Genomic DNA, 56,484 nt, shown 5'->3' on the forward strand with positions numbered 1-56,484 from the left:
TGCGCCGGGCGGGAGCGCGGCGTGGCGCGCCATGCTTGCAGCCAGGGCGGCGGCCTCCGGTCCGTTGGGCATGATCAGGGTGGCCAGCGGCAGCAGCGGCGCCAGCGACTTGACCGCGTCGTCGCGGCCCAGCGCATCGCCGTGGCCGCTGCGCAGCACGGGGTCGAGCACCACCGGCGGTTCGGTGTACAGCCTGGCCGCCCAGCCGGGCGCCGCTTCGGCCGCCTGGCGGTGGGTGGCGCGCAGCTCGACGATCAGCTGGGCAATGGCCTGCGCGTTTTCGGCGCTGCCGGGAATGCCGATCTTCACCGCCGCCACCGGCACTTGCGCCATCAGGGTGCGCGCCTGCTGCTGCACCACTTCCGGCGCCAGCGGCATCACAGCGTGGACATGGTTATTGTCCTGCACCGTGATGGCGGTCAACACCGGCAGTGCGTGCGCACCCATCGCCGTGATGGCCTGGATGTCGGCCGCCATGCCGGCGCCGCCAGAGGGGTCGGCGCCGGAGAACACCAGCACGCAAGGCCGGTCGCTCATGCGATCCTCCCCGCCATCGGCGAGGACGGCGAGGCGGCAAAGCGGCGCGGGATACGGCCGGCGAGGAAGGCTTCGCGCCCGGCCTGCACGCCCAGCTTCATGGCGCGCGCCATGCGCACCGGATCGCCGGCGGAAGCGATGGCGGTGTTCATCAGCACGCCGTCGCAACCGAGTTCCATGGCGATGGCCGCGTCGGACGCGGTGCCGACGCCGGCATCGACCAGCACCGGCACCTTGGACTGCTCGATGATCAGCGACAGGTTCCAAGGGTTGAGGATGCCCATGCCGGAGCCGATCAGGGAAGCCAGCGGCATCACCGCGCAGCAGCCGATGTCTTCCAGCATGCGCGCCTGGATCGGGTCGTCGCTGCAGTAGACCATGACGTCGAAACCGTCCTGCACCAGTTCGCGCGCAGCAGCCAGGGTTTCCGGCATATTGGGGAACAGGGTCTTCTCGTCGCCCAGCACCTCCAGCTTGACCAGCTTGTGGCCGTTCAGCAGTTCGCGCGCCATCTGCAGCGTGTACACCGCCTCCTTGGCCGTGTAGCAGCCGGCCGTATTGGGAAGAATGGTGAATTCATGCGGCGGCACGACATCCAGCAGGCTTGGCGCGTGCGGGTCCTGGCCGATATTGACGCGGCGGATGGCCACGGTGATGATTTCCGCGCCGGCAGCCAGCGTTGCTTCGCGGGTTTGCGCCAGGTCCTTGTACTTGCCGCTGCCTACCAGCAGGCGCGAGTTGTATTCCTTGCCGGCGATGACCAATGGTTTGTCTTGCATCTTCAATCTCCCTAGCCCCCGCCGATGGCGCGGACGATATCTACTTTGTCGTTGTGGTTCAGCGCGACCTGCGGCCAGCGCTGGCGCGGCACCACCTGGCGGTTGACCGCCAGGGCCAGCGCCTGGCCAGTGAGCTCGAGCGAGTCGATCAACTGGTCCAGCGTCTGCTGCGGCGGCACCGCACGGGCGGCCCCGTTCAGTTCGATTTCGATCATGCTTGCTCGCGGTAGATATTGGCCCCGCCCTTGACGAACTCGATGGACTTTTCCTGCATCCCTTTGGCCGCGAACTCGCGCACTTCCTGCGTGATCTTCATCGAGCAGAAATGCGGGCCGCACATGGAGCAGAAATGCGCTACCTTGGCCGAATCCTTCGGCAGGGTCTCGTCGTGGAATTCGCGCGCCCGGTCCGGGTCCAGGCCCAGGTTGAACTGGTCTTCCCAGCGGAATTCGAAGCGCGCCAGCGACAGGGCGTTGTCGCGGATCTGCGCGCCCGGGTGTCCTTTCGCCAGGTCGGCGGCGTGGGCGGCGATCTTGTAGGTGATGATGCCTTCCTTGACGTCGGCCTTGTTCGGCAGGCCCAGGTGCTCCTTCGGCGTCACATAGCACAGCATGGCGCAGCCGTACCAGCCGATCTGCGCGGCGCCGATGCCGGAAGTGATGTGGTCGTAGCCGGGTGCGATATCGGTGGTCAACGGGCCCAGGGTGTAGAACGGCGCTTCGCTGCACTGCTCCAGCTGCAGGTCCATGTTTTCTTTGATCAGCTGCATCGGCACGTGGCCAGGGCCTTCGATCATCACCTGCACGTCGTGCTTCCAGGCGATCTGGGTCAGTTCACCCAGGGTTTTCAGCTCGCCCAGTTGCGCCTCGTCATTGGCGTCCCACACCGAGCCTGGACGCAGGCCGTCGCCCAGCGAGAAGCTGACGTCGTAGGCCTTCATGATTTCGCAGATCTCTTCGAAGTGCGTGTACAGGAAGTTTTCCTTGTGGTGGGCCAGGCACCATTTGGCCATGATGGAGCCGCCGCGCGAGACGATGCCCGTCATGCGGTTGGCGGTCATCGGCACGTAGCGCAGCAGCACGCCGGCGTGAATGGTGAAGTAGTCGACGCCCTGCTCCGCCTGCTCGATCAGGGTGTCGCGGAAGATTTCCCAAGTCAGATCTTCGGCCTTGCCATTGACCTTTTCCAGCGCCTGATAGATCGGCACGGTGCCGATAGGTACCGGCGAATTACGCACGATCCATTCGCGCGTTTCATGGATATGCTTGCCGGTGGAGAGGTCCATCACGGTGTCGCCGCCCCAGCGGATGGCCCAGGTCATTTTCTCCACTTCTTCGCCGATGGAGGAAGTGACGGCGGAGTTACCGATATTGGCGTTGATCTTGACCAGGAAATTGCGGCCGATGATCATCGGCTCCAGTTCCGGGTGGTTGACGTTGGCCGGAATGATGGCGCGGCCGCGGGCGACTTCCTCGCGCACGAATTCCGGCGTGATTTCCTCCGGGATGGCGGCGCCGAAGGATTCCCCGCGGTGCTGGCGGCCCAGCAGGCCGGCCATGCGCTGGCCCTTCTCTCCCTGGGCGCGCAGGCCCGCGAGGTATTCCTTGCGGCGCAGGTTTTCGCGGATCGCCACGTATTCCATTTCGGGGGTGACGATGCCCTGGCGCGCGTAGTGCATCTGGGTGACGTTGCGGCCGGACTGGGCGCGGCGCGGCTGGCGGTGCAGCTCGAAGCGCAGGGCGTCGAGCTTTTCGTCGGCCAGGCGCTGGCGGCCGTAGTCCGAGGTCGGGCCGTCCAGCAGCTCGGTGTCGTTGCGTTCGGCGATCCAGGCGGCGCGCGGGGTGGACAGGCCCTTGCGGATATCGATTTTCTCGTCCGGATCGCTGTACGGGCCGGAGCAGTCGTACACGGTGACCGGCGCATTGTCGCCGGACAGGCTGATTTCGCGCATCGGCACGCGCAGGTCCGGACGGCTGCCGGTCACATAGATTTTGCGGGAATTCGGCAGCGGGGTGACGGCTGCGGAGTCGACTTCCGCCTGGGCGGCGAGGAAGGTTGGATTGGCGTTCATTTTGGCTCCTTGTGTTGGCGCAGGAGCCAGCAAAGGAGGTTAGGTTGCGCCGGACCGCGGCGCGCGGTCGCGCGGCAGCAGGCGTATCCTGAAGCTTCCCTTCGCTGGCATTATCCAGATCAGGTTCGGAGGGTATTTCTCACCCGCGCAGCTTGCGCCGCGCAGGACCCCTAGCGTTTGCCGCCTTGACGGCAGCGAGCGGATTATACCCGCATGTTTAGCAATTTGCGCAAAAAATCAAAGCCCTCTATGTGGCAATGCGACAGCTGACGATTGCGCTGCTGTCGTCGCCGGCCAGCCAGGCATGCTCGCCAAGGATGTCGAGAACCCGCAACTTGGTACAGCCGCGCGGCAAGGCGATCGGCGTTTCGGCATGGTTCTCCAGCGCCACCACGGTCTGTTTTCCCTTGCGCGAATATTTCTTGTACATGGGGGTGAGCAAGAGCCATTTCAGGTCGGCGCTGAACTTGCCGTAGCAAGCCTCGTCGATCGTCAGCCGGCTGGCCAGGACATTGGCCCGTTCGTCGATTTCAAGCAGTTCGACGAACTGCATGCCGAGACGGAAATGCGGTTCCATATTGCCCACGCCAAAGGCCAGTCCGGTGCTGCCCTGCCAGGCGGCGTGGCTGAAGCATGCGTAGCCTGTGTTACCGAGGTAAGGACCATACTGGATGGTCATCGGAGCGTGCGGCAAACGGCCAGCTTCCCAGCGGGCCCGCCCCTGTGCCACATCGACCGACAACAGCGCCAGGAAGTTATTCACCGAGTCGCAGTGAAAACCGCGGAAAGTGACGGGCACGCGCTGGTCTTGTGTCGGTCCGAAATCCTGGGCGAAGAACGTGGCCTTCCGCGAGGGCGCGCTCGCATAGCCGGGCTCCTCCTGTTCGAATTCGCTGGACCACTTGGCCAGCGCATTGTCGATGTCCAGCGGAACCAGCTCAGACGAGATATCGTCAAGCAGATAGAGCTTGCGGTCGGCCAGCAGCAAGGCCAGCTTGCCGCCGACCGAAAACGCCTTCAGCGACAGGCGATAGTGATGCTGATCATCCCAATAGGCGTCGGCGAATTCCAGCATTTCGGCGTGCAGGGCGGCTGGAAGCTTGCGCTTGTCGACCTTGCCGTCCCGCAGCTGGACCAGCCAATAATCGCCGGTCCCATACGGCTTGGCCAGCATGACCAGCCGGCCGTCTTTGAACGGTACGTAGCTCGCGCAATGCCAGCTCTCGTCACCAAATTCTGCCGCCATATCGATGGCGGTGTTATGCAGCAGTTCCAATTTCATCGCAACTCCAGATGCCAGAAAATGGACCTAATTGTACTTCTTGCAAGCAGCATGGCGCGGCTATAATCGGGCACCGTGAAAGGAGACCGGATGCGATATGTAGTATTCCTGGCTGCGATAGCCGCGCAGGCCGCCGTGGCTGGGCCGGCGCTGGAGACGCGCGCGCCAACGCTGGCAGAGCAGCGCTCGTTCCAGCAATTCATGCAGCGCAGCGCACCGGGCGCGCCGCTACCGGCCTTGCACGCCGAACGCGCGCACGGGGCGAAGCAATGGGAGGTGAGCGCCAGCGAAGATGCGCCGCCGGTGCGGCTGGTGCTGCCGCTGTGCCGCGTGACGCGCACCCGGTATACGCTGCAGGCCGACGACAGCTGGCGCACCGACAGCAGCCAGCACGTCTGGATCCACCACACCACCAGCTGCGGCACGCCGCCGGCCGGCATGGTCGAACTGCGCGCGCAGCTGGCGGAAATCGACGTACTGCGCCTGATCCAGGCGGAAGGCGAAGTGCTGCAGAAGGCGCGCCTGCTCATGACCGGAAACACCAGCTGCGCGCCGACCCGCTCGCGCAACTTTACGCTGCGCTCACTGGGGCGCAGTGCGGACGGAATGTACCTGCTTGGTTACCAGAGCGATATCGGCAGCACGGCCGGCATCACCGTGCGCCAGACGCGCGGCGCTGAATTGACGGCCTGGAATGTCGCCTGCGGCAAATAGGGGCTTCCCCTAGGCGAGGTGCCTTGCCATCTGAAAGGTGTAACAATTCGTTACTAAGTGCGAAACCGCACATAGCAGTTTTCCGCTCGGAATCCATAATGGAAGAGCACTAATAACTTCGAGAGGCACAACCATGAACCCGAAAGTCTCCCTCCTCCCCCTCTTCCTGGCTTCCGCCTTGCTCGCGGCATGCGGCGGCGGCGGTGGCGGTTCCAGCAGCCAGCCTACCCAGACCATGGGTACCCTGGCTGTTTCCATGACGGACGCCCCGGCCTGCGGTTTTGATGCGGTCAACGTGACGGTCAACAAGGTGCGCGTGAACACCAGCGCCACCGCCAGCGACACGGATGGCGGCTGGACCGACATCACCCTGTCGCCCGCCAAGAAAATCAACCTGCTGAACCTGACCAACGGCACGCTGGACGCCCTGGGTCAGACCTCGCTGGCGGCAGGCCATTACAATCAGGTACGCCTGGTGCTCGATGCCAATACCGGCAACGCCACCAACAACTCGGTGGTCCTGAGCGGCACCACGACCGAGATTTCGCTGGACACCCCAAGCGCGGTACAGAGCGGCATCAAGATGAACGCCGACTTCACGGTGGAAGCGGGCCAGCGCTATGACCTGGTGATGGACTTCGACGCCTGCAAATCGATCGTCACCAAGGGCAATGGCAAGTACGCGCTGAAGCCAGTAGTCAAAGTGATCCCGACCGCGCTGAACGGCATCAGCGGCTTCGTCAGCCTGCCGCTGCTGACCGATGGCGTGGTGGTGAGCGCCCAGCAGAACGGCGCTGTGATCGCATCGACGACGCCAAGCAGCACCGGTGAATTCGACCTGACCCGCCTGCCTCTCGGTAACTACGACGTCGTGATCACCTCCAACACCCATGCAGCGTATGTGGTTGGCGGCGTGCCGGTCACTTCGCTCACCGGTATGGTGCCGATCAGCACCACCGCTGCGCCATTCACGCTGGCCAGCACCAGCTTGATGGGCTCCATCAGCGGCACCGCCACGCTGACTCCCGCCAGCGCCACCGAGTCGGCCCTGGTCTCGGCCAAGCAAGCCATTTCCGGGGGCCCGACTGTGACGCTGCGCTATACCAACGCCGACATGGTGAGCGGCGCCTACAGCATCACCAAGCTGCCGCTGTCGGCGCCTCAGTATGCCGCGTATAGCGCCACCTTGCCGCTGTCCTTCGGCGCAGCACTGACCACCCCAACGACCGGCATGTACAAAGTTGAGGCTTCGGCAACCGGCTACACCACGCTGGCGATTCCGACCGTGGATATCACTGCCGCCGACCAGACCAACGTCAACTTCAGCCTGATTCCTTAAGTAGCACTACCTCGGCGCCGCCCCATTGCGGGCGGCGTCATCTTTTTCCGGAAGTCTGGTACGTTCCGCCTTGCGCTTCGCCGTGCGGAAGCCATGCGCCATCGCCGCATGGCGCAAGCGGATGATTGGCGTCCAATCGCTGTCGCCGGGAAGCTGTAAGTCAATCACTTTCCACGCATTGCCCACATTGCCCAGGCTGGCTGTGACAAACTGGTTTGGTGAGACGGGCCGGAAGTCATAGACCAGCTCGCCACAAATCACTTCAGCGTAATGCGGGCCACGGCTGCTGGTGATGCGCAACCGCGTACCATCCGGCAGGAATACCGTTTTCCAGAAATAGCCCTTGGGGTCTAGCGGCCTGTTTTCGGCGCGCTGGCGCTGTAGCCATTCACGGATGGCAATGTCGGCCAAGTCCGCGAGGGTGAGCGTTGTCGCCTGCTCAGCGTGGTAGTCGAGCAGCGCGTGCAGGGTCGGGAGGCTTACCTCCAAAGTCACTCGGGTACTCATACTGAAACCTCCTGAAATTTTCCCCCTTAGAGCGCTATCACGGCCAAAAAGTTCAGTTTTTCAGTAGTTTCAGTAGTTGTTTCAGTAGCTTTCAGTTCAAGTCAGCGAGAGATGCGCGGAGGGCTACCGGTTCGGCGGTCCACTGGCGGGGCCGGCCAGCCGCATGCGGCACCGCACAATCCCTTATAATGAAAGTTTTCGCCAAATTTACAGCCCAAATCATGGAATTAGCCAAGTCTTTCGAGCCTGCCGACATTGAACAGTTCTGGCGCAGCGAGTGGGAAAAGCGCGGTTACTACGCAGCCTCCCTCGACCTGAGCAAGCCGTCCTTCAGCATCCAGCTGCCGCCGCCGAACGTCACTGGCACGCTGCACATGGGCCACGCATTCAACCAGACCATCATGGACGGCCTGACCCGCTACCACCGCATGCTGGGCCACAACACCGCGTGGATCCCCGGCACCGACCACGCCGGCATCGCCACCCAGATCGTGGTGGAGCGCCAGCTGGACGCGCAGAAAGTGTCCCGCCATGACCTGGGCCGTGAAAAATTCGTCGAAAAAGTATGGGAGTGGAAGGAAAAATCCGGCTCCACCATCACCGGCCAGATGCGCCGCATGGGCACCTCCCCCGACTGGAACCGCGAATACTTCACCATGGACGCCGAGCGCTCCAAGGTCGTGAGCGAAGTTTTCGTGCGCCTGTTCGAACAAGGCCTGATCTATCGCGGCAAGCGCCTGGTCAACTGGGACCCGGTGCTGGGCACCGCCGTCTCCGACCTGGAAGTGGTGTCGGAAGAAGAAGACGGCTCGATGTGGCACATCAAGTACCCGCTGGCCGACGGCAGCGGACACCTGGTCGTGGCAACCACCCGTCCTGAAACCATGCTGGGCGACGTCGCCGTGGCCGTGGACCCGACCGACGAGCGCTACACCGCACTGGTGGGCAAGATGCTCAAGCTGCCGCTGGTCGGCCGCGAAATCCCGGTCATCGCCGACGAATACGTCGACAAGGAATTCGGCACCGGCTGCGTGAAGATCACTCCGGCCCACGACTTCAACGACTACGCCGTCGGCCAGCGCCACAAGCTGGACATGCCGTCCATCCTGACCCTGGACGCCAAGATCAACGAAAACGGCCCGGCCGCCTACCAGGGCATGGACCGCTTCGCCGCCCGTAAGCAGATCGTGGCCGACCTGGACGCGCAAGGCTTCCTGGTCGAAGTCAAACCGCACAAGCTGATGGTGCCGCGCGGCGACCGCACCGGCGTGGTGATCGAGCCTATGCTGACCGACCAGTGGTTCGTCGCCATGAGCAAGCCGGCGCCGGAAGGCACTTTCAATCCGGGCAAATCCATCACCGAAGTCGCGCTGGAAAAAGTCTCCAGCGGCGAGATCAAGTTCGTCCCAGAAAACTGGAGCACCACCTACAACCAGTGGCTGAACAACATCCAGGACTGGTGCATCTCCCGCCAGCTGTGGTGGGGCCACCAGATCCCGGCCTGGTACGACGAGCAAGGCAACATCTACGTCGCCCGCAGCGAAGATGACGCGAAAGCGCAAGCCGCCGCCAAAGGCATGACCGGCGCCCTGACCCGCGACAACGACGTGCTGGACACCTGGTTCTCGTCCGCCCTGGTACCGTTTTCCACCCTCGGCTGGCCGAACGAAACGCCTGAACTGCAGGCCTTCCTGCCATCGTCGGTCCTGGTGACCGGCTTCGACATCATCTTCTTCTGGGTAGCGCGCATGGTCATCATGACCAGCCACTTCACCAACAAGGTACCGTTCGAAACCGTATACGTGCACGGCCTGGTACGCGACTCGCAAGGGCAGAAGATGTCCAAGTCCAAGGGCAATACCCTGGACCCGATCGACCTGATCGACGGTATCGGCCTGGAAGCCCTGGTCGCCAAGCGCACCTCGGGCCTGATGAACCCGAAAGACGCGGCCAAGATCGAAAAAGCCACCCGCAAGGAATTCCCGGAAGGTATTCCAGCCTACGGCACCGACGCCGTGCGCTTCACCATGGCTTCCTATGCCTCGCTGGGCCGCAACATCAACTTCGACCTGGGCCGCTGCGAAGGCTACCGCAACTTCGGCAACAAGCTGTGGAACGCCACCCGCTTCGTGCTGATGAACACCGAAGGCCACGACTGCAGCGCCAACGACGCCGACCTGTCGGCCGCCGACAAGTGGATCATCTCCGCGCTGAACCGCGCCGAGCAGGAAGTGCACAAAGGCTTCGCCGACTACCGCTTCGACAACATCGCCTCTACCATCTACCAGTTCGTGTGGTACGAGTACTGCGACTGGTACCTGGAACTGGCGAAGGTGCAGGTACAGCAAGGCACGCCGGGCCAGCAGCAAGCTACCCGCCACACCCTGCTGCGCGTACTGGAAGTGATCCTGCGCATGGCGCACCCGATCATCCCGTTCGTCACCGAGCAGCTGTGGCAGACCGTCGCCCCGCTGGCCGGCAAAGGCGGCGAAGGCCAGTCCATCATGACCCAGGCCTACCCGCTGCCGAACGAAGCGGCGATCAGCGCCGAAGCCGAAGCCTGGATGGGCGAGCTGAAAGGCCTGACCGACGCTGCCCGTAACCTGCGCGGCGAAATGAAGCTGTCGCCATCGGTGCGCGTGCCGCTGATCGTGGAAGCCGCCGGCGCCGACAAGGCCAAAATGGCCGCCTTCGCGCCGTACATCCAGATGCTGGGCAAGCTGTCGGAAGTGCAGATCGTGGACGTGCTGCCGGAATCGCCGGCCGCCGTTTCCGTAGTCGGCACCACCAAGCTGATGCTGAAAGTGGAAATCGACGTCAAGGCCGAACGCGAACGCCTGTCGAAAGAGATCGCCCGCCTGGAAGGCGAGATCGCCAAAGCCTCCGGCAAGCTGTCCTCCGAATCCTTCGTCGCCCGCGCCCCAGCGGCCGTGGTGGCGCAGGAAAAAGAGCGCGTCGCCACCTTCGGCGCAACGCTAGCAAAAATGCAGGAACAGCTGGCCAAACTGCCAGTGGCCTAAGCCTGATCCAAAAAGGGGACGTAACCAATTTTTAATTGGTTACGTCCCCTTTTTTCATTTCTAGAGTCTTCCCTCGAATAAAAATAGCATGATCGTGCGGTGCTATGCCGGGTCATACGCTACACTGGTTTTCCCCAAAACCCCTATAAAAGAGACACCCCCATGCGCCTTACCCGTACTGTGGCGCTGGCCGCGGCAGCCTTGCTGGCTGCAGCACCAGCATTTGCCCAAGACCCATCCCCTGTCGGCCTGTGGAAGAACATCGATGACGTATCCGGCAAGCCGAAGGCCCTGATCCGCATCACCGAAGAAAACGGCGCACTGCAGGGCAAGATCGAAAAACTGTTCCGCGGCCCGAGCGAAGAACAGAACCCGGTGTGCGACAAGTGCACCGACGCGCGCAAGGACAAGCCGATCGTCGGCATGGTGATCGTTTCCGGCTTGAAGAAGGATGGCGACGAATACAATGGCGGCGAGATCCTCGACCCGAACAACGGCAAGGTATACAAGAGCAAGCTGGAAGTGGCCGACGGCGGCAAGAAGCTGAAAGTACGCGGCTATATCGGCATCCCGATGCTGGGCCGTTCGCAGACCTGGGAACGCCAGGAATAAGCCAGTCAGCATGTCCCGCAACGCCGGAGCAGCTGTCGAAGAATTTTACAGTTGGCCCCGGCGCAATTCACACTTCTCTTAACTATCAACAACTTAGTTACCGGGCCCAAATATTGCTTAATAGCGCAAGGCAAGAAAAATTGCCACGTTATCAATAAATATTTTCGGGATGGAATCTATGTTGCCAAAGTTTGTCTCCGCAGTTGCACTGACCCTCGCTGCTTCCAGCGCCTTCGCCGGCCCCATCAGCAAATACTACGCTTCCGTGAGCGGCAGCCAGATCAAAGTCGCCCAAGGCAATTCGATTGTGCAGCAATGGAATACGGTCCATGGCAGCGAATGGTCCATCAACGTCAACGGCGACATCCGCACCAGCCCGGCGGGAGACAATTCCCAGGGTTCGCAATATACGCTGGCGGGCGCTTACACCGGCACCAACTACCTGGACGAAGCGACCGGCTACCAGGACACCGACGACTCCACCACTGACGGCCTCTACAACTATACGGTCGCCTACACGAACGGCAACGTGATCCGTACCGATCGCAATTTCGGCAACGCCACCACCCTGTTCAACAGTGGCGCATCCAGCCTGGGCATCACTTTCGACGAAACCAATCATTCGCTGTGGATCGTCAGCTTCGGCGGCAACCTGGTGCGCAATTACAGCATGACCGGCGCTTTGCTGGGCAGCTTCAATACCGCCAGCGGCATCACCGGCGGCCTGGCGCTCGACCACGCTGACCAGAGCCTGTGGATGGTCGACTGGAGCGGCAATATGCAAAACTACGGCAAGAACGGCGCCTTCCTCGGCAGCGGCCCTTACCTCGGCTACGTGCTGGGTGGCGAATTCGATCTCGGCGGCGCGTCCCCTGCCGCCAGCGTACCTGAGCCAGGTTCGCTGGCCCTGCTGGGATTGGGCCTGGCCGGCGCCGCCCTGGCACGCCGCCGCAAGCGCGCCGCCTGATAAGGCAACAGGGCGGCCCGCCGCCCTGTCCCGCGCCGCACTCCCGTCAGCCGGGACGGCGCGGCAGCAGCAAAGACGCCAGCGCCGGAATCATCACAATCGCCCCCACCATATTCCACAGGAACATGAACATCAGCAGCAGGCCCATATCGGCCTGGAACTTGATGTCGGACCATACCCAGGTCAACACCCCCAGCGCCAGTGTCACTCCAGTCAGCGCCACCGCCACCCCGGTCGTCTTCAGCGTTTCGAAATAAGCCTCCTTCAGCTCCAGCCCGCGGTCAAGGAATCCTTGCAGCCGGTTGTAGATGTAGATGCCGTAGTCCACGCCAATGCCGATGCCCAGCGCAATCACCGGCAAGGTCGCCACCTTCACACCGAGTCCCAGGCGCGCCATGATCGCCTCGCACAGCGCCGACGTGATATACAGCGGCACCATGATGCACACGGTCACGCGCCAGGAACGGAACTCCCACCACACCAGCAGCGCCACGATGGCATACACCAGCACCAGCATGGTGATCTCGGCCTGCTTGATCACGATATTGGTGGCCGCCTCGATGCCCGAATTGCCCGCCGCCAGGATGAACTCCGCCTGCGGTGAATTGTTCTCCTTCGCGAAAGCCTGGGCCGCCAACACCACGCGCGTCAGCGTATCGGCCTTGTGGTCGGCCAGGAACACCAGAACCGGCAGCATCGAGCAATCGTTGCTGTACAACTCGGACGGAATCATGCGCTGCGCCGAGTTCGAGACGAAACGGTTGCGCGACAGCGCCTGCCATTTCAGGCTGCCGCCATTGACGTTGGAGATGATGCGCTTCTGCACCGTGAACAAAGAGGTGGTCGACTCCACGCCCGCGACGTTCTCCATCTCCCACTGGAAGCGGTCCACCACTTCCGCCGCGGGATAGGCGCCGCACTCGCCGGCCGGCGTTTTCACCATCACCACGAACACGTCGGAGCTGGTCGAATAGTGGCTGGTGATGAAGGCGTTGTCGCGGTTATAGCGCGAATCGGCGCGCAGCTCCGGCGCCCCCGGATCAAGGTCGCCGATCTTCAGGTCGCGGTTGAGCGCAAACGCCGTGGCAAACACCGCCACTGCGCCCAGCACCGCCAGTTGCGCAAACTTCGGCTCCGCAAAGCGCGACAGCTTGCGCATGAAGCGGTGCTTGCGCTGCGCCTTGCGCGCCTGGTTGCGCAGGCAGGCATCGGTCACGTCCAAATACGACATCAGGATAGGCAGCAGGAACATCTTGGTCAGCACGATCACCGCCACGCCAACCGAGGCGGAGATCGCCAGCTCGCGGATCACGCCGATATCGATCACCAGCAGGGTGGAAAAGCCCACCGCATCGCACAGCAGCGCGATGGTGCCGGGAATGAACAGCTGGCGGAATGTCTGCTTGGCGGCCTCGGTGGCGGTCTTGCCGGACAGGCGCTCGCTGGCCATGGTGTTGATGTTCTGCACCGCATGCGAGACGCCGATGGCAAAGGTCAGGAACGGCACCAGGATCGAATACGGGTCAAGCCCGAAGCCCAGCAGCCGCACGATGCCCAACTGCCAGATCACCGCCAGCGAACAGCAGAACACCGTCACCAGGGTCGACTTCCAGCAGCGCGAATACCACAGGAGCAGCGCCACCGTCATGGCGAAGGTGATCGCAAAGAACATGCCGATCGCCTTGGCGCCGTGGATCAGATCGCCCACCACCTTGGCAAAACCGACGATGTGGATCTTCACGCCCTGTTGCTCGTACTTGGCGCGCACCAGCTTTTCCAGCCGCTCGGAGAACAGTCCGTAATCGAGCCTGGTGCCCTTGTCGGGATCGATCTCCAGCAGCGGCACCTGCACGATGGTGGACTTCTGGTCCGCCGCCACCAGGCTGCCGATGCGGCCAGAACGCGCCACGTTGGCGCGCACCTCGTCCAGCATGGCCGGCGAGCCATCGAAGCCCTGCGGGATGATCTGGCCACTGTTCATGCCGGTCTCGGTCACCTCCATCCATTGTACGTTCGGCGTCCATAGGGACTTCAGGTTGCCGCGGTCGACACCTGGAATGTAGAACACTTCATCGGTCACCGCCTTCAGCGTATCCAGGTATTCCCTGGAATAGATGTCGCCTTTCGCCGCCTCCACTGCGATACGGACATTGTTGCCCAAGGGGCGCAGCTCGTTCTCGTATTTCAGGTAGTTGGCGATGAAGGGATGCGTGGCCGGCACCATCTTCTGCAAGCTGGCGTCGGGCTTGAGCAGCGCCGCCTGCCAGGCAAACAGCGCCGACGCCAGCAGGAAGGCCAGCATGATGACGAAGCGGCGCCTGAACAGCCGCGGCTCCAGCCAATGTTCGATCGAGTCGAAGCGCTGGTGGCTCTGCTCCATCACCTCGCACGGTTTGTCTTGATCGTCACGCATCATTTACTTCCCTCCCCTGCTGCACGCACCCCGCCCACGCCGGACAGCAGCAGCGCGCCATCCGCCTGCAGCATGCCCGCCGTCGGCACGGCATCGCCCTGGCGCACCACGCGGAAACTGGCGCCGTCGTCGTCGCTGCGCAGCAGCGCCCCATCCTGGGCCGCCAGCACGATGCCGGCGCCCTGCATGGCGCCGCCGACCAGGCTCTTTTTCGTCACGGCCGGCGTTTCGCGCCAGGTGGCGCCGCCATCTTCGCTGCGGAACACGTGACCGCCAAAGCCATAAGCGAGCATGCTGCGGCCGGTGAAGATCACGCCATACAGCTGGCCGCTGTAACCGGTCGCCACGCGCTGCCAGCTGTCGCCGCCGTCGTTCGACCTGTAGACATATCCGCCTTCGCCCGCAATGGCCAGCGCCTTGCCGGGGCCACCGGCAATGGCGTTGTAGTGCAAGCCCTCCGGATTGGTGAGGCCTGCGCCCATGGAAGTCCAGTTTGCCCCGCCATCCGTGGTGCGGAATGCCTGGCCGTAGGCGCCCACCGCGTAGCCCGTCCTGGCATCGCGGAACCATACGCCCAGCAAGGGGCGCGACGGGCCGAACTTGGCCGCCGCTTCAATATCGCCAAGCGCGTTCTGCGCGTCGCTGAGGGCCGTGCTGCCCCCCGCCGCCGCGCCGGCAGCGCCGGCCGCCGCTTGCGCTTTCGCCACCGCCGCCTTGGCATCGGCCAGCATGAGCGCATTCGCCTTGTTGCCGTCAAAACGGGTTGTCCACTGCGCGCCGCCATCGCTGGTGGACAGGATCACGCCATCGTGCCCGACCGCCCAGCCGTTGAGCGCATCGGCAAACGCTACGCCGGTCAGCGTGACCGACACCGGTACCTTCGCCTGGCGCCAGGCTGCGGACGCACCGCCATCGCTTACCAGGACGATGCCGCGCTCGCCCACCGCTACCGTGCGCCGCCCGGCCTGGGCCAGCGACAGCAGCATGGCCTTCGGCGCCCGTGCCGACATGCGCGCCGGCGTTTGCAGCGGATCGCCCGCCAGCGCAGGTACGGTCGCCAATGCGCCTACGAACACCGCGACGGCCTGTATCAATGCTCTATTCATGCTTCTACCCGCCAAAAAATGGGCGCAGCGGTCCCTGGATCGCTTGCGCCCGAAGAGACACCCCAAACCCGCTACGCCTTCCTCAATTCGAAGAGCGGCGCAGCGTATCTGGCGTGAAGTTCGACGGATCGAGCTTTACGCCAAATTTGATCGGCTTCTCCTGGTTGGAGATGCCGGACAGCAAGTAGCGGCGTGCCTGCAGGTCATAGAACACTTCGTTGGCGAAGTATTGGGTTTGCGCGTCGTAATACTGGATGGCGCCGATTTCGTGCACCCGCCACAGCTCACCGCGGCCGTCATAGGCGTCGGCGTGCGCGACCTGCCAGCTGTCCTCGTCCACGTAGAAGACACGCTTGGCGTAGATATGGCGTTTGTCCTTCTTCAGCGTCGCCTCCACCACCCATACGCGGTGCAGCTCATAGCGCACCATGTCCTGGTTGATGTGGCCCGGACGGACGATGTCGGCATACTTCACGGCCTTGTTGGTCATCTTGTAGTTGTTATAGGAGATCAGCATCTCCTTCTTGCCGACCAGCTTCCAGTCGTACCGGTCCGGGGCGCCGTTGAAGCCATCGTAGTCGTCGGTGGTGCGCAAGCCATCCGCGCCCTGGCCCGGCGAGTCGTACGCCACGTTCGGCGCGCGCAGCACGCGGCGCTGGCCCGGGTTGTAGGTCCAGGCCAGGCGCGATTCCTTCACCTGGTCCAGCGGGTCCACCACCAGCAGCGCGTCGCCCGCCACGGACGACGGCCCGGTCAGCGTGGCCATGTAGTACAGCAGGCGGTTCGGCTCGGGATTGCTCATGCCCTGCGCAAAAGCTACCTTCTCAGTGCGCGTCACCGGCGTGAAAGCGCCATTGGTCTGCACCGGGAATTCGGCGGTGTAGCGCTCGATGGTGCCGCCCCGGTAGCGCATCAGGTGGTTCCAGATCACTTCCACCCCGGTTTTCGGAATCGGGAACGGTACGGTGGTCTTGCTGATGCCCGTCACGCCATTGCCGCCGCCGGTCAGGTCGGCCTTGGACGCCTCCGCCTTGACGGTGTCGTACACCGCCTGCGGATAACCCGCCGTGCGGTAGGTCTTGTAGACGTTCATCTTGTAGGACGGATAGCGCTTGAGCATCTCCATCTGGCCCGGCGTCAGCACGTCCTTGTACTTGTCCATATTGGCCGCGGTCACGGTGTACAGCGGCGCCTCGTTCGGCAGCGGGTCCGGATAGCCGTTCTTGCCGTCGAAGCCGGCGGGCGCCTTGGTCAGGCCGCCCGTCCAGGGCGGGATGGTGCCGGCCTTATTGCCCTCTTTCTCCGCGCCGACCGGGGTCAAGTCCTTGCCCAGGCGCTCCACTTCCGTCTGCGACAGGCCAGCCAGGGCGCTGCCCGCGATGCACGCCAGCGCTGCGGCCAGCAAACTTTGCTTCATCATCTTCATCTATGTCTCTCCTGGGTCTTTTTTAGAAGTTGGCGCCGATCACGAAGGACATGTTGTCGCGGTCGTGGAACTGGTCGTACTTGGCGCTTTTGTTATAGCTGGTGTAGCTGATGTCGGCGTAGTAGCGGTTGTTGTAGTCGGCGCGCAGGCCGATCGAGCGGGTCTGGCGGTCCTCGATGAACAGGTAGTCGGCCGAGTAGCCTTTCACGTCATGCGCGAAGTAGAGGCGTGGCTTGAAGTTGATGCCGGCCACCACGTTCGGGAACAGCAGTTCGGCCGACAGGCGATAACCCCAGGCGCTGCTGGTCGCATAACCCTGGTTCTCACAATATGAAGCGTTCGGCTGGATGCCGGCCGGACCGCAGGTGCCGCCCAGCGCCGCCGTCGGGCCGAAGTTGTACATGAAGGCGCGCACATAACGGGTGCTCGTGTTCGGGTCGCCGATGCCGCTCCACTTCTGGCCCGCGACTTCACCCAGCAGCGTCAGCGAATCCGCGCCCAGCACCTGCGGAATCTGGCGGATGAACGATACCTGCGCCTGCGTCTTGTCCTTGCGGTCATAACCGTGGATCACGGTCCCGGTTGGCACGTTCGGGTCGCGCGCCATGGCCGCCAGCTTGGCTTGCGGGCCGATGCCCAGCGCCGTACCCACCAGCAGGTCGATGGCGTTGATCTGCACCGGAATATCCTTGGTGCGCGACACTTCGCCGAACAGGGAGAAGCCGCCAGCTTCGGTCGCAGCCGACAGGCCGAGGGTCTTCACGTTCTCGCCGCTGTAATCCCACACGATATTCCCCGGCGGCAGGACAGCCAGCGTGCCCAGCGCCGGCGCCAGCGAAGGCACGGCTTTCGCCAGCTGCGCCAGCCGGCCCGACCAGACGGACGGCAGGGCCGACGGCTGCTTGACCACCGAGACGATCGGCGAGTGGCTGTGATAACGCGCGAAATAGAGCCCGAAGTCGGTAGCAATCGCGTCGGCAAAATAGTGACCCGACACGCCGAACTGGCCGGAATTCTTCGGCTTGATCTTGTCCGCGGTAGTCATGCGGAAGTTCAGCGGCATGGAGCGCGACAGGCCAAGAGAGGCAAGCAAAGGATCCAGTGCAGGCGGCAGGCCCGCCAGAAACGGCTTGCCATTGTACTGGCCCTGGTCGTCCATCTTGGTGCCGTCGCCAAACAGCACGGTGCCGTTATTGCAGTTCAGCGAGTCGGCCGCCGACCAGTAGGTGCCGCAGCCATCCACGACATTCTGGCGCCAGCCGATGTCGTAGAAGGCTTCCACCGACACGCCGTTGCCCAGCCCCAGGTTGGCCAGCAGCGCAGGCTGCGGGCGCAGGATTTCCTTCACCTGCGCGCCCGGGCGGCGCGCGGCGCTGGTATCGAAAGCGCCCATGGCGTTTATGCCCGGCACGAACAGGCTCTCGCCCCAGTTCACCACCTGGTTGCCCAGCTTGACCGACAGCGGCTTTCCGCTCACATCCCAGTTGGCAAAGACATAGGCGTCGGCCAGGGCCGCGCCGTCGAAGGTGGACAACTGGTCGAACCCATGGTCGCTCAATTGCGTGTTCGGCACGTAGGCGTTATTGAAGCTGCCGTGCGGCATATTGGAATTTTTCAGCGTGTAGTCGTACCAGGCGAAGCCGCGTGCGAACAGGCCGTAGGTATCGCCTTTCAGCTGGAATTCGGCGGTCAGCTTGCCGACCGTGGAGTAGGCGTCGTGCTTGCCGAAATTCAGGTTGCCGTCATCGGCGCCGGCGCCCGCCGTGCCGCCGTTGACGACGGAGATCAGGTTCTTGTCCGCATCCTTCATCCGGATGCTGGTACCGATCGACGTGTTGAGGGACCAGCGCCCCTCCAGCCCATTGTCGGTGGTGAAGGTATCTGCGTGCGCCAGGGGGCTTGCCAGGGCAGCCGCCACGGCAAGGGCCATGGTGCGGTTGTACTTCCTCGTCATCCTAGTGTCTCCTATCGTTTTATATTTGACTGCTATCTGACTGCTTGGGTACTGCCACTACATATGCTGTTTGAGGAATCGTGCCAGCATGTCGAACAGACGCCCGTATGGTGGGCGGAACAGGCCAAAGCCATTCAGGCGCGCCTGGCGGAAGATCGGCTTCTGTTTCGAGAACGCCAGGAAGCCATGCTCGCCGTGATAGGCGCCGGTGCCGCTGGCGCCCACGCCGCCGAAGGGCAGGTTTTCCTGCGCTGCATGCCATAGCGCGTCATTGACCGTCACGCCGCCGGAAATCGTGGAGCGCAGCACCTTGGTGCAGTTGCGGCGCGCCCTGCCGAACCAGTACAGCGCCAGCGGACGCTCGCGCTGGTTGATGAAGGCAATGGCTTCCTGCAGGGTGTCGTAAGGCACGACCGGCAGCAGCGGGCCGAAGATCTCTTCGCGCATGACCGCCATCTCCGGCGTCACGTCCAGCAGCAGCACCGGCGCCATGCGGCGCTCGCCGCTGGCGCCGGCGCCCAGCTGGACCGCCTTTGCGCCCTGCTCCTCGGCCTCGCGCACCAGCTGCTGCAGGCGCACCAGGTGGCGCTCGCTGATGATGCTGGTGTATTGCTCGTTGCTGGCGAACTTCGGATACATGGCGGCAGCGGCGGCGCTCACTTCGCGCACGAAGTCCGCCACGCGCGCGCGCGGCACCAGCGCATAGTCCGGCGCCACGCAAGTCTGGCCGGCGTTGAACAATTTGCCGAAGGCCAGGCGCGGCGCCGCTTCCGCCAGGTCGCAGCTTGCGTCGATGATGGCGGGCGATTTGCCGCCCAGCTCCAGCGTGACCGGCGTCAGGTTGCGCGCGGCGGCCAGCGCCACCTGGCGCCCCACGGCGGTGGAGCCGGTGAATACCAGGTGGTCGAAAGGCAGCGCGGCGAAATCGCGGCTGATGTCCACTCCGCCTTCGATCACGGCCAGTTCGGCGGGGCTGAAATACTTTTGCGCCAGTTGCGCCAGCAGGCGCGAAAAGGCCGGCGTCAGTTCGCTCGGCTTGATCAGCACGCGGTTGCCGGCCGCCAGCGCCGCCGCCGCCGGCACCAGCGCCAGCTGGCAGGGATAATTCCACGGCACGATATTGCCCACCACGCCCAGCGGCTGCGGCATGATCCGGCTCGATCCGGGCAGCATGTGCAGCGGCGTCGCCACGCGGCGCACGCGCATCCAGCGCCCCAGCTTGCGGCGCTGCTGGCGGATCGCCGACAGCACGATGAACAATTCGGTCAGCACCATCTCCTGCCGCGCGCGCCCGCCGAAATCGGCGTTGATCGCCTCCAGGATGGCCGCCTCGTTGTCGGCCACCATGGCCTGCAGGCGCGCCAGCCGCTCACGCCGCACCGCGGCGGACGGAAACATGTCGGCGTTGAAGGCGGCGCGCTGGATTTCCAGCGTGTCGGCGAGATGCGATGCGCTCAATGGCTGCGGTGCGTTCATGGTTGGCCAATCGGGGTCAGAGGCGCGCACGGGCGCACGGCGCCCAGCGCCGGCAAGTGCCGGACGCAGGCCTGCGCCGCGAGCGAGCGCGCTCGGGTCATTGAAGGCTGCCGCGGCAGCCGGGGAAGCAGAGGCGGGCGCTATGGGCGGGCGAGCCGGGCCCCGCGACATGGTCGAATCGCTGAATTTTCATGCAGTGTCTCCAGTGTGTGCCGCGTTTTATTAACGCTGTCGTTGAAATGAGTATGTGTTTGGCACTACTATTCGTCCAATGCATTGTTTTTATCCGCCCAATGCATATTCCGCATACAAGGGGATTTCCATGGATTTCAAGCGCTTGCGCTACGCCCTGGCCGTGGCCGACGAAGGCAATTTCGTGCGGGCGGCGGAACGGGTCAGCATCAGCCAGCCCGCCCTGTCGCGCGCTGTGCAGACCCTCGAGGAGGAGCTCGGATTCCTGCTGTTTGACCGCGGCAACCGCAACGTGGCGGTGACGGTGGCCGGGGCGGCCTTCTTCAACCACGCGCGGCGCCTGCTGTTTGATGTACGCAACATGGAGCACGACCTGACCCTGTTGCGCGATGGCGACAGCGGCCATGTGACCTTCGGCATCGGCCCCCTGCACTCGGGCGCCCTGCTGCCGCGCGTACTGCGCCAGGTGCGCGCCGACCAGCCGGGCATCAGCCTGTCCGTCACCATCAATACCTCGACCTACCTGCTGGACCACCTGCGCGCGGAGGAAATGGAGTTCTTCATGTCCGACGTGCGCCTGATCGCACCGGCCGAAGACTTGATCATCACCCACGAGTGCCGCCAGTACGGCGGCATCTACTGCCGCCCCGGCCATCCCCTGCTCGGGCGCAGCGACGTGACCCCGGCCGACCTGCTGCCCTTTGGCATGGCGGCGCCCACCATGCCCGAAGTGCTGATGCAGCAGCTGAACAAGCTGTTCCGCCTGCCGCCCGGGCGCGACCTGCCGGTCATGCTCAGTTGCGACAGCGTACATACCCTGATCGACGTGGTGGCGGAAAGCGACTTGCTGTTGATCTCCAGCCACGCCGCGCTGGCCGAAGCGGCGCAAGCCGGACGGCTGGAACAGGTGGCGGTGCCGCTGCCGCCGCTGTGGGCCGACATCGCCACCATCCGCCTGCGCGGGCGCACCCTGTCGCCCGGCGCCCAGCGCGTGCTGCAGGCGGCGCGCAGCATCCTGGCGCAGCTGGCAGGGACGGAAATGCCGCGCCAGCAGGCCTGATCTCAGGCCGCAGCCGCCGCTCGCAGCAGCTCAAGGTCGAGCACTTCGATCTGACCGTAGCGCAGGGCTATCACGCCGGCCCGGGCCAGCGCGCGCAGCTCCGTATTCAAGGTGGTGCGCCCCACGCCCAGCATCATGGCGATATGGTCCTGCGAAGCGACGATGGTGCTGCGTGCATTGCTGGCGTTGGTCAGGTCGCCGCGCGCCAGCATGAGCAGGCGCCGCGCCACGCGCGCGCGGGTGCCGTGCAGGGCCATGTCGGCCACCAGTCCCAGCGCGGCGCGCAGGCGCTGCGCTTCCAGCCGCGCGATGGCGTAGGCAAAGCTGGCATCGCGCATCAGCATTTCGAAGCGCTCGGCGCTCACGGCCAATAGTTCGGTGTCCTCCTGCGCGGTGGCCGTGGCGGCGCGCGGCAAGTCTTCCAGCAGGGCCGTCTCGCCGAACCAGTTGCCCGGTTCAACGATGGTCAGGATCGCCTCGTTTCCATTCTCGTGCATGACCGACAGGCGGATGGCGCCGCAGGCCACGCCCCAGATGCCGTCGCGCACCCGGGCCGTCGGCTCGCCCTGCAGATAGAGGATTTCCCCCTGGGCCAGGCGCAGCGGGCGCGCCGCGTCCAGCATGGCGCCGGCCAGCGCCGGCGCCAGCGTTGCAAACCAGGGATTATCGAAAAACTTTTGCATGGAAAGTCCTGAATTGCACGGAATTGAACAATCTTCGCGGGCCTGGCGCTGCATGATTGGCCGTAAAGGAGACCCTATGGACAAGAACATGATGTACTTGCTGATCGCACTGGTGCTGGCCGGCTTCGGCGTGATGGAGTTCGCCAGCCGCCGCTACCGCGACACCGTGCATGCCAGCGCCAATGATACAACGCTGGAAATCCTGATGACAGTGGGCCTGCTGGCGGTGACCCAGCCCTTCATCCTCTTCTGCAGCGACCTGCTGGGCCAGTGGCTGGCGCCCGGCATGCGCAACGCCTGGTCAAGCCTGCCCTGGTGGGCCTGGGCAGGCCTGCTGCTGGTGGGCGACGACATGACGCAGTACTGGTGGCACCGCATCTCGCACTCGCCGTTGCTGTGGCCCCTGCACCGCGCCCACCACAGCGCTTCCTACATGAGCATCCGCATCACCTACCGCAACAACTTCTTTTACTACCTGATGATGCCGGGTATCTGGATCTCCGGCTTCCTGGTCTACCTGGGTTGCGGCTGGATGTATTTCGCCTACGTGGTGCTCAAGCAGGCCGTCATCATCGGCGCGCACTGTGCCTGGGCCTGGGACGAACCGCTGTACAAGGTGCGCGCCCTGCGTCCCCTGATGTGGGTGGCGGAGCGCACCATCTCGACGCCCGCCACCCACCGCGCCCACCACGCCATCAGCAATGCCGACGGCATCGGCCACTACAAGGGCAACTTCGGCAACCTGCTGTTCTTCTGGGACGTCTTGTTCCGCACCGCGCACATCACGCGCCGCTACCCGGCCGCAGTCGGCTTGCGCGACGACCAGCTGTTCGGCGCTGAGCGCTGGGACAAGCAGATGTTCTACCCCTTGCTGCAATCGCAGCGCGAATACAGCGCGCTGAAATTCGGCGGAAAGATTTACAGCGATGAATAAGGTCATTGTTACCGGTGGCTTCGGCGCGCTGGGCCGCGCCGTCGGCGAAGCCTTGCTGGCAGCCGGCGCGCAGGTCGCGCTGCTGGACCAGGCCCCGGCCCCATCCAGCCTGTCCGCCGCCGCCCTGCACTGCGGCGGCATCGACCTGTGCGACCCGATCGCCACGCGCAGCTGCATCGATGAAGTGGCGCAGCAATTCGGCGGCCTCGAGGGCATCGTCAACGTCGCCGGCGGCTTTGCCTGGCAGACCGTGGAACACGGCGACGTGGCCACCTGGGACCGCATGTACGCCATGAATGTGCGCACCGCTTTGCTGGCCTCGCAGGCCGCCCTGCCGCACCTGCTGCGCCAGCGACGCGGGCGTATCGTCAATATCGGCGCCATGGCCGCCAGCCGCGCGCAGGCCGGCATGGGCGCCTATGCCGCCGCCAAGTCCGGCGTGGCGCGCCTGACGGAAGCCATGGCGGAAGAATTCCTTGGCAGCGGCATCACGGTCAACGCCATCCTGCCCGGCATCATCGACACGCCGGCCAACCGCGCCGCGATGCCGGATGCTGATCCCGCACGCTGGGTCGCCCCCGCCGCCCTGGCCAGGGTCGTCGTCTTCCTGCTGTCGGATGCAGCGGGCGCAATCAGCGGCGCCCTGCTGCCCGTCACCGCCCCGCTACCAGCGGGAAGGTGAATTCGAAGCGCACGCCCTGGCCCGGCGTGCTGCTCAAGCTCACGCTGCCTTGCAGCGCGCCGCACACCAGGTTGTTCACGATGTACATGCCCAGGCCCGAGCCGCCGGCGCCCACCTTGGTCGAGAAGAAGGGTTCAAAAATCTTCGACTGCAGATCGGGTGCGATGCCCACGCCGTCATCGGCGTAGACCAGGCTGATGTCGCCGCCGGCCAGGCTGGCGGCAATCGACACTTTGCCGCAGTTGCGGCCTTCAAAGCCGTGCAGGATGGAATTGACGATCAGGTTGTTGAGGATCTGCTCAAGGTGGCCGGGATAGGAATCCATCAGCACCCCGGGCGGCACGTTCAGCTCCACCGTGACGTTCGCCTGCCGCAGCATGCGCCCCAGGGTGATCAGGATGTCGTTCAGGCAGGTGTACAGGTCGAACTGGCGGCGGCGCTGGCTGGTCTGGTCCACCGCCACGTTCTTGAAACTCTCGATCAGTTCGCGCGCCTTGTCCGCGCTGCGTATCAGCACTTCGCTCGCCTCGCGGCAATCGCCGGCCGAGCGCATCAGGCAGGAGCGCGTCAGCTTGCCTGCCAGCGCACTGTCGGCCAGTTCGCTCACGCGGTCGCGCAAGGTCGACGCCAGCAGCACCAGGTTGCCGACCGGCGTATTCAGTTCATGCGCCACGCCAGCCACGATGCTGCCCAGCGCCACCATCTTTTCCTGCTCGACGATCTGCTGCAAGGCTTGCCGCAGCTCGCAGCTGCGCGCCTCTTCCGCCTCCTTGCGCTGGGTGATGTCGCGCACCAGCGCCGCGAAAGTCGGCGGCTGCGATTGCGGCACCTGCCATTGCGACAGCTCGACGTCGAATTCGCGCCCCTCGCGGTGGCGCGCCCGTGCGCAGCCGCCTTGCGCCGGCAGCAGCACCTTGCTGGCCGGCTGGCCCAGCATCTCGTCGCGGCGCCAGCCGAACAAGTCTTCCGCCGCGTGGTTCCAGTCGGTCACCATGCCGTGGCAATCGGTGCCGATGAAAGCTTCGCTGGCGCCGTCGATCACCATGCGCAGGCGGCGCTCCGATTCATGCAGGGCCTGCGTGCGCTCCTGCACCTTGGCGTACAGTTCGCACAGTACGGCGACCTTGTTGCGCAGCACCGTCGGCTCGATCGGCTTGTTGAGGAAATCCACCGCGCCCATCTCATACCCATTGAACTGGCGCACCTTGTCGTGCAGGCCGGCGGTGACGAAGATGATGGGAAGATGGCGCGTGCGCGGATTGGCGCGCAGCAGCTCGGCCGTCTCGAGGCCGTCCATTTCGGGCATCTGCACGTCCAGCAGCACCACCGCGAAGTCGTGCCGGAGGGACTGGCGCAGCGCCTCGTTGCCGGAGATGGCTTTCACCAGCTGCAAAGGCAGCGGCATATCTTCCAGCAGCGCTTCCAGCGCCACCAGGTTTTCCTGGCGGTCATCGACCAGCAGCACCGGAATGCTCCGTTCCATGCTCTCCCCTAGCGTCTTATCCAGACCCGCAGCAGCGACAGCAGCTGCGCGGTATCGATCGGCTTGGCGAGGTAATCACTGGCTCCCGCCTCCAGGCAGTTCTGATGGTCGCCCGGCATGGCCTTGGCTGTCATCGCGATGATGGGCAAGTCCCTGAAGCGGGCATCGGCGCGTATGCGGCGCATCGCTTCATAACCATCCATCTGCGGCATCATTATATCCATCAGAACGGCATTGATCCCGCTTTCGGCGGCCAGCTTGTCAAGCGCCTCCAGGCCGTTCTCCGCCTCCACCACCTGCACGCCGCGCTCGCCCAGCAGGCTGGCCAGCGAGAACAGGTTGCGCATATCGTCGTCCACCACCAGCACCTTGCTGCCCGCCAGCGCCTGGGCTTCCTGCTTCAGGGCCTGGCCGCCTTGCTCCACGCTATGCAGGAATAGCTGCACTTCGCTCAGCAGCCGCTCCGGGCTGTGCGCACCTTTGATGATCACGCTGCGCGCGTAGCGGTTCAGTACGCGCAGCTGCTCGCGCGACAAGTCCTGGCCGGAATGCACAACCACCGGCAAGTGGCGCAGCGCCGCATCGGCTTGCAGCGCTTGCAGCACCTGGTAGCCGGACATGTCGGGCAGGCCCAGGTCCAGCACCATGCAATCGAAATGGCTTTGCGACAGCAGGCCGAGCGCCTCGCTTCCCGACCTGCAGCACACGGCGTCCACCTTGCGCCCCGCCAGCAAGGCCGCCATGCTGCTTAGCTGGCGCTCCTCGTCCTCCACCACCAGCACGCGCTTGATCGCCCCGGCCCAGGCTTGCTCGATGCTGTCGAACACCTGCGCCAGCTGCTCCGGGCTGACCGGCTTGGTCACCAGGCCCAGCGCACCCAGCTCGCGCGCGCGCTGCAATTCGTCGAGGCAGGAAATGAAATGCACCGGGAGGTGGCTGGTGCGCGGGTCGGCGCGCAAGCTGCGCATCACTTCCCAGCCGTCCATGCGCGCCATCATCACGTCCAGCAGCACGGCGTGCGGCGCCTCCTGCTGCGCAAGCCGCAGGCCTTGCTCGCCGTCCGCCGCCACCAAAGGCGTGTAGCCGCGCCCACGCACGAAGTCGGCCAGCAGGCTGGCGAAGAATGGGTCGTCTTCCACGATCAGGATGCGGCGTTCGCCCTCTGCGCCGCGCACCGCGTGCAGCGTGGCGGGCGCTGCGGCATCGGCCGCAGGCTTCGGCTGCAGCGGCTGCAGCGGCAGCATGAAAGTAAAGGTGCTGCCCTCGCCCTCGACACTGTACAGGTGCAGCGCTCCGCCCATGGTACGCGCCAGCTGCAGCGAAATCGACAAGCCCAGGCCCGTGCCGCCGTAATGCCGGCTGATGCTGCCGTCGGCCTGGCGGAAGGCTTCGAAAATCGTCACCTGCTTATCGGCCGGTACGCCAATTCCGGTGTCGCTCACCGCAAAAGAGAGCTGATCGCCTGCCACCGAGACCCGCAGCGCCACGCCGCCTTGATGCGTGAACTTGAGCGCATTGGCGAGCAGGTTGCGCAGCACTTGCTGCACACGCTGGCCATCCATTTGCACCACGGCCGGAGTGCCCGGCAGGCGCTCGATGGCCAGCGCCAGGCCTTTCTGCTCCGCCTGCGGCCCGAATTGCGCCAGCAGGTCCTCGCACAAGCCGGCCAGTTGCACCGGCTCGATATGCAGCTCCACCTTGCCGGCCTCCATCTTGGCCAGGTCGAGGATGTCGTTGATCAGGTTGAGCAGGTCGCGCCCGGAATGATGGATGGTGCCCGCGTAATCAAGCTGGCGCTCATTCAGGTTGCCGCTCTTGTTCTCCTTCAGCAGCGCCGACAGGATCAGCATGGAGTTGAGCGGCGTGCGCAGTTCATGCGACATGTTGGCCATGAACTCGCTCTTGTAGGCGCTGACGCGGGCGATTTCCTCGCGCTGGCGCTCCAGCAGGTCGGCGCGCTCCTCCAGCTCCGCGTTGCTTTGCTGGAGTTCTTCCTGCTGCACCCTCAGCTCCTCCGCCTGCTGCGCCGTTTCAGCCAGCAAGGCGCGCGTGCGCTGGCGCGTGATGTTCACTTCCAGGCCGATCGCGATCGCCTCGGCACTCAGGTCGACAAAGGCGAGCTCGTTGGCGCTGAACGTGCGGAACGCCGCCAGCTCCATCACGCCCACCATATTGCTGCCATGCTGCAGCGGCATCACCAGCAGGCACGATGGCGGCGCACTGCCCAGCGCCGAAGCAACCTCCAGGTAGCCGGACGGCACATCGCCCGCCAGCACCCGCCGGCCATCGCGGATCGCCTGTCCCGCCAAGCCCTCCCCCGGCACGACGCGCGCCGGATGGCGGTCCCGCGTCAGCCCAAAGCCCGCCAGCAGGCACATGCCGGCGCCCTGCCCTTCGTCCACATACAGTGCGCCCACGCGCGCGCCCATCAGGCCGGCCATGAAGTCCAGCACGCGCTGGCCCAGGCCCGGCAACTCCTGTTCGCCGCGCATTACCGTATTGAGTTCATTCTGGCTCGACTTGAGCCAATCGCGCTCGCGTTCAGAAACGTCGCTGGCGCGCAGCGCCTGTGTCATCCGGGCGAATGACGCGTCGAACCTGCGCTGCGACTCCGCCAAGCCGGCCACCGACAGCAGCAAATCGCCCGCCTCATCGTGCGCCACCCCGGCCAGGTCCAGCTGCGGCAAGGGCGCCGGCGCAAAGTCATGCTCCAGGTTCCCGCCCGCCACCGCCTGCACCGCCTCCACGTGGCCGGCGCGCGATTCGGCCAGGGCGCGCGCCGCGTCGAGCGCCCGGTGCAACGGACGCGCCACGTTGCGCTGGTAGAAAACGCGCAGCGCCACCGCCACCAGCACCAGAACAGAACCCACCGTCATCAGCACCCAGCTGGCAATGCGGGTGGCGCTGGCCGCTTCGCGCGTGGAATCGACCTCCAGCACGCCGCGCACGTCGCCCAGCTTCCAGTCGGTCTTAGGGCTTTGCGGATGGCTGTTATGGCAGGCCACGCACGCCTGGGCGCTCATGCGGTCGGCCAGCGCCACGCGCACCGTGGTACGGCCTTGCAGCGTCTCGGTGCGGGAGAACACCCCGTCGGGCCGCTTTTGCAGGTAGTTCCAGGCATCCTGCGCGAACTGGTCGCTGGCACGATCGCGCCGCTGCGGGAACGGGTAAGGGCTATACAGCTTGACCGCGGTGCCGCTGCCCTGCATCAGGGCGCTCAGGTCGTGGATCATGGTGGCTGGCAGGGGAATCGCGTTTTGCTTGCTGCGATAATCCGGATCGACCTGCATAGTGGTCTGCGCCAAAACACGCGCCGCCACATTCTCCGTGTAGTACTTGCGCAGCAAGAGGAACTGGCGCACCGTGGCTTGTGCCGAATCGACCGCGTCGCGCTCCGCGTTGTGGCTGATCAGGGCAGGCAATAATGCCGAAATGACCAGACCACAGGTTACCAGCAGCGCGCCAATCGGCAAGAACAGCTTCCAGAACAAGCTGCTGGAACGTGCGAGCACGGTCAGCCTCCGCAAGGATGGGTTTCACCCTATTCTTGCGCGGAAAACTTCATGAAGCAAGCCTACTGACTGTTACTACCTGCGCTTGGGCCGCAGCTCGATTTCGAACAGCTTGGGCCAACGCTTGCCGGTCACGAACAGGCGGTGCGACCTGGCGTCGTAAGCGATGCCGTTCAAGACATTATCGGCATCCTTGCCCGCCCTGGCGGTGGCGGCCAGCCCGCTCAAGTCGATCCAGCCCAGCACATTGCCGCTGGCAGGGTCGATGCGGGCAATGCGGTCGGTCTGCCACACATTGGCGTAAATCTGCCCGTCCACCCACTCCAGCTCATTGATCTGCAATAGCGGCTGGCCGTCGGCGGTAACCTTGATGCGGCGCTGCTCGGCGAAAGTCCTGGGATCGAGGACGCGGATTTCGGGCGTGCCGTCGCTCATGTACAGGCGCTCGCCGTCGCTGGTCAGGCCCCAGCCTTCGCCCATGTAGTTGAAGGTGCCCTTGATGTCAAAGCTGCCCTGGTCCATCACATAGCCGGCCTGGTTCATCCAGGTGATGCCGACGATGCTGTCGCCGTGCGGCGCAATGCCTTCGCCAAAGACCTTCTCCGGCAGGTCGCGCTTTTGCAGCACCTTGCCGGTTTTCAGGTCCACCTTGCGCACCGACGATGCGCCGTACTGGCCGGTGCTTTCCCACAGGTAGCCGTCCTTGAAGAACAGGCCCTGGGTGAACGCTTGCGGGTCGTGCGGGTAAGTCGCCTTGATCGAATACCCCTGCACCGGCACGGCGGCCGATGCGATTTGCGCGGCCAGCGCCGCCGCGCCCAGCGCCAATAGCTTACGCATCCCACAGGTCTCCGCTGGCGTTGCTGCGCGGTGCGGTAACGCCAAAGTGCTGGTAAGCCTGCGCCGTGGCGACCCGGCCGCGCGGCGTACGTTGCAGGTAGCCCTGCTGGATCAGGTATGGTTCCAAAACGTCCTCGATAGTATCTGCGGCCTCGCCGATGGCGGCCGCCAGGTTGCCGATGCCCACCGGGCCACCGCCGAATTTATACAGCACCGCTTCCAGCAGCTTGCGGTCCATGACGTCGAAGCCGACATGGTCGACGTCCAGCATGCGCAGGGCGGCGTCCGCCAGTTCGCGCGTGATGTCGCCGTTGCCCTTCACTTCCGCAAAGTCGCGTACGCGGCGCAGCAGGCGGTTGGCGATGCGCGGCGTGCCGCGCGCGCGCCGGGCGATTTCCACCGCGCCGGCCTCGTCGATGTTCGCCTTCAGCAGCGCGGCGCTGCGGGTGACGATCTTCGCCAGTTCATCGGTGGTGTAGAACTCCAGGCGCGCCACGATGCCGAAGCGGTCGCGCAGCGGATTGGTCAGCATGCCGGCGCGGGTAGTAGCTCCGACCAGGGTGAAAGGCTGCAGGTCCAGCTTGACGCTGCGCGCCGCCGGCCCCTCGCCGATCATGATGTCGATCTGGTAGTCCTCCAGCGCCGGGTATAGGATTTCCTCCACGACCGGCGACAGGCGGTGGATTTCGTCGATGAACAGGACGTCGTTTGCTTCCAGGTTGGTCAGGATCGCCGCCAGGTCGCCCGGGCGCTCCAGCACCGGGCCGGAAGTCTGGCGCAGGTTGACGCCCATTTCGCGCGCGATGATGTTGGCCAGCGTGGTCTTGCCCAGGCCCGGTGGGCCGAACAGCAAGGTGTGGTCGAGCGCTTCACTGCGCTTGCGCGCCGCCGCAATGAAGATTTCCAGCTGGTCGCGGATCTTGGACTGGCCGACATATTCGTCCAGGTGCTTGGGACGCAGCGCACGTTCGATGGCTTCCTCGTTGGGCGAGGTGGGCGCCGCGTCGATGATGCGCTGTTCCGTGAAATTGTCGGTTTGAATACTCATGCCAGGTCACAAAGAATGTCTGGCCATGATTGTACCCGTTATCGCTGCGCGCCCCGCTCTGGAAGCAGGCCCGAAATGGCGCTTGCCCACAGAATCAGTCCGGTGCCCAGGCAGCCGACCGGATCGGCCGGACCGCCCTTTGCCAGGAAGGGATATGTCGCCGCCAGCAGCATCAGCGCAACGCCGACCACATAATGGCGCGGCGCCTTGAGCACTGGCGCCAGTGGAATGAAGTGCAGGCCCACCACAAAGATGAAGGCCGGGATAAACCATTCGGGATGGCCGAGATTGTTGGCCACGTTCAGCGCCACGAAAATCGCAATGCCTTGCCCTACATTTACCCAGTTGAACAGCTTGGCCGCCCTCTTGCTTTCGGGCGTGCTGGCCGCCGCAGCGTGGGCCTCCTGGTTGCGCTTGAACTGTTTGAAGGCCACCAGCAGGAAAGCCAATGCAACCAGTGCGATGGCGGCCCAGAAGACCGGCGCATTACCCATGGTTTTCTGCGACCACGCGATCAGCCAGCCGGCGCCGAATACTGAAAAAATCGAAGAGCCGACCGCCGCGCCGGCGCGCGCAGCCGATTGACCAGTCGCGTCACGAGTTACGTCCATCTTCTTGCTTTCCTGGAGATGTTGAAAAATATATATTAAAAGAAAGATTGGTTAATTTGCAAACACAATCTTTTCAACGCTCTCCGGTGCGATGTGCGCTGCCAGGCTTATTTGACGTTCGACGCCGCCGCATTGGCTGTGTCGTTTGCCTTTTTCTGCATGCTGCCGGCGACCTTCTCCGTTTTTTCATAACGGTCCTGCGCATCCGGCTGCTTGCCCTCTTTCATCCCGGTAGCCGTGCGCGCTGAACTGGCCGGACGCATTTTTATCTTGGCCGCAGTCTTGGGCTGGTTCGGCTGCTCCTGTGTGGCGTTCTGCTTATCCTGCGCGAACGCGGCGCTTGCAATGCATGCGCCAAGTGCCAGCAGCATCAGTTTGTGCATTTTCATGGACTATCTCCAGTCGGTGTCAGAACAAGATAACGCAACTCTGCCAGGCCGGTGCCGATCTGGCGCACGGACTGCAGCTGCAACGGCGGATTGGTCAGGCGGCGAGGGAACAGCGGTTTGCCATGTCCCAGGGTCACCGAGCCAATCTGGATGATTAATTCGTCGAGCAATCCAGCGTCATGGAATTGGCCAGCCAGGTCGCCGCCGCCCACGATCCAGATGTTCTTGACACCAGCCGCTGCGCGCATTTCCGCATGAACGGGGCGCACGTCGCCACGTACGAATCGCAGCTTCGCCCCGGGAATTGTGGGCAGCTCGCGCGAGGTGAAGATCCATGCCGGTTGAGTGTAGGGCCACGCCGAACCGGTTTCGCGGGCCACCGCTTCTGCATTACGCAACATCCACTCATAAGTGGAGGAGCCCATGGCGATCGCTCCTACATGGGCAATGAATTCCGGATAGCTGCTGTCATTGATATCGCCAAGCGGGAAAAGCCACTCAAGCGAGTCATCTTCGGTAGCGATATAGCCGTCGAGGCTTGTCGCGGTAAAGAATTGAGTTTTCATGGTTCGCTTTCAACGCTTGGATTTCCAGACCAGCCAAGCGATCGGCAAGACAGAACGCTGGTGCGTCGAAAATGCCAAGGAATTCCTGGCTTTGCCGGTCCATCAGTCTTTTTCCGCTGCCGGCTGCGGCGCCAGAAGAGAACGGATATGCGCGATCATCCAGCCGATGACAGCGCCCACCCCTCCACCGATCAGGGATTGCGGCAATGCCGTCATACCGTCAATTTTGCCTTCAATAACATCAGATAGGTCGAGCAAGAGATACATCGGCCCCGCTCCCACGCCCAGCGGCACTACAAGCCATCTGGGCCAGCCACTGCTCTGCTGCCAAGCGATAACACCACCGATCCAGCATGACACTGCGATCATCCCCAACAACGCGCCCAGGACCGCAAATGAGATTTTGCTTTTCATGACTGTCTACAAGCGCTGCTCTGCTGCCGGTGCATAAGAATGGACTTCATTGACCGGAATCGGCGAACGCGCCTTGGCAACAGACATATCTGTTTCCTGCTCATTCGATATGTAAAGAGTGACACACGTCTTGGTGGACGACGTCGTCACATAGCGCCCCAAGTAAATGACTTCACCAGGACTTACAGTGAACGTTGCGACCGAAGGCACCGGCTTCCAGCAATGGTATCCGTTCCCCCCGTGAAGTTTGTAGCCGTCAGTGCTCTGAAATTCGTACTCGCCAGGCGGAAGGCGTTTGACAAACACAACTCCGCTGGTCATCGAAGTTTCAAAATCCGGAACATCTTTACCAGGATACCAATCCTGCTTTGGAGAATAAGAGAAGCTTAGGAGATCTTCGGTACCTCGGCGCCGGAAAGTGACGCTGGAACTGGTAAAACCCGATCCCTTGAACGAACCGGCACTGGCAATCACCACGCCAGCATCAGCGCCGTCGTAATTCCTGAGTGCCTCGTGTTTTTTCGCGACGTCGTAAGCACTTCCTGCGCAACCGGCAACCGCAAATGCAACCGCCACCAACGCGCAGCAAACCTTTTTATTCATAGCTTCTCCAGATGCGGACAATGATCAACCTTTTGACAGTGCTTTGAGGGCTTGCTTGATACCGTCTGAGACGGACGAGCCGGCGGGAACGGTCTTCAATGCCTGCAAGGCCTCCTTGTCCGAATAGCCCAGCGCCAGCAGTGCGTTCAGGATGTCGGATTGCGAATCGTGGACCGGATGCGCGCCGCCCGCAGCGCCTATGTCGGCGCCCAGCTTGCCCTTCAATTCCAGCAACAGGCGTTCGGCGGTCTTCTTGCCGATGCCGGGAATCTTCACCAGGCGGCCTGCTTCCTGCAGCGTGACCGCTTGCGCCAGGTCGGCGATCGAGAGCCCGGACAGGATCGACAACGCGGTGCGCGCGCCAATGCCGCTGATCTTGATCAACTGGCGGAACACAGCGCGTTCCTCGGCATTGCCGAAGCCAAACAGCAGGTGCGCGTCTTCACGGATCGTCAGGTGGGTGAACAGGCTGACCTTCTCGCCCACGCCGGGCAGGTTGTAGAAGGTGGACATCGGCACATCGACTTCATAGCCGACGCCTTGCACGTCTACCAGCAGTTGCGGGGGATTCTTTTCGAGCAGGATGCCGGTGAGACGTCCGATCATGTTTTTCCTTTGGATGCGGTTAGCCCACCAGGCGGCCGCGCTTCATGCGCAGGCCGGACAGGGCGGGATGGACATTGGTGACGACCGACAGCGTGGCCTGGCTGTGCGCGTGGCAGATGGCGATGCCGAGGGCGTCGGCGGCGTCGGTGCCGGGCAGGCCGGGCAGCGCCAGCAGGCGCGCGACCATGTCCTGCACCTGCGACTTGGTGGCGCGGCCGGTGCCGACCACGGCTTGCTTCAGCTGCGTCGGGGAGTATTCGGAAACTTTGAGTTCGTGCGTCACCAGCGCGCAGATGGCGGCGCCGCGGGCTTGCCCGAGCAGCAGCGTCGATTGCGGGTTGACGTTGACGAAAACTTTTTCGATTGCGGCGCAATCGGGTTTATAGGTGGCGGCGACTTGCGCCACGCCGTCAAGGATGACTTTCAAGCGCTGCGGCAGGTCGCCCTCGCCGCTCTTGATGGTGCCGGAGGCGATGTAGCGCAGCTTGTTGCCCACTTTTTGGATAACGCCAAAGCCTGTGGTGCGTAAGCCGGGGTCGATGCCGAGGATGATCATTCCCGGATTGTAATGCAGAAACCCGGTAAATCTGGGTCAGACCCAAGGGTCTGACCCAGATTTACCGCAGCCTGCGACCAAAAACACACTAGGGGCTGTCGAGCAGACGGGGTCTGACCCTTGGGTCAGACCCTGGTTTAACGGGTTTTAGTGACGGAAGTGGCGGGTGCCGGTGTACAGCATCACAACACCGCGCTCGTCGGCGGCGTCGATCACTTCCTGGTCGCGCATCGAGCCGCCTGGGTGGATCACGCAGGTCGCGCCCGCATCCACCACCACATCCAGGCCGTCGCGGAACGGGAAGAACGCATCGGAAGCCACTGCGGAACCCTGCAGCGACAAGCCCGCATTCTGCGCCTTGATCGAAGCGATACGAGCGGAATCGATACGGGACATCTGGCCAGCGCCAACGCCCAGGGTCATGTTGTTACCGCAGAAGACGATGGCATTCGACTTGACGTACTTGGCAACGCGCCATGCAAACATCAGGTCCGCCAGCTGCTGCTGGGTAGGCTGCAGCTTGGACACCACGCGCACCTCGGAAGGCAGCACGTTCTTCGAATCAGCCGACTGCACCAGCAGGCCGCCGCCAACACGCTTGAAGTCCATCGCGTTCACGCCATCGCCCAGTGGAATCTCCAGCAGGCGTACGTTCTGCTTGGCCGACATGATCTGGCGCGCTTCGGCGGTGAAGGAAGGAGCGATCAGCACTTCCACGAACAGCTTGGCCAGTTCGGTGGCAGCCGCGCCGTCCACTCCCACGTTGAAGGCGATGATGCCGCCGAAAGCGGAGGTCGGGTCGGTCTTCAGCGCGCGCTGGTAGGCGTCCAGCGCGGTCGCGCCAAGGGCCACGCCGCACGGGTTGGCGTGCTTGATGATCACGCAGGCGGTGGAGCCCATGGACTTCACGCATTCCCACGCTGCATCAGCGTCGGCGATGTTGTTGAAGGACAGTTCCTTGCCCTGCAGCTGGCGGTAGTTGGCCAGTGCGCCGGCCACTGGCGCCAGGTCGCGGTAGAAGGCAGCCGACTGGTGCGGGTTTTCGCCGTAGCGCATGTCCTGCACTTTTTCGAAGGCCACGTTCAGGGTTGCCGGGTAGGCGGAACGGGTTTCGTGCTTGCGGTCCGGGCCCAGGCTCGAGAAGTAGTTGGTGATGGCGCCGTCGTACTGCGCGGTGTGCGCATAGACCTTCTTGGCCAGGTTGAAGCGGGTTTCGTAGGAAACGTAGCCCGGCGCGTTGTCGGTACCCTTCATCTCCGCCAGCACAACGCCGTAATCGCTTGGATCGCAGATCACCACCACGTCCTTGTGGTTCTTGGCAGCGGAGCGCAGCATGGCCGGCCCGCCGATGTCGATGTTCTCGATCGCGTCTTCCAGCGAGCACTCGGCCTTGGCCACGGTCGCCTGGAACGGGTACAGGTTCACCACCACCATATCGATGGTCGGGATGCTGTGCTCTTCCAGCTTGGCGACGTGCTCAGGGAAGTCGCGGCGGGCCAGGATGCCGCCGTGGACTTTCGGGTGCAGCGTCTTCACGCGGCCATCCAGCATTTCCGGGAAGCCGGTGTAGTCGGCCACTTCGGTGACCGGCACGCCGTTATCGGCCAGCAGTTTTGCAGTGCCGCCGGTGGACAGGATGTTGACGCCCATGGCCGACAGGGACTTGGCGAATTCCAGCACGCCGGTCTTGTCGGATACGGAGATGAGAGCTTGTTTGATCATAGCTGTGGGGGGAAGGGTTGTTGAAGTCTGTACAAATCCAACCGGCCCCACGGCCCGTCGCGGCCAATAGGGACCGGGACGCGGAATCAGCCTTACAGCAGGCCGTGTTCCTGTAATTTCTTGCGCAAAGTATTGCGGTTAATACCCAGCATCTGGGCAGCGTGCGACTGATTGCCGTCGGCACGGCCCATCACCACTTCGAGGATAGGACGCTCAACTGTCATCACCACCATGTCGTAAACATTCGAAGCTTGCTGCTCACCCAGGTCATTGAAGTAGTCTTCCAGGCTTTTCTGGACCACTTCTTGAATGCTTTCTTTGCTCATTTTTTTATATATCTTGCTAATGTTTTGCCAGTGCTGGCGCGGCTTACGCAGCCAGCGGTTCTTCGGCGAGGCGGTATTGTAACCGGTCGCCGTACTTCCATTGGGATTCGAAGAAACTGTCGACTGCGCGCAGTTGTTCTGCGGTCGACTCGAGGCGGTTCATTTGCTGCCTGAATTCCTCCCCGCCCGGGAGGTCGCGCACGTACCAGCCAATATGTTTGCGCGCGGTGCGCACGCCCAGGAATTCGCCGTAGAAGGCGTAGTGGGCCTGCAGGTGTTCGTCCATCAGCTTGCGCACCTCGGCCACCAGCGGCGCCGGCAGGTACTCGCCGGTGCGCAGGAAATGGTCGATTTCGCGGAAGATCCATGGCCGCCCCTGTGCCGCACGGCCGATCATCACGGCGTCGGCGCCGGTCTTATCGAGCACATAACGCGCTTTCTCAGGGGTGGTGATGTCGCCATTGGCGACCACTGGAATGTTCACTGCGGCCTTGACGGCGGCAATGGTGTCGTATTCGGCGTCTCCGGTATAACCGTCGGCGCGGGTGCGGCCGTGCAGCGTCAGCATCTGGATGCCGGCTTGTTCGGCGATGCGGGCGATACGCAGGGCGTTCTTGTTTTCACGGTTCCAGCCGGTACGGAATTTCAGGGTGACGGGCACGTTCACGGCCGGCACCACTGCTTCCAGGATGCGCTGGACCAGGTCTTCGTGCTGCAACAGAGCGGAACCGCACCAGTTGTTGCACACTTTTTTCACCGGGCAGCCCATATTGATGTCGATAATCTGGGCGCCACGGTCGACGTTGAACTTGGCGCATTCAGCCAGTTCTTCCGGCACCGCGCCGGCGATTTGCACCGCCTTCGGCTCCATCTCCCCAGTGTGGTCGGTGCGGCGCGAAGACTTCTCGCTGGCCCACAGGCGCGGATTGGAAGCGGCCATCTCGGACACGGCGTAGCCCGCACCCAGTTCCTTGCACAACTGCCGGAACGGGCGGTCCGTCACACCAGCCATGGGCGCGACAAAGACGTTATTGCGGAGCGCGTGAGGTCCGATTTTCACTTAACAAATCCGTAAGACAGTGCGGGAAAGGGGGCTATTTTACCCGAAGTACTGCCCAAAATATAAGCACTATTTTTAGCCGCCGGGCCTGTGCAATTTTTAAGCCGAAACGGGCCGTCACACAGGGGGCGTCATGGCAGCTCGATACAGCTGCGAAGGGGATGTTGCCGGGCCGTTGCTAAAGCTTCAATTTGCGCCGCCTTAACTTGCGCTTCCTCGGCTGGGAAAAGTCCGCAAACGGCACGGCCGTTGTTGTGCACGGCCATCATCAGCCTTTCCGCCTCATCCGTTGTCATGCTGAACACAGATTCCAGTACTTCAACGACGAACGGTTGCGGCGTGAAATCATCGTCCAGCAACACAACTTTCAGGTCGCCGCCAGCCCCGGGAAAGTCCACCTGGCACTCTGTTGGCCTGGCATGCGGGCCACGCACAAGGAACAACACAAGGCTGTGCCGAGTTACTCCGTGGCGCTCAAGAAGGGCACGCGCTTCCCCTTGCGAATTCTCAATCACGGACAACAGGAGGTCGGTGCTATTCAAGTAATTTTTGGGCAGGACGCGCAAGAAAGCCTTGACGAGTACCGTGTCGACTTCCGGGCAAGTTTGCAGCGCGTCATCGTTCCCCCGGCCCATTGTCAGCACCCGGCGCAGGGAGGCCCGCATGCCCCGCGCAGCTGGCGGCGGCGCGGGTTCGCACGCCAGGATCGAATCCAGCTCCGTGCGCAGCATTTCAGCCCTTTCGCTGCCCAGATGGCTGTTCAGGTAGCCGAACACCGGCGGCATCACGAGCAAAGCAGCAAGCAAACGTTCGACCGATATGCAGGCTTGCTTCTTTACGCGGGCCGCCAGAAACAGGCGATGGAGCATCGCCTCCACATCGGGCGCCAATTTGGTCGGATCCGTCACAATGTCCTAGCCAATTTCGTCCAGACTGGTTTGCAAGTGCTGTACTTCGCCCCAGCTGGTCAGCACCAAACCGTCCCCCGAATACTCAAAGCGGTTAATTGAGGCATTGGGGATCGTAAAATCACGCGGCGTATCAAGCGCCAGGCCGTTGGCAGCACGATAGGCGCACTCCAGCACGCCTCCGTGTGCGACGATCGCAATCGTCTGGCCAGGGTAACGTTTGGCCCAATTACTGAAAGCCGTCACACTGCGCTCATTAAATTGGCGGAAGCTTTCGGCTATCCGTTCGCCGGACGGCATAACGGAATCCACATCACGCGCCTGCCATTCTGCGAATTCAATCGGAAAGCGCTCGGCGATTTCAATGTACAGCAGGCCTTCGAACGCGCCGTAGCCACGCTCACGCAAGGCGGCGTCGGCGTGCAGCGGGACGTGAGGATGGAGCGCGGCGACCGCATGCGCGGTTTGCACGGCGCGCCCCAGGTCGCTGGAAATGATGGCGTCCAGTTTTTCGGATGACAACGCGCGGGCCAGGGCCAAGGCCTGGCGCTCGCCTTCTTCATTCAGCGGAATATCGGTGTGGCCTTGCAGGCGGCGCACGGCGTTCCACGCGGTTTCGCCGTGGCGGATCAAGAGGATGCTTGTCATTCAAACAGTGAGTAGCTGCCGATCACCTGCACCTCGTCGAGGATATGGCCGTGGATCGCTTGCAGCACGTCCTGGCAGGTGAAGCGGCCTTCCACCGGCAGGCGCGGGATGTCCAGCGCGTACAGGCGGAAAATGTAATGGTGGGTGCGCTCGTCGTTCCATGGCGGGCATGGGCCGTCGTAGCCGTAATAGTCGCCAGCCATGTCCTTGTCGCCGGCAAACCAGCCGGTGTAGTCGTTGATGCCGTGGCGCAGGGGCGCTGGCAGGCTGGCGGGTTTGCCTTTGGGCGTGACTTCGCTGGAGAATTCGCCGGCGGCGATGCTCGTGCGGGTGGTCGGGATGTCGACCAGGGACCAGTGGTAGAAGTCGGCGCGCGGCATGCTGGCCGGCAGCGTGTGGCCTTCCTGGTTCACGTGGGTGCCGTCGGTGGGGGCGTCGCCGTCGATGCAGAGCAGGACCAAGGATTCGGTACCGGAGGGGACGTCGGACCAGGCCAGATGGGGGTTCTTGTTGGATGACAGGCGCACTTTCGTGGCCTTGTCGCGCACGGCAAAGGCAAACTCGCCGGGGATGGCGGCGCCATCCTTGAAGGAATCGCTCCAGATTTTCATCTTTATCTCCCAGCTTGCTTTTAACCCGGTAAACCTGGGTCTGACCCAAGGGTCAGACCCAGTCTGCTCATCTGCCCGGGCTTGGGTTCGAGGCGGTTGACTTTCGTCGAAGATCAAAGGCCTTCAACCCAAACCCCAGGCTCGCGAGCAGACATGGGTCTGACCCTTGGGTCAGACCCTGGTTTGCCGGGTTTTATTTAGGATTCACCTGCAACCAAAACGTCACCGGCCCATCATTGGTCAGCGACACCTTCATATCCGCCCCAAACACGCCCGTGCCAACGACTGCATGCTTGGCACGTGCCTGCGCAACAAAATATTCGAACAAACGCTTGCCATCGGCCGGCGCGGCCGCCGGGCTGAACGAAGGCCGGGTCCCCGAATTGGTATCGGCCGCCAGCGTGAACTGCGGCACCAGCAGCAAGCCGCCCGCCACATCCGTCACCGACTTGTTCATTTTGCCAGCATCATCGGAAAACACGCGATACGACAGCAATTTGGCCAGCAGCTGGTCAGCCTCCTTCTCCGTATCGCCCTTCTCCGCGCACACCAGCACCAGCAAGCCGCCGTCGATGGCGCCGGTGGTCTCGCCATCCACCACAACCTTGGCCGATGAAACCCGCTGCAGCAGCCCGATCATGCCGACAAAGTCACTTTAGCAAATTTACGCTTGCCGACCTGCAGCACGAAGGTACCCGCTTCAATTTTCAGCGCTTTGTCGGAAATGACCGTGCCGTCGATACGCACTCCGCCCTGGTCGATCATGCGCAGCGCCTCGGAAGTCGAAGCGCACAGGTTCGCCTGCTTCAGCAGCTGGCCGATACCAACCGGCGCACCGGACAGGGCAACTTCCGGCACATCGTCCGGAATCCCGCCTTTGGAGCGGTTCACGAAGTCCGCCAGCGCATCCTCCGCCGCCTGGCGCGAGTGGAAGCGTTCCACGATTTCCTGCGCCAGCGCCACTTTCGCATCGCGCGGATTCGCGCCGCCCTCGATCGCCTTCTTCAGTCCGGCGATGTGCTCGATCGACTGCCAGGACAGCAGGTCGTAGTAGCGCCACATCATCACGTCCGAAATCGACATCACCTTGGCGAACATGGTGTTGGCCGGCTCGGTGATACCAATATAGTTGTTCTTGGACTTGGACATCTTCTCGACGCCATCCAGGCCTTCCAGCAGCGGCATGGTCAGGATGCACTGCTGCTCCTGGCCGTAATCCTTTTGCAATTCGCGGCCCACCAGCAGGTTGAACTTCTGGTCGGTACCGCCCAGCTCCAGGTCAGCCTTCAGCGCCACCGAGTCGTAGCCCTGCATCAGCGGGTACAGGAACTCGTGCACGGAAATCGGGGTGCCGTTCTTGAAACGCTTGGAAAAGTCGTCGCGCTCCATCATGCGCGCCACGGTGTAGCGCGAGGACAGCTGGATCATGCCGCGCGCGCCCAGCGGGTCGCACCACTCCGAGTTGTAGCGGATTTCGGTTTTGGCCGCGTCCAGCACCAGAGAAGCTTGCTTAAAGTAAGTCTGTGCGTTGAGCTCGATCTGTTCCCGGGTCAGCGGCGGACGGGTCACGTTGCGGCCCGACGGATCGCCGATCATGGAGGTGAAGTCACCGATCAGGAAGATCACCTGGTGACCCAGGTTCTGCAACTGGCGCATCTTGTTCAGCACCACGGTATGTCCCAGGTGCAAGTCTGGAGCCGTCGGATCCAGGCCTAATTTAATACGCAGCGGCACGCCAGTCTTTTCCGAGCGCGCCAGCTTTTGAGCGAATTCGCTTTCGATGATGAGCTCGTCCACACCACGCTTGGTGATGGCGAGGGCTTCCTGCACGCTGTCGCTCAAAGGCAGGATTTTCTTGTCTGTATCCATTTTTCCCGAAATTCTCTCAATTTGTTGGCACGGCCCAGGACTTTGTTATAATGCCCGATCCCATCAATCTTGCCCGATGAAAACGAATTAAATCAACAACTTAGAACAAAATACCAAGAATCCTAAAAGTTCAAGCGGCAAATTTTAACTGATTGAATGAACCCTATAAACAAGTTCACAAGCTCACGCTTGCACAATCTGCTCGGTTCGACGCGAAAGTCGCGAATCATCAGCGCATCGGCGATCTTCCTCGCCGTCTGCGCTTTTGGTGCGGCTGGCGTGGCTCCGCTCGCCCCTGACGCGAGCGACCTGCCCGTGAAGACCATTGCCCAGGATATCCAGCTACCTGACTTGTCCTCGCAGATTACCGCCCTGCAGCAGCAAGAAGCCACCCAGAAATACGTTCACGAAGAAAAGATCCGCGCCGGCGACACGCTCGCGACTTTGCTGAACCGCCTGGGCGTGGAAGACGACGCTGCAGAAAACTTCATCAAGAAAGACAAGACCGCGCGCGCCATTATGCAGCTGCGCAGCGGCAAACGCGTGCAGGCGCAGACCGACGAAGACGGCAACCTGCTGTGGCTGAAGGCCACCGTTGTGGACGGCAAAGACAATCCCGTCAAGAATATTATGGTGTCGCGCTCCGGCGACGCCGCCTTCACGGCCGAAGAAACGGCCGCGAAACTGGAACGCCGCGTCGAGATGCGCTCGCGCGAAATCACCAGCACCCTGTATGCCGCGACCGACTCCAGCTCCGACGGCAGCAGCCTGCCCGACTCGATCGTCGCCCAGATCATTGAGATGTTCTCCACCAACATCGACTTCCGCTCTGACCTGAAGCGCGGCGACCGGTTCAACGTGGTGTACGAAACCTTCTGGCAGGACGGCGAGTTCGTGCGCGCCGGCCGCATCCTGGCTGGTGAATTCACCAACAAGGGCACCACCTACCAGAGCGTGTGGTTTGAAGACCCGCAGACCAAATCGGGCGGCGGCTACTTCAGCTTCGACGGCAAATCGCTGAAGAAAGCGTTCCTGAAATCGCCGCTGGAATTTTCCCGTATTTCCTCCGGCTTCGGCATGCGCTCGCACCCGATCTCCGGCAACTGGAAACAGCACAAAGGCACCGACTTCGCAGCAGCGACCGGCACCCCGATCCGCGCCGCCGGCGACGGCGTGATCGACTTCGCCGGGGTGCAAGGCGGCTACGGCAACGTGGTCGTGATCAAGCATTGGGCCAACTACTCCACCGCTTACGCCCACATGAGCCGCTTCGCCAACGGCATGAAGAAGGGCGCCAAGGTCAGCCAGGGCGACGTGATTGGCTATGTCGGCACCACCGGCTGGTCCACCGGCGCCCACCTGCACTACGAATTCCGCGTTGCAGGCGAAGCCAAAGACCCAGGCAAGCTCAACATCACCGCCCAGGCACCGTTGACCACGGCCGAACTGGCCCGCTTCAAATCGGTCGCCGGCGACATGATCCACCGCTTCGCCCTGCTGCGTCCCAACGACAAAACCAGCACGCTGGCTGCTAAATAAAAAGTCGGGGTCAGCTCTGGCAATCGGACAAAAAGGCGCACTTTTGTGCGCCTTTTGTCCGATTGCCAGAGCTGACCCCGACTTACAATAAGGTATGAGCCTATATATTGGAATGATGTCGGGTACCAGCCTGGACGGTGTGGATGGCGTCCTGGTGGACTTCTGGGCGGGTGCTGCGCGCACCATGTCGGCGGCGTATGTGGAATTCCCGCAAGCGCTGCGCGATGAGCTGATGGCGCTGCAGGCCGCATCTCCCAACGAGATCGAGCGCGAAGCGCTGGCCGCCAACAAGCTGGCCGAACTCTATGCCGATTGCATCGCCGAACTGCTGGCCAAGGCGGACATGAAATCGGCCGACGTGCGCGCAGCCGGGGCACATGGCCAAACGATCCGCCACCGCCCGGAATTGGGCTTCACCCGTCAGATCATTAACGCGTCCCTGCTTGCCGAGCTGAGCGGAATCGACGTGATTGCCGACTTCCGTTCGCGCGATGTGGCGGCGGGCGGCCAGGGAGCGCCGCTGGTCCCGGCCGGTCATAAAGCCCTGTTCGGCAAGGAAGGCAAGACGCGCGTGCTGGCCAATATCGGCGGTATCGCCAATATCTCCGTGCTGCACAAGGACGGCGCCGTGGGCGGCTATGACACCGGCCCCGGCAACGTGCTGATGAATGCCTGGATCTCGCGCCACAAGGGCGTGGAATTCGACGATAACGGCGCCTGGGCCGCATCCGGCAAGGAAGTGCCAGGCCTGCTGGCCGCGCTGCTGTCCGAACCGTATTTCGCCCTGCCCGCGCCGAAAAGCACCGGCCGCGACCTGTTCCACGCCGCCTGGCTGGATGCGCACCTGGCGCGCTTTCCCGACGCCAAGCCGGAAGATGTGATGTTTACCCTGATGCGATTGACAGCTGTAAGCCTGGCGCGCGAAATCGCCCCGCACGGCTCGGATGCACTCTACGTGTGTGGCGGTGGCGCTTACAATGCCACGCTCATGCGCGAATTGCAGATGGAACTCGGTGAATCGACCAAGGTAGAGTCGACAGAGGCACTGGGCGTCCCACCCAACCGCGTGGAAGCGATGGTCTTCGCCTGGCTGGCATTCCGCTTCGGCGAGCGCATGCCAGGCAACCTGCCATCGGTCACAGGCGCCCGCGGCGAGCGCATCCTCGGCGCCCTCTACCCGCGTTAACGGCTGAGCCCGTGTCCCACCATGGGGTCACACCCCTTTTGGGACACGGGCTCGGCAATTGAGCGGCAGAGGCCGTGTCCCATTTCGGGTGTGACCCCAGGGTGGGACACGGGCTCGGCCGTGCTGGCTTTTTTAGACGGAGAAGGAGGAACCGCAGCCGCAGGTCGATGTCGCGGATGGGTTCTTGATCACGAATTGGGCGCCTTCCAGGTCGTCCTTGTAGTCGATCTCGGCGCCTACCAGGTATTGGTAGCTCATCGAGTCGATCAGCAGCTGGACGCCGTTCTTTACCATGGTGGTGTCGTCTTCGTTGACGATTTCGTCAAAGGTGAAGCCGTATTGGAAGCCGGAGCAACCGCCACCCTGCACGAATACGCGCAGCTTCAGGTCTGGATTGCCTTCTTCTTCGATCAGTTGCGCTACTTTCTCGGCCGCGGCGTCGGTGAAAACGATCGGTGCCGGAATCACGTCTTCGGCTACTGCAGTCATGTGTTACTCCTACTTAAATTCAGTTGTCCCATTATAGTCCATGCCGGAGCCGCCCGCTTTAGAGGCCGCGCACTGTCGTTGCCTCGGTGGCAACGATTTTTCCTTTTTCCGACAGACTGACCTTGACCGCCGTCGCTTTGGCGCCTTCCGGCAGCTCCAGCGTGCCGTCGACGCGCTGGTAGCGGTCCACTTTCAATTCGTAGCGCTCGGCCCCTTCTTTCGGGTATTCGAGCACAGTCTTTTTGCCATCCTGGGTCACCGTTACCGCCAGCTTGAGCTTGCCAGTAAAAGCCGGTGGTCCCTTCTTCTTCGCACCATATTGGAGCAAAACCGTGTAATGCAAGAGCTTGGGGGAGGCCATGCGGGCTTGCATACCGGCAATCAACAGGCCTGCGCCCGCCGGCGCGGGCTCCAGGATGTCTTCCAGCAGGGCCAGGTCGGCATTTAACTTTGCCAGTTCGGCATCGGATGCTGGACCTGGCGCCGGCGCGGCAGCTGCAGGCACGGCTGCCTTCAGCTTTTCAGCCAGCGCGTCGCGCTCGGCCGTCATGCGCGCCAGCTCCAGCTCGGTCGCGGCGAGCTGCTTTTTCAACGAGGGACTGGATTCGCCCTGCGACACACCAACCACGCGCTTGCCCAGGTCGACGCCCCACACCACCAGCACTCCGCCGGCGACCAGGACCGCAGCCAGGCCGATCACGCGCGCCAACATGGGCACGCGGGCCTGTTCAGCAGCGGCTTCCACTTATGGCATCAGGGCGATGGTCTGCAAGCCCAGGCCCTCGTCCAGGCCGAACATCAGGTTCATGCACTGTACGGCCTGGCCGGACGCCCCCTTGACCAGGTTGTCCTGCACCACCAGCACGATCAGGGTGTCGCCATTGTTCGGGCGATGCAGCGCCAGGCGCAGCATATTGGCGCCGCGGGTGCTGCGGGTTTCCGGGTGCGAGCCCCATGGCATCACATCGACGAATGGCTGGTCGGCGTAGGCGTCTTCGAACAGCTGCTGCAGCTCTTCGTTCGAGACTTCCTTGGTCAGGCGTGCGTACAAGGTCGAGTGCATGCCGCGGATCATCGGCGTCAGGTGCGGGGTGAAGATCAGGCTGACTTTGTCGCTGGTGTAGCGCTGCAGCTGGGCCGCAGTTTCCGGGGTGTGGCGGTGGCCGCTTACGCCGTAGGCCTTGAAGTTGTCCGACGATTCGGAGAACAGGGTGCCGATCTCAGCTTTACGGCCAGCGCCGGACACGCCCGATTTGCAGTCGGCGATCAGGTGGCCGGCGTCGATCAGGCCAGCCTTCAGCAGCGGTACGAAGCCCAGCTGCATGGTGGTCGGGTAGCAGCCTGGGTTGGCGATCAGCTTGGCTTTCTTGATGTCTTCGCGGTTCAGCTCCGGCAGGCCGTAGACAGCTTGTTCCAGCAGTTCTGGCGCGGTGTGGTCGATCTTGTAGGTCTTTTCGAAGACGGCGCGGTCCTTGATGCGGAAGTCGGCTGCCAGGTCGATGACTTTGACGCCCTTGGCCAGCAGTTCGGGGGCTTGCGCCATCGCCACGCCATGGGGAGTGGCGAAGAAGACTACGTCGCATTGGGTCAGATCGACCTTGTCCGGCGAGGAGAAGGCGATGTTCACGCGGCCGCGCAGGGAAGGATACATCTCAGCCACCGGCAAGCCGTCCTCTTTGCGCGAGGTGATCGCGGTCAGTTCGACTTCAGGGTGTGCGGCTAACAGTCGCAGCAGTTCCACACCCGTGTAACCAGTGCCGCCGACGATGCCTACTTTGATCATGTTCTCTTCCTTGCGAGGTTTGTTTATGTGAGGGGTCATTTTATCAAACCCGGTAAATCTGGGTCAGACCCAAGGGTCAGACCCCGGTCTGCGGCCGTCGCGTGTCAGGGTCCGACCCTTGGGTCGCACCCAGGTTTACCGGGTTTACAAATGAAAAAAGCCGCTGGAAACCAGCGGCTTTTTTGTCCAGCCAAGAAACGGATTAACGCTTCGAGAACTGCTTTGCGCGACGTGCTTTGCGCAGACCAACTTTTTTACGTTCAACTTCACGCGCATCGCGAGTGACGAAGCCGGCACGTGCCAGGTCGCCCTTCAGGCCTGCATCGTAGTCGATCAGTGCGCGGGTGATGCCGTGACGCACTGCACCTGCCTGGCCGGACTCGCCGCCGCCGTGCACGTTGACTTTGATGTCGAAACGTTCAACGTTGCCGGTCAGTTCCAGCGGCTGACGGATCACCATCAGGCCGGTTTCACGGGAGAAGTATTCAGCTGCTGGCTTGCCGTTCACGATGATCTGGCCGGTGCCAGCTTTGATGAACACGCGAGCAACTGCACTCTTGCGACGGCCGGTGCCGTAGTTGTAGTTACCGATCATGTCAGTTCCTTAGAATTCGAGTGCTTTAGGTTGCTGGGCAGCGTGTGGGTGGGAACCCTCAGCGTACACTTTCAGCTTCTTGATCATGGCGTAGCCCAGCGGGCCCTTTGGCAGCATGCCCTTGACGGCTTTTTCCAGAGCACGGCCTGGGAAACGCTGTTGCATTTTCAGGAAGTTGGTCTCGTAGATGCCGCCTGGGTAACCGGAGTGACGGTAGTAGGTCTTCGCGGTTGCTTTGGTACCGGTCACGCGCAGTTTGCCTGCGTTCACGACAACGATGAAGTCGCCGGTGTCAACGTGAGGGGTGAATTCTGGCTTATGCTTGCCGCGCAGTCGGCGTGCCACTTCGCTGGCAACACGGCCGAGGACTTTGTCCGTCGCGTCAATCACGAACCAATCGCGCTGGACTTCATGGCCCTTAGCGGAAAAAGTTTTCATGTTTGAACTTTCTGTGAAAGATGTAAAAACGCTCTTTAGGTGGTTCCGCCCCTGTGCTTCAGCGGACGCAGCCTTCTTTTTAGTTTTCCCGAGCGAAAAGGAAAGCTGGCGATTGTAGCCCGGATCGGCTTGCCGAGTCAACCCCGCCCTGTACCGCGTTTCCGTTGCTAAGCAAATATTGCCGGGCTACTATGGGAACCCGGAATCTCAAGAGGAGACGGCCATGCGTCCGCCCCTGCTGGCCATAGTAATCGCCACGGTCCTGGCGCCGGCCCTGGCCCGCGCCGAGGTCGGCAAAGACTGCCACCTGCCCGGTACCGAAGAAGCCCTGCACTGCATCCGGCTGACTGTGCCGCTTGACCACCATGCGCCCGGCGCCGCCATCAACCTGCATGTGGCCGTGGCCCCGGCCCTGCGTGAATCGGCCCGGCGCGACCCGCTGTTCCTGCTGGCCGGCGGCCCGGGCGAAGCAGGCTCGGACCTGGTGCCGCTGCTGAATTCGACTTTCCGCAAAATCCGCGCGACACGCGACATCGTCCTGATCGACCAGCGCGGCACCGGCCTGTCCGGCAAGCTCGATTGCAAACCAGGCAAGAATTCCGAAACTGCCACTGAAGACGAACTGCTCGAGCAGACCCGCGCCTGCATCAAGGGCCTGAACAAACATTTCAATTTTTATACGACGGAGCAGGCCGCGCGTGATATCGAGTCCGTGCGCAGCGCGCTTGGCTATGGCCGCATCAATGTCTGGGGCGGCTCCTATGGCAGCCGCCTGGCCCAGACTTACGCCCGGCTGTTTCCCGGCAGCGTGCGCGCCATGATCCTGGATGGCGTGGCAGCGCCCGACCAGGTGGTGCCGGCCGGCGCCCACGACGCCCAGGCCGCGCTGGACGCCCTGTTCAAGCAGTGCGCCGACGACCGGGTGTGCGCGGCAGCCTTCCCCAACCTGCGCGCCGAGTTCCAGTCGCTGACCATGCGCCTGACGGCGTCGCCGGCCTCGCTCAACCTGCCCGATCCGCGTACCGCAGAAAACAGCAGGATCACGATGACCAATATGCGCTTTGTCGGCACGGTGCAGAACATCCTGTATTCGCAGGCAGACAGCCGGCGCCTGCCCTTCCTGATCCACAGCGCTTACCAGGACCGCTGGCAGCCCTTCATCGCCCGCAGCAATATCGCGCGCGATTTCGCCTCCGAAGGTCCGGCCATGCCGCTGCACCTGGCGGTGGTCTGCGCCGAAGACTTTCCGCGCCTGACGCCGCAATTGCTGGAAGAAGACACCAAGGGTTCCTTCCTCAGTCCGGCGCACATCATGCGCATCGGGAAAATGTGCGACGCCATGGGCGTACCGGCCGTGCCTTACAAGGAGCCGGCAATGATCGAGGCGCCGGTGCTGCTGCTGTCCGGCGCCCTCGATCCGGTCACGCCGCCGCGCCGCGCCGAAGCGGCCCGCAAGTACATGAGAAACGCGCAGCACCTGGTGGTCAAGAATGCCGGCCATATCGTTTCCCCGCTCGGCTGCGCGCCACGTTTGCTGCGCGAATTCCTCGACCAGCCTGCGGCGCCGGTGAAAGCCAACTGCCTCAGCGAAATCCCTGCTCCGACCTTCCAGCTGAATAGCGCGGGACCACAACCATGATCGAAGTCCAGAACCTCTGCAAGCGCTTTGGCAAGGTACAGGCCCTGGCCGGCGCCAGTTTCGTCGCGCGCGACGGCATCATCACCGCCCTGCTCGGACCAAACGGCGCCGGCAAGACCACGCTGCTGCGCACCCTGGTCGGCCTGCTGCAGCGCGACCACGGCAGCATTTCCATCGATGGCGTCGATCCCGCCGTCGACCCGATGGCGGTACGCCGCAATATCGGCGTTCTCACCGACCAGTTTGGCCTGTACGAACGCCTGACCACGCGCGAATACCTGCGTTACTTCGGCGAATTGAACGATATGGAAGATGCGGCGATAGAGCGCCGCATCAGGGAAACCACCGAGCTGCTGTCGCTGGAAGACATCATTGACCGCCGCGCCAAAGGCTTTTCACAGGGCCAGCGCATCAAGGTCGCCCTGGCGCGCACCTTGCTGCACCGGCCGCGCCACCTGCTGCTCGACGAACCAAGCCGCGGCCTGGACGTGATGAGCACACGCGCCCTGCGCCGCGCCCTCGCCGCGCTGAAGGAGGATGGCTGTTGCGTGATCATGGCGACCCACGTGATGCAGGAAGTAATTCACTCCTGCGACGACGTGATCGTGATCGCCAACGGCACCACCGTGACGCAAGGCACGCCGCAGCAGCTATGCGAGCAGGCCGGCCTGTCCAGCCTGGAAGACGCTTTCGTGCGCCTGGTCGGCACCGAGGAGGGTATCGAGCTATGAAGCTGAAATTCCCCATCGTACTGCGCAAGGAATTGAAGGAAACCCTGCGCGACCGCCGCGCCCTCAGCCTGCTGCTGCTGTTCGTTTTGATGTACCCGCTGCTGGTGGGCGGGGTACTGCAGCGGCAGATCGACCGCGCCACCAGGCCCGAACGCGAAGGCGTGGAACTGGCGGTGATCGGCAGCGAGCAGGCGCCCACCCTGATGAACCAGCTGCGCCAGCGCAACGTGACCATCACCGAACTGGAGCCCATGGGCGAGGAAGAAATCAATGCCCTGCTGCGGCGCCAGAACGTGGTCGCTGTACTGCGCCTGACGCCGGATTTCGTCGACAACTACCACGCCATGCGCCCCGCACGGGTCGAGCTGTGGTTCGATTCCGCCTCCGACAGTTCGCGCAAGCTCGATGAAATCGAATACGTGCTGCAGGACTACAGCCGCAACATCGCCGGCGCACGCCTGCTGGCGCATGGCGTATCGCCGGCCAACCTCAATCCCGTGCTGGTGCAGCGCTATGACACCGGCACCAGCGCCTCGCGTTCTGCCAACACCATCAGCACCTTGCTTGGTATCTTCTTCATCCCGGCCTTCATGTTTTGCATGAGTACCGCCGTCGACAGCACGGCAGGCGAGCGTGAACGCCGCTCGCTGGAAGTGCTGATGGCGCAACCTGTGCGCCCATCGGACCTGATCATCGGTAAATGGCTGGCCGCCTCGCTGCTGTCCATCGTCGGCATCACGCTGGAACTGGCGATCGCTCACGGTATCTTGAAATGGCTGCCGCTGGAAGAAATCGGCCTGTCCTGGCGCCTGAGATGGAGCGACCTGGCCATGGTCTGCCTGGCCTCCGCTACCCTGTCGCTGTTTGCGGCGGCGCTGGAAATCGCATTGGCCATCAATGCCCGCTCCTTCAAGGAAGCCCAGACCCTGGTCAGCTTCACGATGATCGTGCCGCTGGTGCCGGTCATCCTGGTACCGATGCTGAACCTGACCAATAAATGGTGGATGTACATGGTTCCCGTGTTGTCCAACCAGACCTTGCTGCGCGAGCTGGCCAAGGGACAGAGCATCGGTTTGCTGCCCTTCCTGCAAACCTTCTTCAGCAGCCTGCTGCTGGCCATGCTGTGCGTCTGGTATACCGAGCGGCGCATGAAGAGCGAGAAATACATGATGACCGTATAATGCCCGGACGGATTTTACGGAGATAAGTCGATGGAAGTGAAAGTCAGCTGGAATGGCCCTTCGGGCATGAGTTTCCGCGCCCAGACGGGTTCTGGCCACATGGTGAACATGGACGGCGCGCCGGAAGGCGGCGGCCATAACCTGGCGCCGCGCCCGATGGAGATGGTGTTGCTGGGCACCGGCGGCTGCACCGCCTATGACGTGGTGCTGATCCTGAAAAAGGGCCGTGCAGACGTGCGCGGCTGCGAAGTGACCTTGCAGGCCGAGCGCGCCGAGACCGAGCCTAAGGTCTTCACCAAGATCAATTTCCACTTCACCGTTACCGGCAAGGACCTGAAGCCGGAAGTGGTGGACCGCGCGATCACCCTGTCCCACGACAAATACTGCTCCGCCAGCATCATGCTGGCCAAGACCGCGCAGATCACCCACACCTTCGACATTATCGAAGCCTGACCAGCGTTTCGGCGAAGTTCTGGCCGAACATCACAGCAGTCTTGATGTCGCCCGCGGCGAAATCGTCGCGCGGCGCGCCATGGCCGGCCTGCGCCATCATGCCCGACCACGAGCCGAGGCGGTTGGCCGCTTCTTCATAAGGCACGCCGAGCTGCTGTTCCGGCAGGATCGGATTACCCACCCATAGCATGCCGTGCTGCATGCAGAAGGTGAACATCGACATCAGCGTCGATTGCTTGTCGCCCGCCGGCAGCGATGACACCGTGAAGCCTGCCGCCAGCTTGCCCTTCAACTGCTGGTGGCGCCACATCTTGCCAGTGGCATCCATGAACGACTTGAACACGCCCGACACGCCGCCCAGGTAGGTCGGCGAACCAAGCAGGAGGCCGTCGTATTGGGTCAGCGCTTCGGGCGCGCCGGCCAATTCCGAGGCCTTCAGCACATGCACTTCCATGCCCGCCACTGCTTGCGCACCCGCCGCAACGTGGGAAGCGATATGCTCGGTATGGCCGTGGGAGCTGTGATAGATGACTGCGAGTTTTTTCATGGTGCGATTCCTTTGACGATCAGAGCGGATAGATAAAGTCCCAGGCCGAAGACGGCGTGGTTGGCCAGGCTGCGCAGGCAGTTCTTCAACGGCGCAGGCGTTTTACTGGACGCCACGCCAAGGCCCATGGAGGGCTGCATGACGAACAGCGGCGCACCAACGGTGGCAATGCCAACCGCCAGTGCAGGGCCGATGCTCGGCGCATGCAGCCAGCCGTTGCCGGCCACCGCCACCAGCGCAGCGGCAAACGCGATACCCGTTGCGTAGTGCACCAGCCAGCCCAGGGCCTGTTCGCCGCCCACCGCCGGCGAGGCGGCAATCGACTCATGCGCGAAGCGGCCTTGCGCAAGGTGTCCCGCCCAGCGGCCAATGAATGCCATGTTCATGGTCTTCACGCCCATGCGCTTGAGGAGCATGAGCCACATGTCGAAAACGATGGTGGCGCCGATGCCGATGATGATGATCTCCATTGCAATCTCCCTGGTTGATGGGCACACTGTAGAAGTTGAAGTCAACTTCAAGTCAAGGGATTTTTGATGGATATCGCCGAAGTCGCGCAACGCTCGGGCATGGCCGCCTCGACGCTGCGGTTCTATGAAAAGAAAGGCTTGATCAAGCCCGCCGGCCGCAATGGCCTGAGGCGCACTTACGCCCCCGGCGTGCTCGACACGCTGGCCCTGATCGCACTCGGCCAGTCAGCCGGGCTGTCACTGGATGAAATAGGCAGCATGTTCACGCCCGACGGCGGCACCGCCATCGACCGCGGCTTCCTGTTAGCCAAGGCTGAAGAAATCGATGCGCTGGCCAAGCGCCTGAAGGCCATGAGTGAAGGCTTGCGCCATGCTGCCGCCTGTCCCGCGCCAAGCCATGCCGAATGTCCTAAATTCCAGCGCCTGCTGAAAGCCGCTGCCTCCGGCGCCATCGAGCGCAGCTTGCATAAACATTGACGCGGTCATTCGCCTGCGACATCGCAACAATTGGTGATTATGTAGCCCGTTTTTTTTCCTATGCTGGAACGACTCAGGATGGCGGACCGCGGCCCCAGAGCCGCCGCGTTCCGTGTTGTTGGTCATGCTGCTCTCCCCTCACAAAGGAATGGTTATGACAACAGAAATCACTTTTGGCCAGCTACGCACCCAACTCAAATCCACTAATGCAAGGTGGTCGATCGGCCCAGCCAAAGCCGATTCCGAGGTTGTGCCGACCCACCATCTCGGCGGTAGAATCGACAACCTGGTCTTGCGCGAACAAGCGCGTCCGATCGATTTCGCCAAACTGCTGGCGGTGCCGCCCACCAATCCATTACTGAACGAACGCCGGCGTGCGCTGAATCTGCCTGCGCAAAAGCAGGTGCGCTCTTTCCCTGTCCTCCATGGCATCACGGCCGGCCCGCCGGTTGGCGGTTCAGGCGGTGCACCGGCGGTGGTGGACTGGCGCAATCGCGGCTGGCCATGGCTGTGCACCGTGCAAAACCAGGTCGGGGAAAACTGCTGGGCGATGGCGGCGACCGCGCTGGTGGAGACCATGGTACGTATCAACCATGGAGTCTGGAGCAAGCGCTCGGAAGGCGACGTCCACGATGGCATGGGCGCGCACATCGATGACGGCGGCAGCGCGCAGGCAGCACTGGACTGGATCAAGACGCATGGACTCACCGACTGGGACGACTACCCCACGCAAGCCAAGCTGCCCTATGTGACGGCGCCCGACCGTGGCGGACGCACCGTGAAGATCGGCGACTACACGGTGATCGGCGACATCGCACAGCAAAAGCAATGGCTCGACGCGGTCGGTCCCTTGATCACCTGGTTCGATGTATGGCATGACTTTGATGCCTTCTACAACACGCCCGATTCTGCGGTCTACCACTGGCAGGAATACCTGTCGCCCGGAGTAAAAAACTATGAGCGCGGCGGCCACTTCATGCTGGTGGTCGGCTACGATGATCACCTGGGCTGCTGGATTTGCCGCAATTCCTGGGGCAGCAATTTCGGCCATGACGGCTACATCCGCGTTGCCTATGGCGATGCTCATTCCGGCATCGACAAGTATGCGCGCATCGGCCTGTCCAACACGAACCCCGATCCCTGGACCAAGCGCCGCCTGCACAACGGCGGCATGATCGAAAGCGGCGATGGCGCCGCACACCGCAATTTCGAGCTGATGGCGCTTGCCGCCAACCATTCGGTGGTGCACTGGTGGCGCGATGGCTCCAGCCTGGCCTGGGCCAAGGAAGCCACCCTGGCTAACGACGCTGCAAGCTTCCCCACCCTGACCGGCACCACCTACAACCGCAATTTCGAATTCATCTATCGGACCACCGGCAACCGCCTGCACCATTGGTTCTTCGACCAGGCGAGCAACAGCTGGAAGGACGGCGGTATCTTCGGCCCGGCCGATGCCGACGGTACGCCAGCTTTCCTGCAAAGCAATTTCGGTGAACCGGGCAATTTCGAAGTTGTCGTCAAGACCAAGGACGGCCGCCTGGCGCATTGGTGGCGCATTAACGGCTCACCCTGGACATGGAAGGAGAGCGCGCGCTTCGGCAGTGACATCGCCGCCAGCGGCCCGACCCTGGTGCAAAGCCATTACGCCAAATCCGGCAACCTGGAGTTGGTGGCCGCCCGTACGGACGGCCGCATGCAGCACTTCTGGCGCGACGACATCGGCGGTACCGGCTGGCACGCAGGCGTGATCTTCGGTGTGGAAGTTGGCTCGGCGCCAGTGATGATCGAGGGACAGTACGGCGCCGGCAATGAAAACGCGATCGGCAACTTCGAGTTGTGTGTGGCGGTCAACGGACGGGTCCAGCACTGGTGGCGCAACAACCAGGGTGGCGGCATCTGGTCCAAGAGCGCCGAATTCGGCAGCAACGTGCGCAGCGTGATCGCCTTGCTGGAGGGCAGCTTCGGCTTCGACCTGGAAGTCGTGGTGGAACGGGCCGACGCCCAGCTGCAGCATTACTGGCGCGATGGAGGCGGCTGGCACGCAGGGCCGATTATTGGTCCCACCGTGTAGTGTAGTGCCGGGCGGGAGGCGATGCTGCCGCCCCGCCTCGGTGAGAATGTGCGCATTTTGCTGCCATGCAGGATGCTATCCTTTGGGGTTTATTAAAATAACTCCAAAGGGGAAATAACAATGAAGGTCCGTAACTGGGTTCTCGCGCTCGCGCTGATGCCGCTGTTCGCCATGGCGCAGGAAATGACGCCCGACCAGCGCCGCGCGGAATTCGCCAAGCTGGATTGGCACGTCGGCCCGAAGTCTGAAGCCATTGCCGGTAAAGCTACGCTGAAAACGCCAAGCGACAAAGTACAATTCCTGGACGAGAAGAACTCGCGCCGCTTTCTCGAGCTGACCGGCAACCTGCCGGATAACGGCAACTTCATCGTCCACGATTCCGAAGGCGACTGGTGGGCGGACTTTTCCTTCGACCCAAGCGGCTATGTGAAAGACGGCGAAAAAATCGACGCTGACGCGCTGCTGAAGACGTTGAAGGAAGGCGACGAACCATCCAACGAGGAACGCAAACGCCTTGGCCTGGGTGAACTGCACACCGAAGGCTGGTATGTCCGGCCGCATTACGATGAAAAGACCAAGCAGCTTGAGTGGGGCCTGAAACTGCGCTCGGAAGAGGGGGTAACCCTCAATTACACCATCCGAATGCTGGGCCGCAGCGGCGTGATGAGCGCGACCCTGGTGTCTTCGCCGGAAACGCTGGATGCCGACGTTGCCAGCTTCCGCAAAGTGCTGGCCGGCTTTGAATACAATGATGGCGAGCGCTATTCCGAATTCCGGGCCGGCGACCACGTTGCCGAATTCGGCCTCGCTGCACTGATCACCGGCGGCGCCGCCGTCATCGCGACCAAGAAAGGCTTCTGGGCTGCGGCCGCCCTGTTCCTGGCCAAGATGTGGAAGCTTGTCGCAGTCGGTGCAGTGGCAGTCGGCACCGGCATCAAGTCCTTCTTCAAGAAGAAAGAAAGCAGCAATTGATCCAGCTTCACGCCGAGGCCTTGCTGGTAGCGGCCATGCTTGTCCTGTACCTGTACGACTCGGCGCAGCTGCTGTATTCAAACGAAGGCGTACTGGCGGCCACGCTCGGCGGCCGCTGGTCGCTGCATTTCGGGGCAGAGCACTACACCTTGCGCGGCAAGCAGCCCTTCATACCCAATCCGCTACTGCCGCATCGCCCTGTATTCCTGCTCCACTGGAAGCAGCAACTCCCCGCCGCTAAAGGCGCCCCTCAACGCTGGACGCCGCCGCCACTCGGCCCTTACAAAGTGTTGGCTCCGTTGGTATGGTTGATGGCGCTGGCCTTGTTCGGGTTGATTCCCGCCGGCCTCTTCACCCGCTATGGCAACAGCGCCGTCGCCGCCGGCA

The 56,484-nt window shown here is 62.9% G+C and carries 56 protein-coding genes and 1 riboswitch (1 of these 57 only partly in view); of the genes, 18 read left to right on the top strand and 38 right to left on the bottom strand.

Annotated features, from left to right (window positions below; genetic code table 11):
• The 5 genes from thiD to GM658_RS16210 all read right to left on the bottom strand — a co-directional run.
• On the bottom strand, positions 1-537 hold a 537-nt coding region (gene thiD / locus GM658_RS16190), incomplete at its 3' end, for a bifunctional hydroxymethylpyrimidine kinase/phosphomethylpyrimidine kinase (RefSeq protein WP_211841879.1).
• Positions 534-1,316 carry a thiazole synthase gene (locus GM658_RS16195; protein WP_155455094.1) on the bottom strand — a complete coding sequence of 261 codons (783 nt, stop codon included), beginning with the start codon at positions 1,314-1,316 and terminating at the stop codon, positions 534-536. The genes GM658_RS16195 and thiD, both read right to left, overlap by 4 nt.
• A gap of 11 nt (positions 1,317-1,327) precedes the next feature.
• Positions 1,328-1,531, bottom strand: a complete 204-nt coding sequence (gene thiS, locus GM658_RS16200) for a sulfur carrier protein ThiS (RefSeq protein WP_155455095.1) — start codon at positions 1,529-1,531, stop codon at positions 1,328-1,330.
• Positions 1,528-3,387 (bottom strand): phosphomethylpyrimidine synthase ThiC, encoded by a 1,860-nt coding sequence (gene thiC / locus GM658_RS16205; protein WP_155455096.1) that lies wholly within the window; start codon positions 3,385-3,387, stop codon positions 1,528-1,530. The genes thiS and thiC overlap by 4 nt, the downstream gene beginning before the upstream one ends.
• A gap of 79 nt (positions 3,388-3,466) precedes the next feature.
• A riboswitch (TPP riboswitch) is annotated at positions 3,467-3,569 on the bottom strand.
• Positions 3,570-3,634: 65 nt separating this feature from the next.
• Complete coding sequence (locus GM658_RS16210; protein ID WP_155455097.1) at positions 3,635-4,669, bottom strand: hypothetical protein; 1,035 nt, start codon at positions 4,667-4,669, stop codon at positions 3,635-3,637.
• A gap of 90 nt (positions 4,670-4,759) precedes the next feature.
• On the opposite strand from GM658_RS16210, the gene GM658_RS16215 reads away from it, so the two are divergent.
• Positions 4,760-5,383, top strand: coding sequence for a hypothetical protein (locus GM658_RS16215; RefSeq protein WP_155455098.1), 624 nt, complete (start codon positions 4,760-4,762; stop codon positions 5,381-5,383).
• 133 nt (positions 5,384-5,516) lie between these two features.
• Entirely contained in the window at positions 5,517-6,722 is a 1,206-nt protein-coding gene (locus tag GM658_RS16220) for a DUF4382 domain-containing protein (RefSeq protein WP_155455099.1), read from the top strand.
• 6 nt (positions 6,723-6,728) lie between these two features.
• Here the strand turns inward: GM658_RS16220 and GM658_RS16225 are convergent, their stop codons facing one another.
• Positions 6,729-7,229 carry a hypothetical protein gene (locus GM658_RS16225; RefSeq protein ID WP_155455100.1) on the bottom strand — a complete coding sequence of 167 codons (501 nt, stop codon included), beginning with the start codon at positions 7,227-7,229 and terminating at the stop codon, positions 6,729-6,731.
• A gap of 221 nt (positions 7,230-7,450) precedes the next feature.
• Here GM658_RS16225 and GM658_RS16230 point away from each other — a divergent pair, with 221 nt between their 5' ends.
• The 3 genes from GM658_RS16230 to GM658_RS29335 all read left to right on the top strand — a co-directional run bounded on the left by GM658_RS16230 (position 7,451) and on the right by GM658_RS29335 (position 11,828).
• Positions 7,451-10,249, top strand: a complete 2,799-nt coding sequence (locus tag GM658_RS16230; protein WP_155455101.1) for a valine--tRNA ligase — start codon at positions 7,451-7,453, stop codon at positions 10,247-10,249.
• 162 nt (positions 10,250-10,411) lie between these two features.
• Positions 10,412-10,861: a DUF2147 domain-containing protein gene (locus GM658_RS16235; protein ID WP_155455102.1), complete on the top strand. Its 450-nt coding sequence runs from the start codon at positions 10,412-10,414 to the stop codon at positions 10,859-10,861.
• A 169-nt stretch (positions 10,862-11,030) separates the two neighbouring features.
• Complete coding sequence (locus tag GM658_RS29335; protein ID WP_155455103.1) at positions 11,031-11,828, top strand: PEP-CTERM sorting domain-containing protein; 798 nt, start codon at positions 11,031-11,033, stop codon at positions 11,826-11,828.
• A gap of 46 nt (positions 11,829-11,874) precedes the next feature.
• Here the strand turns inward: GM658_RS29335 and GM658_RS16245 are convergent, their stop codons facing one another.
• The 5 genes from GM658_RS16245 to GM658_RS16265 all read right to left on the bottom strand — a co-directional run bounded on the left by GM658_RS16245 (position 11,875) and on the right by GM658_RS16265 (position 20,203).
• A complete protein-coding gene (locus GM658_RS16245; protein WP_229416942.1) occupies positions 11,875-14,244 on the bottom strand; it encodes an efflux RND transporter permease subunit in 2,370 nt (789 codons plus the stop codon).
• Positions 14,241-15,347 (bottom strand): YCF48-related protein, encoded by a 1,107-nt coding sequence (locus tag GM658_RS16250; RefSeq protein ID WP_155455104.1) that lies wholly within the window; start codon positions 15,345-15,347, stop codon positions 14,241-14,243. Before GM658_RS16250 ends, GM658_RS16245 begins: the two co-directional genes overlap by 4 nt.
• Positions 15,348-15,429: 82 nt before the next feature.
• On the bottom strand, positions 15,430-16,773 hold the full coding sequence (locus tag GM658_RS16255; RefSeq protein WP_211841880.1) for a DUF1329 domain-containing protein: 1,344 nt from the start codon (positions 16,771-16,773) through the stop codon (positions 15,430-15,432).
• A 22-nt stretch (positions 16,774-16,795) separates the two neighbouring features.
• Positions 16,796-18,727 carry a DUF1302 domain-containing protein gene (locus GM658_RS16260; RefSeq protein WP_155455105.1) on the bottom strand — a complete coding sequence of 644 codons (1,932 nt, stop codon included), beginning with the start codon at positions 18,725-18,727 and terminating at the stop codon, positions 16,796-16,798.
• A 57-nt stretch (positions 18,728-18,784) separates the two neighbouring features.
• A complete protein-coding gene (locus GM658_RS16265) occupies positions 18,785-20,203 on the bottom strand; it encodes a coniferyl aldehyde dehydrogenase (RefSeq protein WP_155455106.1) in 1,419 nt (472 codons plus the stop codon).
• Positions 20,204-20,525: 322 nt separating this feature from the next.
• Here GM658_RS16265 and GM658_RS16270 point away from each other — a divergent pair, with 322 nt between their 5' ends.
• Positions 20,526-21,455, top strand: a complete 930-nt coding sequence (locus GM658_RS16270) for a LysR family transcriptional regulator (protein ID WP_170298840.1) — start codon at positions 20,526-20,528, stop codon at positions 21,453-21,455.
• A 2-nt stretch (positions 21,456-21,457) separates the two neighbouring features.
• On the opposite strand, the gene GM658_RS16275 is transcribed toward GM658_RS16270, so the two are convergent.
• Entirely contained in the window at positions 21,458-22,138 is a 681-nt protein-coding gene (locus GM658_RS16275) for a Crp/Fnr family transcriptional regulator (RefSeq protein WP_155455108.1), read from the bottom strand.
• 76 nt (positions 22,139-22,214) lie between these two features.
• Here GM658_RS16275 and GM658_RS16280 point away from each other — a divergent pair, with 76 nt between their 5' ends.
• Positions 22,215-23,072: a sterol desaturase family protein gene (locus tag GM658_RS16280; RefSeq protein WP_155455109.1), complete on the top strand. Its 858-nt coding sequence runs from the start codon at positions 22,215-22,217 to the stop codon at positions 23,070-23,072.
• Positions 23,065-23,754: an SDR family NAD(P)-dependent oxidoreductase gene (locus tag GM658_RS16285; RefSeq protein WP_155455110.1), complete on the top strand. Its 690-nt coding sequence runs from the start codon at positions 23,065-23,067 to the stop codon at positions 23,752-23,754. The genes GM658_RS16280 and GM658_RS16285 overlap by 8 nt, the downstream gene beginning before the upstream one ends.
• Here the strand turns inward: GM658_RS16285 and GM658_RS16290 are convergent.
• From GM658_RS16290 to tyrS, 19 genes are all read right to left on the bottom strand, one after another.
• Positions 23,726-25,237 carry a sensor histidine kinase gene (locus tag GM658_RS16290; RefSeq protein WP_155455111.1) on the bottom strand — a complete coding sequence of 504 codons (1,512 nt, stop codon included), beginning with the start codon at positions 25,235-25,237 and terminating at the stop codon, positions 23,726-23,728. The genes GM658_RS16285 and GM658_RS16290 overlap by 29 nt on opposite strands.
• Before the next feature lie 8 nt (positions 25,238-25,245).
• Positions 25,246-28,749, bottom strand: coding sequence for a response regulator (locus GM658_RS16295; protein ID WP_170298841.1), 3,504 nt, complete (start codon positions 28,747-28,749; stop codon positions 25,246-25,248).
• A 75-nt stretch (positions 28,750-28,824) separates the two neighbouring features.
• A complete protein-coding gene (locus tag GM658_RS16300) occupies positions 28,825-29,589 on the bottom strand; it encodes a glutaminyl-peptide cyclotransferase (protein ID WP_155455113.1) in 765 nt (254 codons plus the stop codon).
• Positions 29,582-30,637 (bottom strand): Holliday junction branch migration DNA helicase RuvB, encoded by a 1,056-nt coding sequence (gene ruvB / locus GM658_RS16305; protein ID WP_155455114.1) that lies wholly within the window; start codon positions 30,635-30,637, stop codon positions 29,582-29,584. Before ruvB ends, GM658_RS16300 begins: the two co-directional genes overlap by 8 nt.
• 38 nt (positions 30,638-30,675) lie before the next feature.
• Positions 30,676-31,248, bottom strand: a complete 573-nt coding sequence (locus tag GM658_RS16310) for a hypothetical protein (protein ID WP_155455115.1) — start codon at positions 31,246-31,248, stop codon at positions 30,676-30,678.
• A gap of 107 nt (positions 31,249-31,355) precedes the next feature.
• Positions 31,356-31,637, bottom strand: coding sequence for a hypothetical protein (locus tag GM658_RS16315; protein WP_155455116.1), 282 nt, complete (start codon positions 31,635-31,637; stop codon positions 31,356-31,358).
• Entirely contained in the window at positions 31,634-32,203 is a 570-nt protein-coding gene (locus GM658_RS16320; protein WP_155455117.1) for a dihydrofolate reductase family protein, read from the bottom strand. The genes GM658_RS16315 and GM658_RS16320 overlap by 4 nt, the downstream gene beginning before the upstream one ends.
• Positions 32,204-32,305: 102 nt before the next feature.
• Complete coding sequence (locus GM658_RS16325; RefSeq protein ID WP_155455118.1) at positions 32,306-32,617, bottom strand: hypothetical protein; 312 nt, start codon at positions 32,615-32,617, stop codon at positions 32,306-32,308.
• A 6-nt stretch (positions 32,618-32,623) separates the two neighbouring features.
• Positions 32,624-33,220: a hypothetical protein gene (locus GM658_RS16330; RefSeq protein WP_155455119.1), complete on the bottom strand. Its 597-nt coding sequence runs from the start codon at positions 33,218-33,220 to the stop codon at positions 32,624-32,626.
• Positions 33,221-33,244: 24 nt separating this feature from the next.
• Positions 33,245-33,826 carry a Holliday junction branch migration protein RuvA gene (gene ruvA, locus GM658_RS16335; RefSeq protein ID WP_155455120.1) on the bottom strand — a complete coding sequence of 194 codons (582 nt, stop codon included), beginning with the start codon at positions 33,824-33,826 and terminating at the stop codon, positions 33,245-33,247.
• 19 nt (positions 33,827-33,845) lie between these two features.
• The gene (ruvC, locus tag GM658_RS16340) at positions 33,846-34,382 is read right to left on the bottom strand and encodes a crossover junction endodeoxyribonuclease RuvC (RefSeq protein ID WP_155455121.1); all 537 of its coding nucleotides are present in this window, start codon (positions 34,380-34,382) and stop codon (positions 33,846-33,848) included.
• 147 nt (positions 34,383-34,529) lie between these two features.
• A complete protein-coding gene (purH, locus tag GM658_RS16345; protein WP_155455122.1) occupies positions 34,530-36,104 on the bottom strand; it encodes a bifunctional phosphoribosylaminoimidazolecarboxamide formyltransferase/IMP cyclohydrolase in 1,575 nt (524 codons plus the stop codon).
• 92 nt (positions 36,105-36,196) lie between these two features.
• Complete coding sequence (locus GM658_RS16350) at positions 36,197-36,430, bottom strand: helix-turn-helix domain-containing protein (RefSeq protein ID WP_028102293.1); 234 nt, start codon at positions 36,428-36,430, stop codon at positions 36,197-36,199.
• Between the two features lie 43 nt (positions 36,431-36,473).
• On the bottom strand, positions 36,474-37,490 hold the full coding sequence (gene dusB, locus GM658_RS16355; protein ID WP_170298842.1) for a tRNA dihydrouridine synthase DusB: 1,017 nt from the start codon (positions 37,488-37,490) through the stop codon (positions 36,474-36,476).
• A gap of 131 nt (positions 37,491-37,621) precedes the next feature.
• Complete coding sequence (locus GM658_RS29340) at positions 37,622-38,398, bottom strand: ATP-dependent Clp protease adaptor ClpS (protein WP_155455123.1); 777 nt, start codon at positions 38,396-38,398, stop codon at positions 37,622-37,624.
• Positions 38,399-38,404: 6 nt separating this feature from the next.
• Positions 38,405-39,046: a histidine phosphatase family protein gene (locus GM658_RS16365; protein WP_155455124.1), complete on the bottom strand. Its 642-nt coding sequence runs from the start codon at positions 39,044-39,046 to the stop codon at positions 38,405-38,407.
• Entirely contained in the window at positions 39,043-39,657 is a 615-nt protein-coding gene (locus tag GM658_RS16370) for a YbhB/YbcL family Raf kinase inhibitor-like protein (protein ID WP_155455125.1), read from the bottom strand. Before GM658_RS16370 ends, GM658_RS16365 begins: the two co-directional genes overlap by 4 nt.
• A 193-nt stretch (positions 39,658-39,850) precedes the next feature.
• Positions 39,851-40,297 carry a D-aminoacyl-tRNA deacylase gene (gene dtd, locus GM658_RS16375; RefSeq protein ID WP_155455126.1) on the bottom strand — a complete coding sequence of 149 codons (447 nt, stop codon included), beginning with the start codon at positions 40,295-40,297 and terminating at the stop codon, positions 39,851-39,853.
• Positions 40,294-41,526: a tyrosine--tRNA ligase gene (gene tyrS / locus GM658_RS16380; RefSeq protein WP_155455127.1), complete on the bottom strand. Its 1,233-nt coding sequence runs from the start codon at positions 41,524-41,526 to the stop codon at positions 40,294-40,296. The genes dtd and tyrS overlap by 4 nt, the downstream gene beginning before the upstream one ends.
• A gap of 156 nt (positions 41,527-41,682) precedes the next feature.
• On the opposite strand from tyrS, the gene GM658_RS16385 reads away from it, so the two are divergent.
• Together GM658_RS16385 and GM658_RS16390 are read left to right on the top strand one after the other, a co-directional pair.
• The gene (locus GM658_RS16385; RefSeq protein WP_155455128.1) at positions 41,683-43,065 is read left to right on the top strand and encodes a M23 family metallopeptidase; all 1,383 of its coding nucleotides are present in this window, start codon (positions 41,683-41,685) and stop codon (positions 43,063-43,065) included.
• Positions 43,066-43,159: 94 nt separating this feature from the next.
• A complete protein-coding gene (locus tag GM658_RS16390; protein ID WP_155455129.1) occupies positions 43,160-44,251 on the top strand; it encodes an anhydro-N-acetylmuramic acid kinase in 1,092 nt (363 codons plus the stop codon).
• 132 nt (positions 44,252-44,383) lie between these two features.
• Here the strand turns inward: GM658_RS16390 and erpA are convergent, their stop codons facing one another.
• The 5 genes from erpA to rplM all read right to left on the bottom strand — a co-directional run bounded on the left by erpA (position 44,384) and on the right by rplM (position 47,556).
• Positions 44,384-44,740, bottom strand: a complete 357-nt coding sequence (erpA, locus tag GM658_RS16395; protein ID WP_028102302.1) for an iron-sulfur cluster insertion protein ErpA — start codon at positions 44,738-44,740, stop codon at positions 44,384-44,386.
• Positions 44,741-44,798: 58 nt separating this feature from the next.
• Positions 44,799-45,485, bottom strand: coding sequence for a DUF6776 family protein (locus GM658_RS16400; protein WP_155455130.1), 687 nt, complete (start codon positions 45,483-45,485; stop codon positions 44,799-44,801).
• On the bottom strand, positions 45,486-46,523 hold the full coding sequence (gene argC / locus GM658_RS16405; RefSeq protein WP_155455131.1) for an N-acetyl-gamma-glutamyl-phosphate reductase: 1,038 nt from the start codon (positions 46,521-46,523) through the stop codon (positions 45,486-45,488). It lies immediately after the preceding gene.
• A gap of 202 nt (positions 46,524-46,725) precedes the next feature.
• Positions 46,726-47,118: a 30S ribosomal protein S9 gene (gene rpsI / locus GM658_RS16410; protein WP_028102305.1), complete on the bottom strand. Its 393-nt coding sequence runs from the start codon at positions 47,116-47,118 to the stop codon at positions 46,726-46,728.
• A 9-nt stretch (positions 47,119-47,127) separates the two neighbouring features.
• On the bottom strand, positions 47,128-47,556 hold the full coding sequence (gene rplM / locus GM658_RS16415) for a 50S ribosomal protein L13 (RefSeq protein WP_155455132.1): 429 nt from the start codon (positions 47,554-47,556) through the stop codon (positions 47,128-47,130).
• Between the two features lie 223 nt (positions 47,557-47,779).
• Between rplM and GM658_RS16420 the strand changes: the two genes are divergently transcribed.
• The 4 genes from GM658_RS16420 to GM658_RS16435 are packed head-to-tail and all read left to right on the top strand — an operon-like array spanning position 47,780 to position 51,560.
• Positions 47,780-49,195: an alpha/beta fold hydrolase gene (locus tag GM658_RS16420; protein WP_155455133.1), complete on the top strand. Its 1,416-nt coding sequence runs from the start codon at positions 47,780-47,782 to the stop codon at positions 49,193-49,195.
• Positions 49,192-49,926: an ABC transporter ATP-binding protein gene (locus GM658_RS16425; RefSeq protein ID WP_155455134.1), complete on the top strand. Its 735-nt coding sequence runs from the start codon at positions 49,192-49,194 to the stop codon at positions 49,924-49,926. The genes GM658_RS16420 and GM658_RS16425 overlap by 4 nt, the downstream gene beginning before the upstream one ends.
• On the top strand, positions 49,923-51,107 hold the full coding sequence (locus GM658_RS16430) for an ABC transporter permease (protein WP_155455135.1): 1,185 nt from the start codon (positions 49,923-49,925) through the stop codon (positions 51,105-51,107). The genes GM658_RS16425 and GM658_RS16430 overlap by 4 nt, the downstream gene beginning before the upstream one ends.
• 30 nt (positions 51,108-51,137) lie before the next feature.
• Entirely contained in the window at positions 51,138-51,560 is a 423-nt protein-coding gene (locus GM658_RS16435) for an OsmC family protein (protein ID WP_155455136.1), read from the top strand.
• On the opposite strand, the gene GM658_RS16440 is transcribed toward GM658_RS16435, so the two are convergent.
• Together GM658_RS16440 and GM658_RS16445 are read right to left on the bottom strand one after the other, a co-directional pair.
• Positions 51,547-52,107 carry a flavodoxin family protein gene (locus GM658_RS16440; RefSeq protein ID WP_155455137.1) on the bottom strand — a complete coding sequence of 187 codons (561 nt, stop codon included), beginning with the start codon at positions 52,105-52,107 and terminating at the stop codon, positions 51,547-51,549. The genes GM658_RS16435 and GM658_RS16440 overlap by 14 nt on opposite strands.
• On the bottom strand, positions 52,104-52,577 hold the full coding sequence (locus GM658_RS16445) for a DUF2938 domain-containing protein (protein WP_155455138.1): 474 nt from the start codon (positions 52,575-52,577) through the stop codon (positions 52,104-52,106). Before GM658_RS16445 ends, GM658_RS16440 begins: the two co-directional genes overlap by 4 nt.
• 66 nt (positions 52,578-52,643) lie before the next feature.
• Between GM658_RS16445 and GM658_RS16450 the strand changes: the two genes are divergently transcribed.
• From GM658_RS16450 to GM658_RS16465, 4 genes are all read left to right on the top strand, one after another.
• The gene (locus GM658_RS16450; protein WP_155455139.1) at positions 52,644-53,054 is read left to right on the top strand and encodes a helix-turn-helix domain-containing protein; all 411 of its coding nucleotides are present in this window, start codon (positions 52,644-52,646) and stop codon (positions 53,052-53,054) included.
• A 154-nt stretch (positions 53,055-53,208) separates the two neighbouring features.
• Positions 53,209-55,125: a C1 family peptidase gene (locus GM658_RS16455; protein ID WP_211841881.1), complete on the top strand. Its 1,917-nt coding sequence runs from the start codon at positions 53,209-53,211 to the stop codon at positions 55,123-55,125.
• A gap of 120 nt (positions 55,126-55,245) precedes the next feature.
• Positions 55,246-56,097 carry a DUF2167 domain-containing protein gene (locus GM658_RS16460; protein WP_155455141.1) on the top strand — a complete coding sequence of 284 codons (852 nt, stop codon included), beginning with the start codon at positions 55,246-55,248 and terminating at the stop codon, positions 56,095-56,097.
• On the top strand, positions 56,094-56,484 hold the 5' portion of the coding sequence (locus GM658_RS16465) for a hypothetical protein (RefSeq protein ID WP_155455142.1). 350 nt of this gene lie beyond the right edge of the window; the window shows 391 of its 741 coding nt (coding positions 1-391); the start codon lies at positions 56,094-56,096; its stop codon lies beyond the right edge, outside the window. Before GM658_RS16460 ends, GM658_RS16465 begins: the two co-directional genes overlap by 4 nt.

The organism is Massilia eburnea, from assembly GCF_009720745.1.
Classification (GTDB): Bacteria; Pseudomonadota; Gammaproteobacteria; order Burkholderiales; family Burkholderiaceae_D; genus Rugamonas; species Rugamonas eburnea.

Coding starts and splice junctions, on each gene's coding strand:
- rplM (WP_155455132.1), bottom strand. CDS start 47,556: ATGAAAACTTTTTCCGCTAAGGGCCATGAAGTCCAGCGCGATTGGTTC.
- thiS (WP_155455095.1), bottom strand. CDS start 1,531: ATGATCGAAATCGAACTGAACGGGGCCGCCCGTGCGGTGCCGCCGCAG.
- GM658_RS16455 (WP_211841881.1), top strand. CDS start 53,209: ATGACAACAGAAATCACTTTTGGCCAGCTACGCACCCAACTCAAATCC.
- GM658_RS16280 (WP_155455109.1), top strand. CDS start 22,215: ATGGACAAGAACATGATGTACTTGCTGATCGCACTGGTGCTGGCCGGC.
- GM658_RS16225 (WP_155455100.1), bottom strand. CDS start 7,229: ATGAGTACCCGAGTGACTTTGGAGGTAAGCCTCCCGACCCTGCACGCG.
- GM658_RS16275 (WP_155455108.1), bottom strand. CDS start 22,138: ATGCAAAAGTTTTTCGATAATCCCTGGTTTGCAACGCTGGCGCCGGCG.
- GM658_RS16230 (WP_155455101.1), top strand. CDS start 7,451: ATGGAATTAGCCAAGTCTTTCGAGCCTGCCGACATTGAACAGTTCTGG.
- GM658_RS16255 (WP_211841880.1), bottom strand. CDS start 16,773: ATGAAGATGATGAAGCAAAGTTTGCTGGCCGCAGCGCTGGCGTGCATC.
- GM658_RS16435 (WP_155455136.1), top strand. CDS start 51,138: ATGGAAGTGAAAGTCAGCTGGAATGGCCCTTCGGGCATGAGTTTCCGC.
- GM658_RS16370 (WP_155455125.1), bottom strand. CDS start 39,657: ATGAAAATCTGGAGCGATTCCTTCAAGGATGGCGCCGCCATCCCCGGC.
- GM658_RS16260 (WP_155455105.1), bottom strand. CDS start 18,727: ATGACGAGGAAGTACAACCGCACCATGGCCCTTGCCGTGGCGGCTGCC.
- GM658_RS16300 (WP_155455113.1), bottom strand. CDS start 29,589: ATGCGTAAGCTATTGGCGCTGGGCGCGGCGGCGCTGGCCGCGCAAATC.
- GM658_RS16445 (WP_155455138.1), bottom strand. CDS start 52,577: ATGGAGATCATCATCATCGGCATCGGCGCCACCATCGTTTTCGACATG.
- GM658_RS16265 (WP_155455106.1), bottom strand. CDS start 20,203: ATGAACGCACCGCAGCCATTGAGCGCATCGCATCTCGCCGACACGCTG.
- GM658_RS16325 (WP_155455118.1), bottom strand. CDS start 32,617: ATGAAAAGCAAAATCTCATTTGCGGTCCTGGGCGCGTTGTTGGGGATG.
- GM658_RS16385 (WP_155455128.1), top strand. CDS start 41,683: ATGAACCCTATAAACAAGTTCACAAGCTCACGCTTGCACAATCTGCTC.
- GM658_RS16250 (WP_155455104.1), bottom strand. CDS start 15,347: ATGAATAGAGCATTGATACAGGCCGTCGCGGTGTTCGTAGGCGCATTG.
- GM658_RS16450 (WP_155455139.1), top strand. CDS start 52,644: ATGGATATCGCCGAAGTCGCGCAACGCTCGGGCATGGCCGCCTCGACG.
- GM658_RS16440 (WP_155455137.1), bottom strand. CDS start 52,107: ATGAAAAAACTCGCAGTCATCTATCACAGCTCCCACGGCCATACCGAG.
- GM658_RS16285 (WP_155455110.1), top strand. CDS start 23,065: ATGAATAAGGTCATTGTTACCGGTGGCTTCGGCGCGCTGGGCCGCGCC.
- ruvC (WP_155455121.1), bottom strand. CDS start 34,382: ATGATCATCCTCGGCATCGACCCCGGCTTACGCACCACAGGCTTTGGC.
- GM658_RS16195 (WP_155455094.1), bottom strand. CDS start 1,316: ATGCAAGACAAACCATTGGTCATCGCCGGCAAGGAATACAACTCGCGC.
- ruvB (WP_155455114.1), bottom strand. CDS start 30,637: ATGAGTATTCAAACCGACAATTTCACGGAACAGCGCATCATCGACGCG.
- GM658_RS16390 (WP_155455129.1), top strand. CDS start 43,160: ATGAGCCTATATATTGGAATGATGTCGGGTACCAGCCTGGACGGTGTG.
- GM658_RS16210 (WP_155455097.1), bottom strand. CDS start 4,669: ATGAAATTGGAACTGCTGCATAACACCGCCATCGATATGGCGGCAGAA.
- GM658_RS16310 (WP_155455115.1), bottom strand. CDS start 31,248: ATGGACGTAACTCGTGACGCGACTGGTCAATCGGCTGCGCGCGCCGGC.
- GM658_RS16425 (WP_155455134.1), top strand. CDS start 49,192: ATGATCGAAGTCCAGAACCTCTGCAAGCGCTTTGGCAAGGTACAGGCC.
- ruvA (WP_155455120.1), bottom strand. CDS start 33,826: ATGATCGGACGTCTCACCGGCATCCTGCTCGAAAAGAATCCCCCGCAA.
- GM658_RS16430 (WP_155455135.1), top strand. CDS start 49,923: ATGAAGCTGAAATTCCCCATCGTACTGCGCAAGGAATTGAAGGAAACC.
- GM658_RS16365 (WP_155455124.1), bottom strand. CDS start 39,046: ATGACAAGCATCCTCTTGATCCGCCACGGCGAAACCGCGTGGAACGCC.
- GM658_RS16290 (WP_155455111.1), bottom strand. CDS start 25,237: ATGGAACGGAGCATTCCGGTGCTGCTGGTCGATGACCGCCAGGAAAAC.
- GM658_RS16220 (WP_155455099.1), top strand. CDS start 5,517: ATGAACCCGAAAGTCTCCCTCCTCCCCCTCTTCCTGGCTTCCGCCTTG.
- GM658_RS16215 (WP_155455098.1), top strand. CDS start 4,760: ATGCGATATGTAGTATTCCTGGCTGCGATAGCCGCGCAGGCCGCCGTG.
- GM658_RS16235 (WP_155455102.1), top strand. CDS start 10,412: ATGCGCCTTACCCGTACTGTGGCGCTGGCCGCGGCAGCCTTGCTGGCT.
- GM658_RS16350 (WP_028102293.1), bottom strand. CDS start 36,430: ATGAGCAAAGAAAGCATTCAAGAAGTGGTCCAGAAAAGCCTGGAAGAC.
- GM658_RS16320 (WP_155455117.1), bottom strand. CDS start 32,203: ATGAAAACTCAATTCTTTACCGCGACAAGCCTCGACGGCTATATCGCT.
- argC (WP_155455131.1), bottom strand. CDS start 46,523: ATGATCAAAGTAGGCATCGTCGGCGGCACTGGTTACACGGGTGTGGAA.
- GM658_RS16245 (WP_229416942.1), bottom strand. CDS start 14,244: ATGATGCGTGACGATCAAGACAAACCGTGCGAGGTGATGGAGCAGAGC.
- GM658_RS16270 (WP_170298840.1), top strand. CDS start 20,526: ATGGATTTCAAGCGCTTGCGCTACGCCCTGGCCGTGGCCGACGAAGGC.
- thiC (WP_155455096.1), bottom strand. CDS start 3,387: ATGAACGCCAATCCAACCTTCCTCGCCGCCCAGGCGGAAGTCGACTCC.
- GM658_RS16420 (WP_155455133.1), top strand. CDS start 47,780: ATGCGTCCGCCCCTGCTGGCCATAGTAATCGCCACGGTCCTGGCGCCG.
- rpsI (WP_028102305.1), bottom strand. CDS start 47,118: ATGATCGGTAACTACAACTACGGCACCGGCCGTCGCAAGAGTGCAGTT.
- GM658_RS16315 (WP_155455116.1), bottom strand. CDS start 31,637: ATGAAAATGCACAAACTGATGCTGCTGGCACTTGGCGCATGCATTGCA.
- erpA (WP_028102302.1), bottom strand. CDS start 44,740: ATGACTGCAGTAGCCGAAGACGTGATTCCGGCACCGATCGTTTTCACC.
- purH (WP_155455122.1), bottom strand. CDS start 36,104: ATGATCAAACAAGCTCTCATCTCCGTATCCGACAAGACCGGCGTGCTG.
- GM658_RS16460 (WP_155455141.1), top strand. CDS start 55,246: ATGAAGGTCCGTAACTGGGTTCTCGCGCTCGCGCTGATGCCGCTGTTC.
- tyrS (WP_155455127.1), bottom strand. CDS start 41,526: ATGGATACAGACAAGAAAATCCTGCCTTTGAGCGACAGCGTGCAGGAA.
- GM658_RS16330 (WP_155455119.1), bottom strand. CDS start 33,220: ATGAATAAAAAGGTTTGCTGCGCGTTGGTGGCGGTTGCATTTGCGGTT.
- GM658_RS29335 (WP_155455103.1), top strand. CDS start 11,031: ATGGAATCTATGTTGCCAAAGTTTGTCTCCGCAGTTGCACTGACCCTC.
- dtd (WP_155455126.1), bottom strand. CDS start 40,297: ATGATCGGGCTGCTGCAGCGGGTTTCATCGGCCAAGGTTGTGGTGGAT.